General features: G+C 50.9%; 55 protein-coding genes and 1 pseudogene. 34 read left to right on the forward strand and 22 right to left on the reverse strand.

The features are described 5' to 3' along the window. Nucleotides 1-636: 636 nt before the first annotated feature. The gene (locus tag P5704_023620; GenBank protein WOF81794.1) at nt 637-981 is read right to left on the reverse strand and encodes a YggL family protein; all 345 of its coding nucleotides are present in this window, start codon (nt 979-981) and stop codon (nt 637-639) included. 435 nt (nt 982-1,416) lie between these two features. On the opposite strand from P5704_023620, the gene P5704_023625 reads away from it, so the two are divergent. The 3 genes from P5704_023625 to P5704_023635 are packed head-to-tail and all read left to right on the forward strand — an operon-like array spanning nt 1,417 to nt 5,118. Continuing rightward, complete coding sequence (locus P5704_023625) at nt 1,417-1,758, forward strand: hypothetical protein (protein WOF81795.1); 342 nt, start codon at nt 1,417-1,419, stop codon at nt 1,756-1,758. Between the two features lie 20 nt (nt 1,759-1,778). After that, nucleotides 1,779-4,334, forward strand: coding sequence for a hypothetical protein (locus P5704_023630; protein WOF81796.1), 2,556 nt, complete (start codon nt 1,779-1,781; stop codon nt 4,332-4,334). Then, nucleotides 4,297-5,118: a hypothetical protein gene (locus P5704_023635; GenBank protein ID WOF81797.1), complete on the forward strand. Its 822-nt coding sequence runs from the start codon at nt 4,297-4,299 to the stop codon at nt 5,116-5,118. The genes P5704_023630 and P5704_023635 overlap by 38 nt, the downstream gene beginning before the upstream one ends. A 526-nt stretch (nt 5,119-5,644) precedes the next feature. Here the strand turns inward: P5704_023635 and P5704_023640 are convergent. From P5704_023640 to P5704_023655, 4 genes are all read right to left on the reverse strand, one after another. Continuing rightward, nucleotides 5,645-6,340, reverse strand: a complete 696-nt coding sequence (locus P5704_023640; protein WOF81798.1) for a helix-turn-helix transcriptional regulator — start codon at nt 6,338-6,340, stop codon at nt 5,645-5,647. A 174-nt stretch (nt 6,341-6,514) separates the two neighbouring features. Then, nucleotides 6,515-6,988 carry a hypothetical protein gene (locus P5704_023645; GenBank protein ID WOF81799.1) on the reverse strand — a complete coding sequence of 158 codons (474 nt, stop codon included), beginning with the start codon at nt 6,986-6,988 and terminating at the stop codon, nt 6,515-6,517. A 377-nt stretch (nt 6,989-7,365) separates the two neighbouring features. Continuing rightward, nucleotides 7,366-8,118 carry an NYN domain-containing protein gene (locus tag P5704_023650; GenBank protein WOF81800.1) on the reverse strand — a complete coding sequence of 251 codons (753 nt, stop codon included), beginning with the start codon at nt 8,116-8,118 and terminating at the stop codon, nt 7,366-7,368. A gap of 195 nt (nt 8,119-8,313) precedes the next feature. Then, the gene (locus P5704_023655) at nt 8,314-9,900 is read right to left on the reverse strand and encodes a hypothetical protein (GenBank protein WOF81801.1); all 1,587 of its coding nucleotides are present in this window, start codon (nt 9,898-9,900) and stop codon (nt 8,314-8,316) included. A 220-nt stretch (nt 9,901-10,120) separates the two neighbouring features. On the opposite strand from P5704_023655, the gene P5704_023660 reads away from it, so the two are divergent. The 7 genes and pseudogenes from P5704_023660 to P5704_023690 all read left to right on the forward strand — a co-directional run bounded on the left by P5704_023660 (nt 10,121) and on the right by P5704_023690 (nt 18,858). Beyond that, nucleotides 10,121-10,312, forward strand: a complete 192-nt coding sequence (locus tag P5704_023660; GenBank protein WOF81802.1) for an AbrB/MazE/SpoVT family DNA-binding domain-containing protein — start codon at nt 10,121-10,123, stop codon at nt 10,310-10,312. Nucleotides 10,313-10,495: 183 nt separating this feature from the next. After that, the gene (locus P5704_023665) at nt 10,496-12,895 is read left to right on the forward strand and encodes a type I restriction-modification system subunit M (GenBank protein WOF81803.1); all 2,400 of its coding nucleotides are present in this window, start codon (nt 10,496-10,498) and stop codon (nt 12,893-12,895) included. Beyond that, nucleotides 12,892-14,073: a restriction endonuclease subunit S gene (locus P5704_023670; GenBank protein ID WOF81804.1), complete on the forward strand. Its 1,182-nt coding sequence runs from the start codon at nt 12,892-12,894 to the stop codon at nt 14,071-14,073. Before P5704_023665 ends, P5704_023670 begins: the two co-directional genes overlap by 4 nt. Continuing rightward, nucleotides 14,070-14,489, forward strand: a complete 420-nt coding sequence (locus P5704_023675; GenBank protein WOF81805.1) for a hypothetical protein — start codon at nt 14,070-14,072, stop codon at nt 14,487-14,489. The genes P5704_023670 and P5704_023675 overlap by 4 nt, the downstream gene beginning before the upstream one ends. 8 nt (nt 14,490-14,497) lie before the next feature. After that, on the forward strand, nt 14,498-14,944 hold the full coding sequence (locus P5704_023680; protein WOF81806.1) for a hypothetical protein: 447 nt from the start codon (nt 14,498-14,500) through the stop codon (nt 14,942-14,944). A gap of 98 nt (nt 14,945-15,042) precedes the next feature. Next, nucleotides 15,043-18,149: pseudogene (locus P5704_023685) on the forward strand (HsdR family type I site-specific deoxyribonuclease). Further along, entirely contained in the window at nt 18,139-18,858 is a 720-nt protein-coding gene (locus P5704_023690; GenBank protein WOF81807.1) for a SprT family zinc-dependent metalloprotease, read from the forward strand. The pseudogene P5704_023685 and the gene P5704_023690 overlap by 11 nt, the downstream one beginning before the upstream one ends. Before the next feature lie 176 nt (nt 18,859-19,034). Here the strand turns inward: P5704_023690 and P5704_023695 are convergent, their stop codons facing one another. From P5704_023695 to P5704_023705, 3 genes are all read right to left on the reverse strand, one after another. Further along, entirely contained in the window at nt 19,035-19,340 is a 306-nt protein-coding gene (locus tag P5704_023695; protein WOF81808.1) for a hypothetical protein, read from the reverse strand. 503 nt (nt 19,341-19,843) lie between these two features. Beyond that, on the reverse strand, nt 19,844-20,242 hold the full coding sequence (locus P5704_023700; protein ID WOF81809.1) for a hypothetical protein: 399 nt from the start codon (nt 20,240-20,242) through the stop codon (nt 19,844-19,846). A 3-nt stretch (nt 20,243-20,245) separates the two neighbouring features. Further along, on the reverse strand, nt 20,246-20,692 hold the full coding sequence (locus P5704_023705) for a hypothetical protein (protein ID WOF81810.1): 447 nt from the start codon (nt 20,690-20,692) through the stop codon (nt 20,246-20,248). Nucleotides 20,693-20,953: 261 nt separating this feature from the next. On the opposite strand from P5704_023705, the gene P5704_023710 reads away from it, so the two are divergent. Beyond that, nucleotides 20,954-21,424 carry a transcriptional regulator gene (locus tag P5704_023710; protein ID WOF81811.1) on the forward strand — a complete coding sequence of 157 codons (471 nt, stop codon included), beginning with the start codon at nt 20,954-20,956 and terminating at the stop codon, nt 21,422-21,424. Between the two features lie 33 nt (nt 21,425-21,457). Here P5704_023710 and P5704_023715 read toward each other — a convergent pair whose 3' ends face one another. The 4 genes from P5704_023715 to P5704_023730 all read right to left on the reverse strand — a co-directional run bounded on the left by P5704_023715 (nt 21,458) and on the right by P5704_023730 (nt 27,840). Beyond that, nucleotides 21,458-22,744 carry a site-specific integrase gene (locus P5704_023715; protein WOF81812.1) on the reverse strand — a complete coding sequence of 429 codons (1,287 nt, stop codon included), beginning with the start codon at nt 22,742-22,744 and terminating at the stop codon, nt 21,458-21,460. A 106-nt stretch (nt 22,745-22,850) separates the two neighbouring features. Continuing rightward, complete coding sequence (locus P5704_023720) at nt 22,851-23,465, reverse strand: hypothetical protein (protein ID WOF81813.1); 615 nt, start codon at nt 23,463-23,465, stop codon at nt 22,851-22,853. A gap of 7 nt (nt 23,466-23,472) precedes the next feature. Continuing rightward, complete coding sequence (locus P5704_023725; GenBank protein WOF81814.1) at nt 23,473-25,557, reverse strand: integrase; 2,085 nt, start codon at nt 25,555-25,557, stop codon at nt 23,473-23,475. Between the two features lie 60 nt (nt 25,558-25,617). Then, the gene (locus P5704_023730) at nt 25,618-27,840 is read right to left on the reverse strand and encodes a hypothetical protein (GenBank protein WOF81815.1); all 2,223 of its coding nucleotides are present in this window, start codon (nt 27,838-27,840) and stop codon (nt 25,618-25,620) included. A gap of 82 nt (nt 27,841-27,922) precedes the next feature. Between P5704_023730 and P5704_023735 the strand changes: the two genes are divergently transcribed. The 6 genes from P5704_023735 to P5704_023760 all read left to right on the forward strand — a co-directional run bounded on the left by P5704_023735 (nt 27,923) and on the right by P5704_023760 (nt 32,122). Then, nucleotides 27,923-28,480 (forward strand): TerD family protein, encoded by a 558-nt coding sequence (locus P5704_023735; protein WOF82230.1) that lies wholly within the window; start codon nt 27,923-27,925, stop codon nt 28,478-28,480. A gap of 60 nt (nt 28,481-28,540) precedes the next feature. Beyond that, nucleotides 28,541-29,089 carry a TerD family protein gene (locus tag P5704_023740; protein ID WOF81816.1) on the forward strand — a complete coding sequence of 183 codons (549 nt, stop codon included), beginning with the start codon at nt 28,541-28,543 and terminating at the stop codon, nt 29,087-29,089. 56 nt (nt 29,090-29,145) lie between these two features. Next, nucleotides 29,146-29,901, forward strand: a complete 756-nt coding sequence (locus P5704_023745) for a hypothetical protein (GenBank protein WOF81817.1) — start codon at nt 29,146-29,148, stop codon at nt 29,899-29,901. A 63-nt stretch (nt 29,902-29,964) separates the two neighbouring features. Further along, on the forward strand, nt 29,965-30,585 hold the full coding sequence (locus P5704_023750) for a CDP-alcohol phosphatidyltransferase family protein (protein ID WOF81818.1): 621 nt from the start codon (nt 29,965-29,967) through the stop codon (nt 30,583-30,585). Continuing rightward, a complete protein-coding gene (locus P5704_023755; GenBank protein ID WOF81819.1) occupies nt 30,585-31,184 on the forward strand; it encodes a lysophospholipid acyltransferase family protein in 600 nt (199 codons plus the stop codon). Before P5704_023750 ends, P5704_023755 begins: the two co-directional genes overlap by 1 nt. Nucleotides 31,185-31,207: 23 nt before the next feature. Next, nucleotides 31,208-32,122, forward strand: coding sequence for a phosphatidate cytidylyltransferase (locus P5704_023760; GenBank protein WOF82231.1), 915 nt, complete (start codon nt 31,208-31,210; stop codon nt 32,120-32,122). A gap of 46 nt (nt 32,123-32,168) precedes the next feature. Here the strand turns inward: P5704_023760 and P5704_023765 are convergent, their stop codons facing one another. From P5704_023765 to P5704_023780, 4 genes are all read right to left on the reverse strand, one after another. Further along, nucleotides 32,169-32,657 carry a DUF4262 domain-containing protein gene (locus P5704_023765; protein ID WOF81820.1) on the reverse strand — a complete coding sequence of 163 codons (489 nt, stop codon included), beginning with the start codon at nt 32,655-32,657 and terminating at the stop codon, nt 32,169-32,171. Nucleotides 32,658-32,671: 14 nt separating this feature from the next. Beyond that, complete coding sequence (locus tag P5704_023770) at nt 32,672-33,265, reverse strand: RNA 2'-phosphotransferase (GenBank protein ID WOF81821.1); 594 nt, start codon at nt 33,263-33,265, stop codon at nt 32,672-32,674. A gap of 121 nt (nt 33,266-33,386) precedes the next feature. Continuing rightward, nucleotides 33,387-34,676 carry a WGR domain-containing protein gene (locus tag P5704_023775; GenBank protein ID WOF81822.1) on the reverse strand — a complete coding sequence of 430 codons (1,290 nt, stop codon included), beginning with the start codon at nt 34,674-34,676 and terminating at the stop codon, nt 33,387-33,389. Further along, nucleotides 34,676-35,278, reverse strand: a complete 603-nt coding sequence (locus P5704_023780; protein WOF81823.1) for a hypothetical protein — start codon at nt 35,276-35,278, stop codon at nt 34,676-34,678. Before P5704_023780 ends, P5704_023775 begins: the two co-directional genes overlap by 1 nt. Before the next feature lie 70 nt (nt 35,279-35,348). Between P5704_023780 and P5704_023785 the strand changes: the two genes are divergently transcribed. The 11 genes from P5704_023785 to P5704_023835 all read left to right on the forward strand — a co-directional run bounded on the left by P5704_023785 (nt 35,349) and on the right by P5704_023835 (nt 44,963). Then, entirely contained in the window at nt 35,349-36,245 is an 897-nt protein-coding gene (locus tag P5704_023785) for a hypothetical protein (GenBank protein ID WOF81824.1), read from the forward strand. Next, nucleotides 36,229-37,146, forward strand: coding sequence for a hypothetical protein (locus P5704_023790; GenBank protein ID WOF81825.1), 918 nt, complete (start codon nt 36,229-36,231; stop codon nt 37,144-37,146). Before P5704_023785 ends, P5704_023790 begins: the two co-directional genes overlap by 17 nt. A gap of 70 nt (nt 37,147-37,216) precedes the next feature. Next, entirely contained in the window at nt 37,217-38,329 is a 1,113-nt protein-coding gene (locus tag P5704_023795) for an ATP-grasp domain-containing protein (protein WOF81826.1), read from the forward strand. After that, nucleotides 38,326-39,447, forward strand: coding sequence for a phosphoribosyltransferase domain-containing protein (locus P5704_023800; GenBank protein WOF81827.1), 1,122 nt, complete (start codon nt 38,326-38,328; stop codon nt 39,445-39,447). The genes P5704_023795 and P5704_023800 overlap by 4 nt, the downstream gene beginning before the upstream one ends. Nucleotides 39,448-39,511: 64 nt before the next feature. Next, a complete protein-coding gene (locus P5704_023805) occupies nt 39,512-40,372 on the forward strand; it encodes a hypothetical protein (GenBank protein WOF81828.1) in 861 nt (286 codons plus the stop codon). A gap of 22 nt (nt 40,373-40,394) precedes the next feature. Next, nucleotides 40,395-41,498 carry a tellurite-like stress resistance cysteine protease StiP gene (locus tag P5704_023810; GenBank protein ID WOF81829.1) on the forward strand — a complete coding sequence of 368 codons (1,104 nt, stop codon included), beginning with the start codon at nt 40,395-40,397 and terminating at the stop codon, nt 41,496-41,498. Further along, a complete protein-coding gene (locus P5704_023815; protein WOF81830.1) occupies nt 41,491-42,420 on the forward strand; it encodes an HpcH/HpaI aldolase/citrate lyase family protein in 930 nt (309 codons plus the stop codon). Before P5704_023810 ends, P5704_023815 begins: the two co-directional genes overlap by 8 nt. 11 nt (nt 42,421-42,431) lie before the next feature. Next, on the forward strand, nt 42,432-42,884 hold the full coding sequence (locus tag P5704_023820; protein WOF81831.1) for a hypothetical protein: 453 nt from the start codon (nt 42,432-42,434) through the stop codon (nt 42,882-42,884). A 47-nt stretch (nt 42,885-42,931) separates the two neighbouring features. Beyond that, nucleotides 42,932-43,738: a VWA domain-containing protein gene (locus P5704_023825; GenBank protein WOF81832.1), complete on the forward strand. Its 807-nt coding sequence runs from the start codon at nt 42,932-42,934 to the stop codon at nt 43,736-43,738. Between the two features lie 39 nt (nt 43,739-43,777). Continuing rightward, the gene (locus P5704_023830) at nt 43,778-44,533 is read left to right on the forward strand and encodes a VWA domain-containing protein (GenBank protein WOF81833.1); all 756 of its coding nucleotides are present in this window, start codon (nt 43,778-43,780) and stop codon (nt 44,531-44,533) included. Nucleotides 44,534-44,681: 148 nt separating this feature from the next. Further along, entirely contained in the window at nt 44,682-44,963 is a 282-nt protein-coding gene (locus P5704_023835) for a hypothetical protein (protein WOF81834.1), read from the forward strand. A 40-nt stretch (nt 44,964-45,003) separates the two neighbouring features. On the opposite strand, the gene P5704_023840 is transcribed toward P5704_023835, so the two are convergent. Next, nucleotides 45,004-46,662 (reverse strand): hypothetical protein, encoded by a 1,659-nt coding sequence (locus tag P5704_023840; GenBank protein WOF81835.1) that lies wholly within the window; start codon nt 46,660-46,662, stop codon nt 45,004-45,006. A 163-nt stretch (nt 46,663-46,825) separates the two neighbouring features. On the opposite strand from P5704_023840, the gene P5704_023845 reads away from it, so the two are divergent. Next, nucleotides 46,826-47,371, forward strand: a complete 546-nt coding sequence (locus P5704_023845; GenBank protein ID WOF81836.1) for a hypothetical protein — start codon at nt 46,826-46,828, stop codon at nt 47,369-47,371. 61 nt (nt 47,372-47,432) lie between these two features. Here the strand turns inward: P5704_023845 and P5704_023850 are convergent, their stop codons facing one another. Continuing rightward, nucleotides 47,433-48,659: a hypothetical protein gene (locus P5704_023850; GenBank protein WOF81837.1), complete on the reverse strand. Its 1,227-nt coding sequence runs from the start codon at nt 48,657-48,659 to the stop codon at nt 47,433-47,435. Between the two features lie 205 nt (nt 48,660-48,864). Between P5704_023850 and P5704_023855 the strand changes: the two genes are divergently transcribed. Both P5704_023855 and P5704_023860 read left to right on the forward strand, forming a co-directional pair. Next, nucleotides 48,865-49,233, forward strand: coding sequence for a hypothetical protein (locus P5704_023855; GenBank protein ID WOF81838.1), 369 nt, complete (start codon nt 48,865-48,867; stop codon nt 49,231-49,233). After that, nucleotides 49,230-49,832, forward strand: coding sequence for a hypothetical protein (locus P5704_023860; GenBank protein ID WOF81839.1), 603 nt, complete (start codon nt 49,230-49,232; stop codon nt 49,830-49,832). The genes P5704_023855 and P5704_023860 overlap by 4 nt, the downstream gene beginning before the upstream one ends. Nucleotides 49,833-50,305: 473 nt before the next feature. Here P5704_023860 and tnpA read toward each other — a convergent pair whose 3' ends face one another. After that, nucleotides 50,306-50,722 carry an IS200/IS605 family transposase gene (gene tnpA, locus P5704_023865; protein WOF81840.1) on the reverse strand — a complete coding sequence of 139 codons (417 nt, stop codon included), beginning with the start codon at nt 50,720-50,722 and terminating at the stop codon, nt 50,306-50,308. Between the two features lie 21 nt (nt 50,723-50,743). Here tnpA and P5704_023870 point away from each other — a divergent pair, with 21 nt between their 5' ends. Then, entirely contained in the window at nt 50,744-51,988 is a 1,245-nt protein-coding gene (locus P5704_023870; GenBank protein ID WOF81841.1) for a transposase, read from the forward strand. A gap of 645 nt (nt 51,989-52,633) precedes the next feature. On the opposite strand, the gene P5704_023875 is transcribed toward P5704_023870, so the two are convergent. The 3 genes from P5704_023875 to P5704_023885 are packed head-to-tail and all read right to left on the reverse strand — an operon-like array spanning nt 52,634 to nt 56,615. Then, on the reverse strand, nt 52,634-53,836 hold the full coding sequence (locus P5704_023875) for a hypothetical protein (GenBank protein ID WOF81842.1): 1,203 nt from the start codon (nt 53,834-53,836) through the stop codon (nt 52,634-52,636). A gap of 15 nt (nt 53,837-53,851) precedes the next feature. Beyond that, nucleotides 53,852-55,750: a hypothetical protein gene (locus P5704_023880; protein ID WOF81843.1), complete on the reverse strand. Its 1,899-nt coding sequence runs from the start codon at nt 55,748-55,750 to the stop codon at nt 53,852-53,854. Nucleotides 55,751-55,760: 10 nt separating this feature from the next. After that, nucleotides 55,761-56,615, reverse strand: a complete 855-nt coding sequence (locus P5704_023885; protein ID WOF81844.1) for an SH3 domain-containing protein — start codon at nt 56,613-56,615, stop codon at nt 55,761-55,763. 143 nt (nt 56,616-56,758) lie between these two features. Between P5704_023885 and iscU the strand changes: the two genes are divergently transcribed. Beyond that, nucleotides 56,759-57,145 carry a Fe-S cluster assembly scaffold IscU gene (gene iscU / locus P5704_023890; GenBank protein ID WOF81845.1) on the forward strand — a complete coding sequence of 129 codons (387 nt, stop codon included), beginning with the start codon at nt 56,759-56,761 and terminating at the stop codon, nt 57,143-57,145. Then, nucleotides 57,142-57,465, forward strand: coding sequence for an iron-sulfur cluster assembly accessory protein (locus P5704_023895; GenBank protein WOF81846.1), 324 nt, complete (start codon nt 57,142-57,144; stop codon nt 57,463-57,465). The genes iscU and P5704_023895 overlap by 4 nt, the downstream gene beginning before the upstream one ends. Nucleotides 57,466-57,534: the final 69 nt, after the last annotated feature.

The following is a 57,534-nucleotide window of genomic DNA, read 5'->3' on the forward strand; positions in this document are numbered from 1 at the left end:
TGAACAAAGTTTTGCTAATTAGCAAAAAATAATCAGAATCTTGTCAAAAACGCTCTGCCCTTCCCGCATTGCCCCCCTCGCTTTACCTGCAAGCATACAGCCGCTTTCTGCCGACATGCCTCCGGGGTGTGCCACGGTATTCCAGCCAGCACTGCTTCACTCGTTAAACCCAGAACTTCGCTTCATCCAATTGACCTCAGTTGGCCCTACAGCTTGCTCCACGTCTTGCTTGTCACATTGATGAGCAAATTGGCGAAGTGTGAGGTGCCAGCGGTGAGGGTGGTAAACGATTCGGCTCAAGAGGCTAGTGAAAAGGCCAAGCATGAGTTTCGGCGCGCCTCTGATGCTGTTCTGCGACAGCCTGGGTTATCCATTTCATTGCTGGAGCCGGTCGGAGACGGCGGGGGAGGGTGATGCTATATAGCGATGCTTCTGGCGAAGCTTCAAAGACGGTGAACGAGAAAAGGTTCACAAAGGGATGTGAGATGCGTTCGCTTCAGAAAGCTTGGCTCGACTGAGCTACTTAACCGCGTTTGGATTCAGCTCGACCATGATGCAATGACACAAAAAAACCATCCAGGAGGATGGTCTTTTTAATTCAGAAACCGGGTGCGCAGAGACGTCGGTTCAGCGCGATCACTTTGCAACGTTGATCGGTTTCTCTGGGTACCAGGCGTCCTGCAAGGGGCTGACCTCGATCTTGGTCAGTTCGCTACGGTTTTTCAGCCAGGCCTCAACGGTTGCGCGTTGCTCCTCACTTACCGAGCCACGCTTCGCCAGGCAGACCAAGCCGAATTCTTCGCCGCCAACATAGTCCAGGCCGTTCGCGTCCATGGCCTCTACAAAGAACGCAATCAGGAAGTCATCGACAGCTTTTTCCGAAAGGCCTTCCTTGAATTCCAGATTGAGCTCAAACCCCAATTCCTGAAACTCGTCAACACACAGCTTCTTACGCAGACGACGGGAGCGGTTGGTAGCCATGGAAAATCCTCAAAAGTAAATGCGGTGCGCATTCTACCAGCTAATGAGTGGCACTGCTTGTTCGCGCTATGGCCGTCCTGGGCGCTGGTAGCTGCGAAAGCACGCCCACTAAGCCACTGTTTACAGTGCCACTTCGGCGGGCGACGGCGAGCCGACAGCCAGAGGACGGCTCGCTTTGTCGTGGTCACCGCATAAACTTGCCGCTCCAAGCCAGTCTTTTTTCAGCAGCCTGAAGACAGGGGCAGGCCACCACGCCGCAACAGCTCCAGGGTGAACTGGCTAACGCTGCTTCGATAGGAGACCTGTCAAAGCTAGGCCCAGCAGCTATCGCATCTGTGCTAATAAGAAAATCAACCAAACGTCAGCTCAGGTGATAGAGTCTGGCCAACCCGATAGGCAACAGATAGATCGCTTTAAATTCAAGGGAGCTCCGAAATGGACTTTATTACCACCGCAATAATTGCAAACTCTGCCTATGACATCTTCAAGTGCGGCCTGAAGCTGAGTGCTGCAAAGCTCAAGGAGCGTTTGGGTCAATGGATCAAGGAGGATGTCGTAGCAGAAGCAGTAGCAACAGAGCTAAGCAAGCTAGGAATCAATGATGAGATGAGTGAACTTGCGATTACTCGACGTATTGAGCAGTCGCCAGAGATGGCTCAATTAATTCGCGAAATTAATGCGGCAGCAGAAATTTCTGCACCATCGATGATCACCAAAGTGACACAGCACCACACTGGTAGCGGAGACAACGTTGCCGGGAATAAGATTATTCGGTGATTGAGTGTAAGGGAACTCGCTTGAAAATCATTGAGCAGCATCACAGTGGTAGTGGAGACAACGTCCAGAACAAAATTCTGAACGTAATTAAGTCACTTGCCCCAGATGACCTCCGAGTCCCAATGGAGATGGTCTTTGAGAGTCTTCGCAAGAAGGATCTTACCACCGCCAAAATCCAATTGGACATGCTGAAGGCAACGACCAAGAGCGATCCTGAATCCTCCGCTCTAGTGGATGTAATCTCTATATACGGCGGGCTAGTCGACGCGAAGGATCATGACACAGCCTGGGGAACAGTATCGAATATCGCGGCGACCACTCAAATCCCAATGGTCAAAGATGTCTGTTTAGCTGCTCTCTTGCGCCTATCTCATAAAACTGATCAGGAAGAGCCCGCTAAACAGCACTATCTTTCAGAGCTCGCCCCTGGGCAATACGCAACTGAGGTGTACCTCAGCCAATATGCCGATGAAGCGTGCCTTGAAGATGCTGCGAGCAAGTTCGTAATTCCTGAGCCAGTGCTTACAGGTGTTGTGGTAGGGAGTCTTCGTTTGGAGCTTACTGCCTTAGCCACTAGCATGGCTCAGCGCTTAAGTAGAACTTACCCTTCCTACAACGCCAAGGTTCTAGAGGTCTTGGCGAGCGCATACGAACTTAATCCTCGTGTCGCCCAGAAACATCTATGGCTTTGCCCCCCTGAAGTGAAACAGGAGGTAGACAGACTTGCCGAGAAGGTTGTCGAACTAATAGATATCTCGAATGGGGTCGATACGCGCCTCTACAATATGGCTTGCCCTATATTTGAAACGTATAGAGGTATTTCGCCAATAGCATTATTTAACACCCTTAAAAATAACTTGCCTCATTGGGAGTCCGCCCATACAGCAACAGCCACCACAATCAAGGCCATTGCAGGGGATGACGAAGGAATTTCTCAGCGGCAGCGCGATATCTTGGCAGCTAAAGATGACCCCCAACTCAGGGCTACTTGGTGCCGTAATTTTCTATCTGCCACTAGTTGCAGGCTGGAGGATGTAATCCCGTTTTTCCGTCTGGCAAATACGGCTGAGGTTAGCGAGTGGCTATCTAAGGACTCCCCGTTAGATGATGCAACTGAAATGGAGAAGTCTTTTGTCAACCTGCTCGGCTGTTCGTTCCGTGAGTTGGATAACGACAGTGATCTTCACCAAAAAAACCAGCTATCTCAACTTGTCGATGATTTTTGGGATGCATGGGAAGGAGAGCTGACGAACATTGCTCCAGAGCGAGTTTTCGACTTGGCTGAGAATTTAGTCAATTCAGATTTGGCTCATAAAGCTTTACGCTTCACCTCGCGCCTAATTCCAGATCAAAAATTATGGCCATCTCCGTTTGTTTTGACACATCTGAAGTGCCTATTAGAAGCACAGCAGTACAAGACTTTTGATGATGTTATTGCAAGGGTGGCAGGGTCAGAAAAATCCTTAACAATTTTAAGCTATCAGTCATTGCGAGCGGAGAAGCTTGGGGATATTGAGGCAGCTATCAGGATTAGTGATCAGATCGTTGCACAGTCACCAGAAATACCATATAGCTGGCTGAGAGGCTGCCAGCTACGTGCTCGGTATCAAACTGAAGATCAGCAGATCGAGTTTCATGACCAAGTACCAGATGGTCTACTAAAAAAACACTCACATGAAGCAGTATCAATTCTTTACTTTTTTGCCATGGCAGGCAACTTCAAGCGTGTAGAACCTCGATGGGTTGAGTGGTTTATAGAGGATCCGCACGCTCTGGCTGTAGAGATGGTTAATTTTTACTTCGGACTGACTGTCAGCAGCAATAAGAAATGCGAGTTCGAGGTTTCGGCGACACTAGAGCAGTGTGTAGCTGCCGTCCAATTTGAGCAGGATGGCGACACAGTGATCAAGTTAATCGTTGATGGTCATCAAGTTTTCAATGAGTACACACTAAAATCATCTAGCCAGCTAGCGGAGTTACTAAATAACTTAGCTGTGGGTGAGACCGGTTCGCTGGGAATGGTCAATTACAAGCTCGTAGAGCGACTTCCACCCTACGTTGCTTGCTTGAGAATTGCTCTGCGACTCCGGCATATACATAACGACGGAAGTGATTGCTTTGCAATGTTATCAATGCCTTCGGACAATGAGCAGATCATACCGTTCTTGGAGGAAAAACTGGGTCAAAGCCAAGGCACAGGAAAACGGAAGCAGCTTAATAAAGCTGATAACATCCCGCTATATATTCGCGGGCATTTTTTGTGCCCGGACAATGCTTTCAAGGGGGCGCTGAATTGCTGGACTGATGCCGGCGTACCCAAAACAACACTTTTTGATCAGGGAAATGAATTTCCGGATGCCGTCGTGCTTGATGCATATGGTATCGGCTATCTGGCGGTGACAGATCTTGCGCAGAGCATGTTGGATATTGGTGTTAAGCTTGTATTGCCAGCAGCAACTAAGGAGGCGCTTAGCCGTTGGGTTGAAGAGATTTCTGACCAAAACTTCATGTTGATGGGGGTCACCGAAAAAAGGAAAGTTGTTCCGCACGACTGCCAAGGATATCCAGGCGCGTGATGGGCACTCATTGAGGGCGCTGCAATTGATCCTGGATAATGCGTCAATTGCTCATCCAGTCCTACATGACGCAGCGCTTGAGATTTACTCGATCAAGAATGGCATAGACTCCACTGTATACGATGCAATGCAATTATCGATTGCAAACGATATAGCATGGCTATGCATGGACGGCGCATTCGCCGCGCTCCACAAGTCCAATCAATATGAAATAGCAAATTCTCAGGCAATTATTGCGCGAGCAATGGCAGCGAGTAATCAATTTGATTTTGAGCGCAAGCGCCATGGACTTTTGCTGTATTCGCTAGGGGCCCTGCCATTACCAGTTACCTATGCGGAAATACATCATTTGGCCGCCCACCCTAATGCCTTGGCTGGATTTATTCTATTCAAGATGATCCAGAACCATGGAAATCAAATTTTCGTAGGTGAGGAAAAGCCACTATTTCTTCTCGATGTGATCCAACTGCACCTTAATAGCATGTATCACTCAGGAAAAAGCCAAGCAGCTACGCGGCCACTCTATACGCCTTTGATGGACTACACGGAACATGTCTTCAACCATGGAATAAGGCTCTTTCTCGGAGCCTATGGTGACGGCAGCATCGAACGTCGATTGGCCATGGCGTTAAACCACATGGGGGCATCTTGTGGAATTTATCATCGATTCCTTGAGTTCGTTGTCGGCCACTTCCTCAATTTTGCTCAGGGACATTTCATGGACGCCAACGCTCTCCGGGTAAACCTCCAGTCGCTGGTGAGCCATCAGGAAAATCAATCATAAAACCGATGAGCCGTATCCCAAATCAGTGCAAGTGCGCTATTTGGCCATAGCAGCAAGGTTCTTCAGGGCTATCAACCCTCGCTGGATGGACAGCTGCATAATGTCTTTATTTAAAGGCGCTAAGTAGAATATTCTCATCTAACGTATTGAAATGCATACATTAGAGACTTGCGCCCGTAAAACGCGCCTGGCATATGTAAAATAGCGCTCGACGACCGATTCCCCCCCCCCCAGCTCCTCTCGTTGGATAGCGAAGCCCATAAGGCCCGCTTTTTTGTGCTAGTTGCCAGGAACAAAATCCCAGGCCAGCACCACCACATAGGTTCCTGCTATTGCCCGCACGCGCAGGACATCACCGCTCACAGATTCACGCATTGCCACATCCTCCTTGGTGACCGCTGACACCTTTCTAGCGGGGAATTCAACGCTAAAGGGTAGATGCACTCGCCGTAATTGCCGCCACGGCAATATGAAGTTTCGGCGACGATTTATATCCCTTCAGCGCGAGTCTGGCTGAAGCGGGCACCTACAGGCGGATGCCACAGGACTTCGGCGTGGCGAACTGCGTAGGCTCTTCGCCCAGCGGAAAGGCAACGACGTACAGGACATTGGCGGACATCGGTTCAGTGGCTGGGTTTGATCCCCATTTCATCTTCACCTTTCGTTCGCCGTAGAGCAGAGACACTCCAAGCGCGTTGAGTGCATCGATCAACGACTGCAACTCGTCATACACGTCGATTTTCTGCCTTTCGCTATACAGGTCGGCGCAATCGCGGTACTCCATGAAATAGTCCACCAAACTGGAAAATGCTTCCTCGGCTTCGCGGGGCAACTCGAACGCCGGCTCGGAAATGTCCGCCGTACTAGTTGTCACCAGTTTGGCTTGCTGCCTCCCTGTGGTCAGCGGTGTGGCCGCCAAGGTGACATTCTCTTTGTCGAATCTCTCTTGGGCGGCCCTTAATTCTTCCTCGGAGGGAATCTCGTAGGCCTTGTTGAAAACATCGATGTCCTCGAACTCGAATGCTCGCGCCAGGGCACGTCGTGTGTTGAAGTCTCCTGACTGGCCTTTCTCGACTCGCTGAATCGTTCGCTCACTCAACCCTGAGATCCCAGCTAGCTGCTCTTGAGACCAGCGGTTGGATTCGCGAAACAATCTGACGCACTGAGCAAGTTCAGTAGGAGTGAGTGGACGGGGTTGCTGGCTGGATTCAGAGGTTTTCATTTTGCTGCTCCATCACGTTGAACGATGTAGCTAGTGTGGAGAGTAGACAGCCAGGCCAACACGACAGGAACACGACAGTGAACTGACAAAGGGGGCGCCTCGATTCTCATTGCTGAAACCGTACCTTTGCATGTTTGGCTGGCAACAAGGTACGTCGGGGGCAGTTGAGCGAGATCATTCGGTTGTCCTGGCTTGGGTAGGCTCGGCGCCTAACCACTCTTGCCCGATGACTCCAGACGATGGACTAGCGGGACGGGGCGTTGATTTGACCCGTGGCGTCCGGCTGACAGTAATTGCCCCATGGGACTCCGCCGAATAGGTCAGGTTGTAGATCCCGCTCTTCAGACCAAAATGCGGATGCTTGCCTTGCTCAATGTCGAGCCAGAGTGAAGCTGTGCGCTTATGGCCTGGGAACGCGTGAGAGAAGAAGAAAATCCAGCCGTTGTCCGACCGCTTGGGATGCTTCAATCGGTAGTCCTCGAACTGGTATCGCTCGAAGGCTTTGGCGTTGAAAATGACCACTGGTTTGAGATCGAACTGGACAGATGCGTCGATGAACGCCTTGAGCGCCGTCATATCCAGTTTGTGAGCAAGCAGCAGGGAGAGGCGCTTCTCCGGATGGACTCCATCGAATTCCACTCCGCCCATGCTGGTCTCCATCTCCCACTCACCCGAAGCATGGTAGTGACGTATCCAACTGTACTGCCATAAGGTCGATGTCTTTCGATAGCTACAAGCTTGGCCAGGCCTATGGCTCCAATGCCACTCGTAGATATCGCCCAGCTTGGCAGTCAACTGCTCGTTGCAACTCGGGCAATACCCGCTCTCATCTCGGGTGGCTGGAATGCGTCTGCCGTCCGTTGTGCGTGCTAGGTACATGCGGGCAATTCATCCTTGATCTAGCTTACGGATTCAATCTATTACCTATTGCGGGCCAGCAGCAGACTAGGAGGCGAGAGCCGCCTAGCATCCGATGCTATGGGTCAGCGCACGGGCATTGGCCGCTGTCTTCGAGTAGGAGAAGCTCAGGCGGGTTCAGGGGCTGATGATGGCGTTTGCTTGCGAACGGTACGAACCACCATAGCAGTGCCGCGCATCTCAACATCGAACAGCTCCGAGGTGCGTATGAGATCGCCCAGTTTCTGATAGCCATAGTTCACCACAGAGAACGAGCTGTTGTTGTGGATGTAGTCCGATGCCCTGCTGAGAAGCGACCAGCCATCATCTCCGGCTGTTTGGTCTGCCGCGTTTCGAAGCAAGCGCACTAGGGATGTGTCGCAACGCAGCTCATTTCGAGACTTTTTCCGGGGTTGTTCGTCCTGAGAAACCTTGTCGTCGTCTGCGGCCCGTACAAGATTCTCCACGTAGATGAACGACGTGCATGCATGCACAAAGGCAGAAGGAGTCTTCTTCTCGCCAAAGCCATACACCGGGAAGCCACTTTCTTGCAGGCGTAGAGCCAGTGGAGTGAAGTCGCTGTCGCTGGTCATCAGGGCAAAAGCGTCGATGTTCTTGCTGTACAGCAGATCCATCGCATCGATGATCATGGCTGCGTCAGTTGCGTTCTTGCCCTTGGTGTAGGCGAACTGCTGCATCGGGCGGATAGCGAATGGATGGAGCCGCTCAACCCAGCCAGAGAGACCGTCGCTCTTCCAGTCACCATGAGCATGTCGTACGTTGACCATGCCGTATTTGGCGAGCTCTTCCAGCACGCCTTCAATGGCACTGTGACTGACGTTGTCGCAATCGATCAACAAAGCAATTCGTTTCTGGTGCATCAGGTGTCGTCCTTGTAAGACTGCGTTTGCTTGAACGTTGCCACCATGCGCAGGGGCTATGCAAGCGCTGTAATTATATTGGTGATTCTGAGAGGTGCTTGCCCCAGAGCGACTCTCCAGCCTGTTATTATGTGCATGTTCAACTTGAGCGGTTAACATAATTTCATTACCACCATCTATCCCTTAACGTAAATGCTATAGTTTCTTGCCATTAAGCAACCACCTAGTCAATATGTCGATTTCCTGAATGATCAGACGATTCTTTCCAGGGAGATTGAACTTAGGCAAAAGCGTTTCGGGATCACGGGTGGAGCCAGGAGTGTACCCTAGTAGGCCTGCATATTTTGCGGCTTCGCCTCCCAATGAATCATAAAACCGGTCAAATACCTCTTCTTCACCATTGCGAGATAGCACTTTAAACTGCGATTTGCAGAATGCGCATACTTGCACATAAAAAGGAATGAACAGAGGGCCTGCGGAATACTTAGCCTTTTCAAGTGCCTGCTTGAACTGTTTTAGTGCGCTTTCACTGGCGCCGGTTAGCATGAATCTACTAGCCAATGACCAGTCTTCAATCCACGCTGGACTGTTTGTTAAGTTTGATAGCCATTCTTTTTCAAAAAACTTCAGATAATCCTTTTTGTATAGAACTGCAAGCCCGTCAGGTATGGCGGTGTCGCAGGGCAAAAATGCCCCTGTTGATCTAAGGTTTGTCAAGAATTCATGGTACGCTCCAAACGCATCATCCAATAATTTCTCATCGACTACGTCGTCATGCAGTATCTGATCAATGCAGTCGCTGATTGGAGTGGCGCTGTCTAGGGTTTTAATCTTTGGGTATTGGGGTTGAGTGCTGGGGTCAAAATCGCCTATCTCGGTGGCATGCATATACAGGTTGTGGGACACAAAGGCGCAAAAAGCTTTGTTGGCAAACCCATGCCCCTCAGCCTCCGCAGGCAAAAGACACGCAAGCGGCTTGATAAATGGATAAATAACTTCCCATTTTATTTTGCCTTCCTTGCTCATTCGCTCAAATACCTGCTTTGACTGCGTACTGACCGGCTTTGACGAGAAATCTAATCCCCATAGCTCGCTGTCAGTCAGGTTGCAGTTAACGGATTGCTTACGAAGAGCGTGAAACTGGTGAAGTTTGTACGGTGTCACCCCGGTTTCCTTACAGAATTTCTCGACAAACTCACGCAGAGGCCATCTGCTTGTTTCTGTACTCTTACCGAGGACTCCCCTTGGCTCCACATCGGAGATAGCTCTGACCAAGTCGATCATTGTGCCTGCAAGAAAACCTTGGTAGGCATCAATGCAGTCTTCAGATGTTGCCGAGTACTCCCTTATGAACTCTCTGTAGTGTAGCAACGCTGAAGTGTAGAGTTTCGCTGCAAGATCGGAAACTTTCGAGGCTCCGTATTTCTCATGGACGAGAATCTCGATATAGCCTGTTAACTCTCTGAGTTCTTCGTATGAGGAGTAATCCTCTTTGGCCAGATAGGACACATAGGACTGAATGGTCTTGCTCTTTTTTACTTCCTGCTTTGATTCAGGTGCGATCTGAGTCGTGACGGACACAAGCTCGTCGAGAGACCCATAAGTGCCGTTCTCCCTCTTAATGGCCTCGAATGCAGATCTCAATGCTGCCCGCCTGGCTTTTTCGCTAGCAGGTACATGAAACTTGACACTCTTCCCGTCACTGCTCCATAGGCCTAGGCAATCACACAGCACTTTGTTGAAGTGACCGAGCGTGGGGAATTGAAAATCCGTAAATGACATTTTGGCTCTCGCTGTATCGACTTTTCGCCACTTTAAAGTGAGGCCAGCAGTTTTCTAGGTATCAAAGTGTCGATGGCATTGTCGTGTGGTTCAGAATGCCCAAATGTGCTTCAGCGCTTTAAGGTTGGTAACTGCATGGAAATGTAGCCTCCTCCCTATGAAGCCGTCCTGCCCAAGGCGATACTGCCATACTGAGTTCTTTCACCGTGAGGTCGAAGCGATGGCGACATCAGAGAGCTGGCGAGTTGTCTGCCAAGACCCAGGAGATGGCAGCGGAGACGTCATCGTTGAGCTTCCTCCGGCGCTACTGGAGAAGCTTGGCTGGGCTGTGGGAGATGATCTGGTCATTGAGGGCGACAAGGAAGGAATCTCTTTAAAACTCAAGCCTCGATCCGCCGATGCCGCATCCTAGAGGCTGATGTGGCGTTGGCGCCTGTCTTTCAGAAATTCAGCATCTCGATGGCAATTCTGCTGCCGCCCATAGATGAGGCCTGCTCCACATTTCTGATACTCTCGCCCCATCTTTCGGCAGGGACGCGGACGAGGTCATGAGCCTCAGCTACCTGCCATTTCGCATTGCAAGGTAGTACGCCCGATGGCCATCAAGAAATCCGAACTCTATTCCTCCCTTTGGAAATCCTGCGACGAGCTGCGTGGCGGGATGGATGCCTCGCAGTACAAGGACTACGTCCTGGTGCTGCTGTTCGTGAAGTACGTGTCGGACAAGTATGCCGGCGACCCGAACTCGCTCATTGAGGTGCCGGAAGGCGGCAGCTTCGCTGACATGGTGGCGCTCAAGGGTGACAAGGAGATCGGCGACAAGATCAATCAGATCATCGCCCGCCTGGCCGAGGCCAATAACCTCACCGGCGTCATCGACGTAGCGGATTTCAACGACCAGGAGAAGCTCGGCAAGGGCAAGGAGATGGTCGACCGTCTGTCCAACCTGGTCAGCATCTTCAACTCGCCGGGGCTGGATTTCCGCAGCAACCGCGCTCAGGGCGACGACATCCTTGGCGATGCCTACGAATACCTAATGCGCCACTTCGCCACCGAGTCCGGCAAGAGCAAGGGGCAGTTCTACACCCCCGCAGAAGTGTCGCGGATCATGGCTCAGGTCATCGGCCTGGCCGGTGCTACCGACAGCAAGCAGAGCATCTATGACCCGACCTGCGGCTCGGGTTCGCTGCTATTGAAAGCGCACGACGAAGCCAAAAGCGTCACCGGTCTGGATCTGGCCATCTACGGTCAGGAAATGGACAACGCCACCAGCGCCTTGGCCAAGATGAACATGATCCTGCACGACTGCCCCACGGCGGAAATCTGGAAGGACAACACCCTGTCCGCGCCGCATTTCAAAGACCCGATGGGCAAGCTCAAGCTGTTCGACTTCATCGTCGCCAACCCGCCGTTCTCCACCAAGGCCTGGAGCAATGGCTTCAACCCGGCAGAGGATGAGTACAACCGCTTCAGCTACGGCATACCGCCTGAGAAGAATGGCGACTACGCCTTCCTCCTGCACATGCTCACCTCGCTGAAAAGCACCGGCAAGGCGGCGGTGATTCTGCCCCACGGCGTGCTGTTCCGGGGCGGTGCCGAGGCAGCCATCCGCAAGCGCATCCTCCAGCAGGGTTACATCAAAGGCATCATCGGCCTGCCGGCAAACCTGTTTTACGGCACCGGCATTCCTGCCTGCATCATCGTGCTGGACAAGGAAGGCAGCGCCGGGCGCAAGGGCCTGTTCCTGATCGACGCCAGTAAGGGCTTTATTAAGGACGGCAACAAGAACCGCTTGCGTGAGCAGGACATCCACAAGATTGTCGATACCTTCACCCAGCAGATTGAGGTGGAGAAATTCGCTCGGCTGGTGCCAATGGCCGAGATTGAAGCCAACGACTTCAACCTGAATATCCCGCGCTATATCGACACCAGCGAAGCAGAGGATCTTCAGGACATCGAGGCCCACCTGCATGGCGGCATCCCCGAGCGTGATATCGACGCCCTGCATGCCTACTGGCAGGTAATGCCTAACCTGCGAGGCGCGCTGTTCGAGCCACTGCGCCCCGGCTACCTCAGCCTTAAAGTTGCCATCAGCGAGATCAAGCCGACCATCTTCGGCCACCCCGAGTTCGAAGCCTTTCGCCAGACGGTGGCGGGCCTGTTCGAGGCCTGGCGTGCCGAACACCGCCCAAACCTCGCCGGCATCGCCATTGGCGATCAGCCCAAAGCGCTGCTCAAAGAGTTGGCCGAAGATCTGCTGCATCGCTTCGAAGCAGCACCGCTGCTGGATGCCTACGACGTCTACCAGCACATCCAGGACTATTGGTACGCCACCATGCAGGATGACGTATACCAACTGGTGATCGATGGCTGGCAGCCACTTATTGCCAGTGGCTCAAGCAAGGGCGAACCCAATACCGACCTGCTGCCCCCCGAGCTGATTGTGCGCCGCTACTACTCCAGCGAAGCCGCTGCCATTACCGAGCTGGAAGCCAAACGCGACGCCATCAGCCGCGAGCTGGAAGAGCTGGACGAAGATCAGGGAGGCGAAGACAGCCCTCTGGCCGAAGGCAAAACCGACAAGGGCAAGCTTACCGCTGCCAGCGTCAAGGCACGCCTGAAAGCCATCAAGCACGACCGCGACGCCGATGAAGAACGCCAGGCGCTGGAGCAATGCCTGGCGCTGATCGAGCGCGAAGCTGAGGCCAGTAAGAAGGTCAAAGCCGCGCAGAGGGTGCTGGATGCAAAGGTGCAGGCCCACTACGCCCAGCTAAGCGAAGCAGAGCTGAAAACCCTGGTGATTGAAGATAAATGGCTGGCCACCCTGCAAACCGATGTACACACCGAACTTGATCGGGTCTCCCAAGCCCTCACTGGCCGTATCCGTCAACTAGCGGAGCGCTATGCCACACCGCTGCCGGCGCTGAATGCCGAGGTGGATGCGCTGGCGGCCAAGGTTAATGCGCATCTGGAAAAGATGGGGTTTTCGGTATGAGTACAGAGGTAATGTCAGGGTACAAGCTGACTGAAGTTGGATTAATTCCGGAAGAATGGGAAGTCAAACGTCTGGGAGAATGCTTAGCTAGCACTCCCCGCTACGGTATAAATGCAGCGGCAGTCCCATACTCAGATCGTCTCCCAGTCTACATTCGAATTACAGACATAAGTACAGACGGGCGCTTTTCTCCTGAAAAACTGGTATCTGTTGATAATACACAAGCATCCAATTACTACCTATTGGATGGCGATATTGTTTTAGCACGCACAGGCGCCAGTGTTGGCAAGTCATATAAATATGACACTAGTGACGGCCCATTGGTTTTCGCTGGATTTTTAATTTTAATTCGACCAAACCCTACAAAGCTTGTATCAGGCTATATTTCTTCATATTTATCCACAAAAAAATACTGGGACTGGGTAGGTTTAATGTCCATGCGCAGTGGGCAGCCAGGAATAAATGGAAAAGAATACTCCCAATTACCTTTACCAATCCCCTCTATAAGTGAACAGCGTGAAATATCTATCACGCTATTCGAAATCGACTATCTCATCAAAAACCTGGATAAAATAATCGCCAAAAAGCGCGATATCCAGCAAGCCGTCATGCAACAACTCCTAACCGGCCAACGCCGCCTGCCGGGGTTTAGTGGGGAGTGGCAGATGAAGATTCTGGGTGAAGTTTGCAAAATCACCACAGGAAAAAAAGATGTAAATGAGGGCAACCCATCGGGGCAGTACCCTTTCTTTACTTGCGCAAGAGACCACACTTATAGCGATCACTATTCGTTTGACTGTGAGGCTATACTTGTCGCCGGAAACGGAGAGGTTGGAAACCTAAACTATTACTTCGGGAAGTTTGAGGCCTATCAACGAACCTACGTTCTTTATGAATTCTATGCCAATACTAACTATATCTGGCACGCATTGAAATTTGGGTTGGCTGCTTCGCTCGGAATTGGGAAAATTGGATCTTCGATACCCTACATCAAGAAGTCCGACCTGACGAACTTTGAGCTCCCTCTCCCTGCCCCGGAGGAACAAGCTGCAATCGCAGCTACTATTTCTGATATGAGCGCTGAGCTCTCCGCCCTAGAAGCCCGCCGCGAGAAGGCCCGCCAACTCAAGCAGGGCATGATGCAGGAACTACTAACCGGCAGAATAAGACTAAAATGAGCAACAGCGATTGGATAGCATTAGCAGGAGCCCTGATATCGGCACTCAGTCTTGCCGTAGCTGGCTGGAGCCTGTGGTTTACTCATATTCAATGGAAAAAAGTTAGCAGCAAAGTTGCCATGATTGGTGACTCAGGAATGGCCTCCGAAGTTTTGCCTGCATGGTATACCCGCCGAATGATGGATGACTGGTGGCTTTTCGGCTTGCTAACCACAGATGGCACTATCATTGCCATTCGAAGAATCACAGCAATCTCGGATGATGGAAAGTGGATGGATATTGAGCTTGCAGAAGCAGATGACGTCGAACACCTAAAACAACACCGTCCAGTTTTAACAGCAGTTGCACCTGATCGTCTTTCAGGATCCATTCAAATAGCAAATATCATCTCCGCCATCGAGTTACAAACAAGTTAGGAGCGGGAATGCAGGAAACCCAAGGCAAACCCACAATTAAAATTCACTGCAACCGTTTCAGGCAAGCGATACAAAAAATACCAGCTTCAGGGCGACCGATAGATTTTAGAAATTTCCCCAGCGGTAGTTGTGGCTCTACCTCTGAATTGATCGGTACCTATTTGGAAAGTCTTGGTTTTGGAAAATTCTATTATGTGCACGGATCAAAGCCAGGAATCGAGTCACACGCATGGATAAAACAGGGCAGGCTCATAGTTGACTTAACTGCTGATCAATTTCACGAGATCAACATACCTGTGATGGTATTAGATGAATCACCATGGCACAACGAGTTCGAGATATCAGCGTGCCATGCTATTGATCTGGTCGCCACAGATAAGACAGCATTTCTTCCATTACTCCCTTTTTACGAGAAAATTCTAAGAGTAATCCAAGAGAGCAATCATGAGCCTTAGCCCCATGAACAGCCCCTGAATTCGAGATCTATAGAGTTATAAATTAAAAACTTACAGACATGAAATTTGCAGCTGACAATAAACTAGGATAAATAGCAATGAGCACCGTCGGCCAGATCGAAAAAATGACCCAGCAACGTGTGGTCACTCTGTTCCAGAGTCAGCTGGGCTACGAGTATCTGGGCGACTGGGCCGAGCGCTCCGGCAATGCGAATATCGAGCCCGAGTTGCTGCGCGGTTGGCTGGCAGAACAGGGTGTCGGGGCTAATTTGGCCAGCCGGGCTATTTTCGAACTAAACCGTGTAGCCAATGATGCCAGCAAGGGTCTGTATGACCGCAACAAAGCGGTGTACGAGCTGCTGCGCTATGGGGTGAAGATCAAGCCCGAGGTCGGCGAAAACACCAGACTGTGTGGCTGATCAACTGGAAACAGGCTGACAAGAACCACTTCGCCATTGCCGAGGAAGTCACCGTCAAGGGCGCTGATGCCAAGGCCTATACCAAGCGCCCGGATATCGTGCTCTATGTAAATGGCATTGCCCTGGGCGTACTGGAGCTGAAGCGTTCCAAGGTGGCGGTGAACGAGGGCATTCGGCAGAACCTGGATAACCAGAAGGTCGAGTTTATCCAGCCGTTCTTCTCCACCCAGCAATTCGTGATGGCCGGCAACGATACTCAGGGCCTGCGCTACGGCACCATCCAGACCGGCGAGAAGTACTACCTCACTTGGAAGGAAGAAAACGCTGACAGCGCCGTTGCCGACAATCTGCTGGATCGGCATCTGCTTCAGCTGTGCAACAAGGCGCGCTTTCTGGAGCTGATCCACGACTACATCGTCTTCGACAGCGGGGTGAAGAAGCTCTGCCGGCACAACCAGTACTTCGGTATCCGCGAGGCGCAGCGCTACCTGCGTCGGCGCGAGGGCGGGATCATCTGGCACACCCAGGGCTCGGGTAAGTCCCTGACCATGGTCTGGCTGACCAAGTGGATTCGGGAAAACATCCAAGACTCGCGGGTGCTGATCATCACCGACCGCACCGAGCTGGATGAGCAGATCGAGAAGGTATTTACCGGCGTTAACGAGCAGATCGTGCGTACCACCAGCGGTGCCGACCTGATCGACAAGCTCAACCAGCCATCGCCCTGGCTGCTGTGCTCACTGATCCATAAGTTCGGCACCCGCGAGGATGCCGATGTAGAAGACTTTGTGGAGGAGCTGCGCAAGAGCCTGCCGCCAGACTTCCGCGCCAAGGGCGACCTCTATGTATTCGTCGACGAGTGCCACCGCACCCAGTCTGGCGAACTGCATAAGGCGATGAAAGCCATCCTGCCCAATGCCGTGTTTATCGGTTTCACCGGCACGCCGCTGCTCAAGGCCGACAAGCAGAAGAGCATCGAGGTGTTTGGTCGCTACATCCACACCTACAAATTCGACGAAGCGGTGTCCGATGGCGTGGTGCTCGACCTGCGCTATGAAGCCCGCGACATCGATCAGAACATCACCTCGCAGCAGAAGATCGATCAGTGGTTCGAGGCCAAGACCAAGGGCCTGAACGACCTAGCCAAAGCGCAGCTCAAGCAGCGCTGGGGCACCATGCAGAAAGTGCTGTCCAGCCAGTCGCGGCTGGAGAAGATCGTCGCCGACATCCTTCTCGACATGGCCACCAAGCACCGCCTGGCTGATGGCCGTGGCAATGCGATGCTGGTCACCAGCAGCATCTTCGAAGCCTGCAAATGCTATGAGCTGTTCTGCAAAGCCGGGATGGGCGACATGTGCGCCATTGTCACCAGCTACAAGCCATCGCCTGCTGACATCAAGGGTGAAGCCACTGGCGAAGGACTGACCGAGAAGCTGCGTCAGTACGCCATCTACAACCAGATGCTCGGCGACAAAGATCCGGAGACCTTCGAGAAAGAGGTCAAACAGCGCTTCATCAAAGAGCCGGGCCAGATGCGCCTGCTCATCGTGGTGGACAAGCTGCTGACCGGTTTCGACGCGCCTTCAGCGACCTACCTCTACATCGACAAACAGATGCGCGACCACGGCCTGTTCCAGGCCATCTGTCGGGTCAACCGCCTGGACGGTGAAGACAAGCAGTACGGCTACATCATCGACTACAAGGACTTGTTCAAGCAGCTGGAAGGCGCCATCGGCGACTACACCAGCGGTGCACTGGACGGTTACGACAAGGCCGATGTGGCGGGCCTGCTGGAAGACCGGCTGAGCAGAGGCCAGGAAGACCTTGAGGAAGCCCGCGAGGCGATCAAGGCCCTGTGCGAGCCAGTGGAGAAACCCAAGGACACGCCTGCCTATATCCGCTTCTTCTGCGGCACCGACTCGGGTAATGCCGAAGTGCTCAAAACCAACGAGCCGAAGCGGCTGAACTTGTACAAGATGACCTCCGCGCTGATTCGCTGCTTCGGCAATCTGGCCAACGAGCTGGAAGAAGCCGGCTATAGCGCCAGAGAAATCAGCGAGATCAAGGATGAGGTTGATCACTTCACCAAGGTGCGCGACGAGGTGAAACTGGCCAGCGGTGACTACATCGACCTGAAGGCTTACGAGCCGGACATGCACTTTTTGATCGACACCTACATCCGGGCCGAGGACAGCGAGAAGATCTCAGCCTTCGATGATATGTCGCTGATCCAGCTGATCGTGGAACGTGGTGTCGATGCGGTGGACGCTCTGCCCAAGGGCATCCGCGAAAGCCAGGAAGCCGTGGCCGAGACCATCGAGAACAACGTGCGCAAGTTGATCATTGATGAGTCGCCGATCAACCCGAAGTACTACGAGACCATGTCTTCGCTTCTCGACGCGCTGATCGCCAAGCGTAAGGAAGACGCCATCAGCTACCAGGAATACTTGGATGAGGTGGTGAAGCTAGCTCAGCAGGCCAAGAACCCCACCAGCTCGACCAACTATCCTGGCTCGATCAATAGCGCCGCCCGCAAAGCGCTGTATGACAACCTGAGTCAGAATGCCGGCCTGGCATTGGCTGTGGATGCCGCTGTGCTGGACAGCCGGCAGGACGACTGGCGCGGCAATGCCATGAAGATCAAACGCGTACGCCTGGCTATCAAGCAAGTGCTGGATCAGTGGGGCAAAGACGCCGCTGAGGCCTTGGGCGACTATTCAGCAGGACAGGACAACGAACGGCTGGATGCCTTGCTGGAACTGGTCAAGCATCAGCATGAGTATTGAGTCCCGCAATATCACTGTCAGCGGTTTGACCGTGGAGGTCGTGCGCAAGCCGATCAAGAACCTGCATCTGGGCGTTTATCCGCCGCAAGGACGTGTGCGTGTGGCCGCGCCGTTGGCGGTAGATGACGAAGCCGTGCGCCTGGCGGTGGTGGGCAAGCTGGGCTGGATCAAGCGCCAACGGGCCAAATTTCAGGCCCAGCCCCGGCAATCCCAACGGCGCATGGTCAGCGGCGAGAGCCATTACTTCCTGGGGCAGCGGTATCGCCTGCGCGTGCACGAGAGCAGTGGTATAGCACTGCATGTAACGCTGCGCGGTAAGGCCTGCATGGATCTGTTCGTGCGTCCGGAGACCACCGTCGAGCGACGCGAGCAGGTGCTTCAGGACTTCTATCGTGCAGAGTTGAAGCGCCTAGTGCCAGAGCTGCTGGAAAAGTGGCAGCCGAAGCTAGGGGTTGAAGTAAGGGCCTGGGGCATCAAACGGATGAAGACCAAGTGGGGCACCTGCAACATCGAAGCCCGACGCATCTGGCTCAACCTGGAGCTGGCCAAGAAGCCCGTGCAATGCCTGGAGTACATCCTGGTGCATGAGCTGGCCCACCTGCATGAGCGGCATCACAACGAACGTTTCACCTCTCTCCTCGACCTCCATTTGCCGCAATGGCGAACTCTGCGCGAGGAGCTGAATAGTTCAGTGCTGACAGAGTTTTAAGCCAGTGTGGTGGGTGGACGCCAGATCTTTTGGTGCCCAAAGCAAGGCATGGCGCTAAGCGGTTGATGGCAGTTGTTGACCAGATTAATTAGCGAGAAGGGCGTGGAGCGGTGCGTATTAGCCAAGTACCGGCGAATAGCAGTCAGGCTGAATCCACGCCATGAAGATGCCAAATCTCATACTTCAAGCTCTATTTCCAACTTCTTGCGTAGAAGACGTCTTATCGCTTCCGTATCCAGTGCTGTATCAACTCGATTGAAGGCCCCCCAAATCTCCCAATATAAAAATCCCGGAGCAGTAAGAGCCAATTCTCCGCACTCGTTCTTAGCATTTTCCATCAAACTATCCACTGCTTTTTGATAGTCATCCGGTACTGACTTGCCACATGTGTAATGCCAAAGGTGATAGTACTCCTTCTTGAGTTCACATAAATCCTCAATCAACTTCGCGAGGATCCGATGCTGTTCGGCTATCGTCGGCATTGATACATATTCCTAGTAGTGGCTACACACGGAAAGTGTAGATGACTCTTAGCTATACATACATCAACATATACACCAAAGATCTGATATCAGCCAGGCCTTACCAAGGGAATGGCAGGTCAATCTACATTGCATAAGCAGCCTAAGCTAGTTCAAGAGGCGCCAGGGCAAGCGCAACCTAGCTTCCCCAGAAGCTTTGAAATGCATCAGCGAATACCATCCGATTTTGCGTTCAAAAGTCGCGATCACGTAGAAACTGCCGCTCGTTGTATGTAGTACCCAGAAGCCGCTTTCTTTATAAAGGTGGATAACATCGGATGTGCGAATTGTTGTCCCTTCCCTGAATACTTTACATGAGCTGTGATGACTGAAAACGCGACCCACGGCAGACCTAGCGAAGATATGGACATCAGTGAGGTATCCAGTCACGCGCCATGAAAATTGGGTGTTTTGTGCTTTTATTAGACACAGCTTTGTGCGCCTGGAAAGCTCTGTCATAGGCATCAAAAAATCCGTCCGAGAGTCTCAAGAGAAGCTCTTGTTCTGATGCCATCTCCCATTAAAATATAAACTGTACTTAGGGTTTGGAAAATGAACCCTTGCTCGAATTTGTGTAGATAGCTTGTGCGCACAAAGTCGCCTACATCCCAACGGCGCTGACTATCGTAAATCACTGTGTGTGCGTAGATGACGACTGGTTGACGGTTAGTTCTAGTCAACTCGTTGAGTTGCGCTGAGGTGACGTCCAGATCTATCCAGCGCCAATCAGAAATGAGGCAGTACTCAGAGTATGGGTGGCGCTCACGGGCAATCCGAACAGCCTCATCCTGACTGACCTTTGCTCCAGGCATCTGTATTCCATCGCCGTAGAGCAGATCGGTTATCTCATGCAATTCTTTCATCGCTTATCCACCGTAATACCGACGCGCAGGTGGCTCGGCGGTGTAGAGCACTACATCAGACCCCATCTGAACTTGACTAGCCATCAGTTTGGTCGGCCCTCCGAATTGATAGCAATTGAACTTGGTGTGCACGAGATGGAATATTTCGCCCCGCTTGGTTCGCTGCTCGATCAGTTTTAATACATCAGCAACTGCAATTCCCTTGTTGTCAGGAAAATCGCAGCTTACGACCGCTTGAAAGCTTCGGATGAATAACCCTTCTCCTGGTTCTTTGAGCGTCCGCTTAATGATCTCGGGATCATTTGTAGCTATTGTATTTACAACACCATTGGTTTCGGTACTGGCCAGCGTAATGCTCATCCAGCGCTCGCTGCCTTTCTTATTGAGGCACCAAAGTCCTGCGCTTTCTGACTTGAACTCAAAGTCTATATGTCCGGCTTGAGCAACCATGGTGTTCCTCCGCTTAAAATATCTGTTCAGTCGCTATGCCGCCGTGGAGGCGGGGTGTCATTCAGGGCGGCAGGAGCAGAAGCTGGACATCGCTCTTTGCGGACTCGGTTAGGGGGCCGCTGGCTGCAATCACACCTGCTTGGCTGGTGCCAAGGATTTCAATTGGCATTTATTGACGGGGGTTTCTGATAAGATCATGCGACACATCGTTAGCTTATCAGCTAACGATGTGTCGCGTCAAAATTGGTTTGATGCTCGTTTTTGAGCGCGAAGAAAATGAGGCTTGAAAAGGTTTTGGGGCAGGTGCTGCGGGATGCCAGGCTCCAAGCTGGTCTGACACGCACTGAGTGCGGCGAAGTCCTTCATATTTCAAATCTGAGCCAGATCGAAAACGGCCAAACCCTTCCTCGCATCGATACGCTTGCCGCTCTCTGCAAGGTGCTCGGTGTCGCTCCCAGCGATGTTCTGCTGGTTGTTGAAGCGCGTTGCTCTGGTCTCGACGTTGAAGAGCAGATAGTGCTGAGTAATAAAAGGCTTAGGGCTTTGCTGAGTGCGGGGCGGTTTGAGTCAGTTGTTCAAGAGGATGCGCTTCGGGGAATTCGAGGGAGGAAGGCAGACAGTACTCGTGACTCCGTGAAGCGCATGCAGGGTGAAGGTCTACAAAAAGACGAGATCGCTCGTAGGCTAGGGGTGACACTCAGGACTGTTCAGAGGTACTGGGCTAGAGGGTAAGCTAGGATCCCCGCGCACTGGTCGTGCAGTCGCTCATGCAAGGTCAAGATCCATGGCTGCCGTCAGAGCCTCTTCTCGCTTGATGTATTTCTCCTTGCTGATTTTCCCTCTTTTGAAATCTTCTAAGAGCTGTTTTCTCCGACGCTGGTAGGTTTCATAAGTCCTGGCAACTTGGACGTTATGGATGACCTGTTCGTACTTGGATTTTTCCCTAAAGGCGGCGTCCACATAGTTAAGCAAACTCTCAAGCGTTGCGTGGCCGCTCAAGGCCATGGCGCGCTCGGCCAACATCTTGTTTGTCATTAGTGTTTGCCTGAATGAGTCGGGGCTCAGGGCCTGTGTTTCAGCAATGAGCTTAGCCACAATGTTGGTGCAGAAAGCATGCCTGAAGAGGTGCGAGCAGGCTTGTTCCTCGATGCCCGCTGCACGTCGAATTAACGAAAACTCGGTCGTCAAGGTATCTATCCCTAAGGGGCGTCCGCCTCGCTCTGTCACTAGTAGAAAACCGTGGTCTGGAGCGTCCTTGAATCGCTTCATGATGGAGCGGCGGTCGCCGCGAATGTAGTTCAGGAGGTCTTCTATCATTGGTGGGCTAAGCTCAAGCTCACGAGTCAGCCCAGTCCCGCCTCTCTTCAACGTGGAAAGTCGAATTATTGGCTTTTTAATTTTGCTAGCAGCGAAAACTTGTGCAACAGTAATCGCCTGAATCTCGGCTCGACGGCCACCCAGCTCCTCGAACAGGGAAATCATCAGATGCCGACGATTGCATAAAAATTCCGATGTGGACATCTCATCAATCGCGTTGTGCAACTTTGCGATGGTGGCTTCGCCAATAGGTCTGCGGGTCTTTTTGGCACTGGCCGTCCTGAACGACCTGTGGTGAACGCTGGAGCGTTTGATGGCTTTTCCATTTCGGTAGAAAACTGAGTCCACCATCTCAATAGAAATGGTTCCACCTATTCCAACGAAATTATGAATTCCATTCATCTCTCCCACATGTGAGAGAAAGCTTAAACATCTTCTGCCTATGCTGGTAATTGTGCGCTCAGTTCTTTTTGGCTGAGTGGGATTGTTTAGTTTTGTCTGCTTGCGGAGTCCGTCGATGAAGTCGCAAAAATCGTCGTCGGAAAGGGCTATGAAGTTGAGTTTGTTATAGTAACAGAATCTAATCAGGTGACTGATCTGCCCGGCGTATTCACCAAAGGTACCCCCTTTGGTTCCAAATCTTGATGGGCCATTGCCGCCACGGCTGGGTTGCATGCGCGTCTTGATCATGTAGGCGTTGGCCTGCAAGCAAGGCGAGCCATCAGGCCAAGTCATGAATGGTATATTGCTACTATCAAGTGTATGCAGTTTATCGTGCGATAAATAGTCGTATAGTCGCAGTCTCGGGATTGGAGTGAACAATTGAGATGCTTCGGGGTACTCAATGATTCGCTTTGCCATTTGGCACCAACTGCAAATGATTTTTCATGGATAGAACGGTCACGTCATCAAAGGGGGCAGGATTCAACCCTAGTATCTTGATGATTCTGTTGATTGCGTCGTTAATTCTCTTTTGCCGCAATCCCGTATTCGTGGTGTCAGAGATCGTGATCAAATCTTTCCGGTTAATCTCCAGTGCCTGTATTAAAACCATATTTACCGCTTGGAGTGTGGAAATCGAAGACTTGAGTTCTTCGACCTGATCCTCCAGTGCAGAACGAGTACGTTTATTTGGAGGCGTCAGTTCCTTCCTGAACTTGCGTATAGCATTCTGTGCATGTGCCCGCAATTTTTCTAAGTGCTGAAAATCTTTCTCAGGCTCATTGTCGGCGAGCCTTTTCTTTAGAGTGTTAAGGCTTATGGGATGGATTGTGAAGCTTTCATTCTGTATGAAGAACTCAATGTCCAAAGAGCATAAGCCACCTTGGCTCTTCAGTGCGTTCAGAACTTTTTCGTTGTCAGTATAGTTACCTGGTGATTGCCCTATATCTACCAGTAATTTGAAGATGTTCGCTATGGATTGATCAATCAGCTCGCGCTTGGGTAGTGTGTTCATTTTATTCTCAGCTGACAATGAATAGGACTTGCATGGATTTACCATTTTCATCGTTGAAAAATTTTGGCTCAATCCGAGCTTTACCTTCTTCAAGCATCGCCGAAAGGTAGTCTTCGATTTTTTGCTCGTCGACCAAGGAGAATTTGGTGGTGCTGAATTCCGCAAACAGCAGATCCTGCAAATTCTGGTAATTGTCTAACCGTTCGTGTTTGGCGAGGTCAGCAAAATAGCGGGCGCCCGCGCCCCTGAGATCTTTGGGCTCTAGGCACTCGGTCAAGTAGTGCCAAACGTGTTCAATGTCGCGGTGTCCGAGCATCCAGCGAAGGGTATCCAACTCGCCGAAGCTATTGGTGTAGAAAAACATAATGGCAAAAAAGCGGCGCAGTTGGTGCTGGCGTACGTAGTAGCGTTCCCCGTCAGCAGTGATATCGCTTTCGAAGTAGTCGCAGGCGAAGTCCAGATGGCGGTTGTACAGGTGAAGCGAGCAGTCCTGTAATCCTTTGTGCCCCAGCGACGATGGGGTCGCGAAGAGGCCGGTCAGATCGTCGATAACCCGGAGACGCTTGAGTAGCTTTTGAAAGCGGCGAAGCTCCTCGATCATTTCCACGGCAATGGCGTCAATAGGCCGAGACTCACGCTGCCGCATTCCCAAGGCGTCGCGGGTGGATTTCTCCAAGTTGAAGACGAGCCATGATTTGCTTTTGTCCAAGCAGTTCGCAGCGTCCAGAGTGACCAACTCGTCAATGCGCCGCGCCATGATCATCCCAACGACCATCTGTATGCTGCCCAGGTAGACGTATACCAGCTCAAGCAGTCCGTGGTTGGCGCGCAGGTGCTGGAAGTACTGCTCCCGGCTGCCTTTTCGAGGAGATTTATTATTGGTGCTGCGGTTGCTGGATAGGCCTAACCTTTTGACGCCGAAGTTAGCGAGCTCCGGGCCGATAATTCTCAAAAAGTCCTCTTTGGATTGTTGGGTCATTGAGATATTCTGAGCGTGACTACGCGCTGCTACCCTGATGAAACCGTTCAGGATCTTCCTCCCATGTTCGACATGGAATTCCACACTGCGGCGGAATAGCTTCAACAGGTTGTCTGACGGCACGCTTCTGAATCGGGAAGATTCGTTGAGTTTTGGAATGTACTCTGTGATGGTGTTGGTATCTGCGGGTGCGGATAACCCTAACGTATTGAGTGTCGCGCTATTCACGAGCGCGTACCGATAGTAATAGTATACGGTGTCTTGGAGGATATCAGACTCGCCTGTGGTGACTCTGACCCCTGGATACTCGCGCTTGTAGTTGATTTCGTTGGGGTAGAAATTAAGTACTTCGAGAGCCGATTTTGGCGTTTGTCGCCCACGCAACGTGTCTGGGTAGATGCGCTCCGAAAGTGCTTTTGTGCTTACCTTGTAGCCATTGCTACTATTCCCGTAGTACAGATTAGCCTTCATGAGTGCCGCACGAATCCTCGGGATATCAGCCACGGTGATATCGAGTTTGAGATTCTCACACTCATCGTCGCTCACCTCCAACATACTTGGATACTTGGCAAAGATTATCTCGGCCTCGTTATCGCTGAGATTGCACAGCTGAGCATTGCAGAACGCGGATGAGCGTTCAGGCCATGCATAAACGGAGTCTTCAGCCCATGGAGTAGAGGCAAGATGGTTGAGAATTCCTTTCAAATCATCGGCGCTCAAGGCGCCAAGGCCGAACTTGATAAGGCCAAGCCTTCTTGAGTGTATCAACAGGTAGTCAATGAGTCTTAACGTGCATGACAGACGCATGTTTTGGGTCACGGGCGCGCGCGTGGAAAACTCTTCATTGACTCCGTTCGCACCAATTATGAGCAGATGTTGCAACGACCGTAATAATTTTTCGTTCTTGGCCTCAGTCAATAGACTGCCATCCCCAAGATGTACCGTCCAATCGAGTTCTATGGGTTTTTTTTGGTGGGCCTGAATTGCCCAGCGATGCTTATAGAAGTCACTTAGCAGCCAGGGTGCTGACGTATGAGGCGCTAGTTTTGTTATCACAAAGTCATCGAGAAATTCATACCCGGTGCTGGATTCACGCCCAGTGAGCAGGGACATAGATCAATGCCTCCATCTTTTTCGCATCAACTAGTTTCAGCGCAGCATCTAGGTGTTGCTTCAGCAGGCGGTTATAGCCGCTTGTGATTTCAGATTTAATTTTGTCTGCAAATGACGCCCAGTATTCCGCTTTGCCGCATACGCGGGCCCGATCAGTGGAGGTTTTGACTGCTGCTTCAAGTGAGAGCAAAGAAGCCAGGAACGGCACGCCGATAGAAAAACAGCCTCACTAGCCTCGGTAATTGTCCGCTGTTCTGTGCGCTCAGGATCTGAAGCTTGGTAGGGAATCTCTTTAATTCGGTGGTTATCCAGAAAAGCATCCAGTTCATCCATGGTGTTGAATCGGGTCACTCGGAGGAGATGGTGACTATCCTTCATGGCTTCACAGACGAGCGCTTTCTGAAAGATCCGGATCCACCGAGCTTTGATGAATGCCAATAGAGCGTCCGGTAGGTAGTGGCTGAGCAGATCTGGGTAATAGTGCTCATGGCCGAGGGCCTTAGACATGGCTTCGCTACTTTTACTATGAATAAAGATTTCAACCGCCCTAGATGCCCGGATCTTGGTCAACCGTACTCGTTTGATGAATTCGACCAGCTGGGCAACCGGCAGGTCGCTGTGGGGCTTGAATTGTGTGATCAGTTGTTCGCGTAAGCTAGAATTGCCACGAAAGGTATGTTCGTTCCAGATGGTTACATCGGCCTTATTAAAGCTGAAGGCTTTCCCTGAAGTGATAAATAGGTAGCGATAGCTGTCTTTCCCTTGCGCGCGTAGCTTTCTCCGTCCAGAGCTAGTTATCTCGATAATATCCTTCACTATGTTGAAAGAAGTGTCATTGAGCTCGATGACCTGCTCTCGAACATCTGGATTCTTGCGGTCTTTGTATCCAGTTAGCAGGCGCTTCTCTTCGTTAAATCCCACCAATTGACCTTGCTGATTGTAAAGCTCGAAGCTCTTTAGAAACTCGGTCGTGATTTCAGGATGCTCAAGCACTAATAAGCACTGAAGTGGGAACAGACTTCCTGTAACGGGGAACCCGTAAATGTTGGCAAGATCCGCGGCATCGAAGTTTTCACCGGTGAGTCGGTTGTAAATCTTGCAAAGGAAACTTGATGGCACCTTAGAGTCGGCGGCCTCCAGTGTCGCGCAGATGTCAGCCAGTGTGTACCGGTTTACGATTCCCCGGCCTTGGTACTCGATGATCGGGGTGCCGCTCTGAGCGAGCAAGACACGACGGGCCTTTCGGGATTTCAGGTCTGCAACCTGATGGATTGCCCAGTTACGAACTGTGGCAAGGTCGTTCTTGATGTGGAAAAACAATACGTCAACGGCTTCTGAATCGGTTACGTAAAGGGGAATGCTCGTAAGTAGCTTTTCTTGGACAAGCAGCCCGCCTTCTCGCTCTTCTAGTTTGGTTTCAGATCCATGCTTGGTTGACGGTGGTGGTCGCTTGATTGGTGAGGTTAGCTTTGCCCATACCCCAGTTTTGCATAGGCACTTCTCAATCGATGTTATAAATCTGCCCCAGTTTTTGATTTGTGATTTTGCATCCTTCTGGGCTTCCTTTGCCTCGCTGAAGTAAGCAACTGTAAAGGCCTGTATGAAACTTTTCACGCCTGCCTCGGTTTTGAAGGTGCTCCGGGGCCATATGGTGTGGTGCTCACCGAGATAGTCGAACATGTAGTTCCATTCAACGCGAAATGCGCCAGGTCGGCCACGGAAGTACCTTTCAATTTCTGCGAAGATGGCCTCTACAAATACCCGCCCATAAGGGGCTACGAGCTGGGCGAGCCGTACGTACACACCAGTTTCGTCCGGGCGCAGGATTGACCAACCTTTCCAGTACCAACGTTTGTACTCATTAGCCGAAGCAATCTCCGCGCACACGCTTGCATCTGGTTTGAACAGGGAGAAGTTCCAGGAAAAATCGTGAGCTTCAGGAAGCTGCGCTAGAGCCGTCGTGAGCGATTGATAGAGGCAACGGCATAAGGTTTCACGCTTTTTTTCTGGAAGCTCCACTAGAGCATTGCCTGCCATGGCGGAGGAGAATCCACGCAAGATCCCCTCGATACAGGGGCTTCTGACCGTGTCCATGGTGATCCGTTGGCCGGTAATGTCACAGTAGGCCTCCAACAGTTGTATGGACGCGTGGACGCTGTATTTTCTGAGACCGAAGATTTTTTGGTGGTCGGCTGCCCCTTGGATAATCAGATTCGCCAACTCTGGGTCGATTGCAGCCAAAGGGTGATAGCGGATAGCTTGGGTTTTTTTGATAATTGTCATTTTTCTTTTGCTTCCATTGGCGTCTTAATCAATCGTTTCAGAGCTGTTTAGAAGATAATGACAATGTTCTCAAAATAGTCAAATCCAGGGCCAGAAAATCGACCTGACCAAAACCAACCCTGGTCTGGCAAAAGTCCTGGCAGGTCTTGGCTGGGAAAAGCGCACCACTGACGGCCAGGAGTTCGACCTGGACGCCAGCGTGATCATGCTGAACGCTGAGGGCAAGGCGCGTGGCGAAGCCGACTTCGTCTTCTACAACAACCCGGCCTCCGCGTGCGGCTCGGTCAAGACCCATGGCGATAACCGTACCGGCGAAGGCGAAGGCGATGACGAGAAAGTCTCGCTGGAGCTCGCAGGTATTCCGGCTGATGTTGAGCGCATTCAGTTCGTGGTCAGCATCCACGAAGCCACTGAGCGTGCCCAGAACTTTGGCATGGTCAAGAACGCATACATCAACATCCGCAACGAAGAAAGCGGTGAAGAGCTGATGCGCTTCGACCTGTCCGAGGACTACAGCCTCGAAACCGCCGTGATCATGGCCGAGCTGTATCGCCACAATGGCGAGTGGAAGTTCAACGCTGTTGGTCAAGGCTATCGCAATGGCCTGATCGAGATCCTCAAGGACGCGGCCCTGGCCTAAGTCTGACGGGGAGGGGCAACCCTCCCCGCGTTCACCTCTTCTGAATACAAGGAACGCAACATGATCAATCTCGAAAAAGGCCAGCGCATCAACCTGAACAAAGCCGATGGCAGTGCGCTGACCGCCATCAAAATGGGCCTTGGCTGGGATCCGGCTCGCTCGGGTGGCTCTATTGACCTGGACGCCTCGTGCGTAATGCTGAGTGAGGACAAGCAGGTCATCGACCAGGTTTGGTTTCGCCAACTGAAAAGCCGTTGCGGAAATGTCCAGCATTCAGGTGACAACCTGACGGGCGAAGGTGATGGTGACGACGAAACCATCAAGGTCAGCCTTGCAGGCATCTCGGCTGATGTGAAGTACCTGGTTTTCACCGTCAATAGCTTCCGTGGCCAGACGTTCAACGAAGTTGCACGCGCAGGCTGCCAGATCTATGACGACAAGGGCAATGTGCTGGCCAAGTACGACCTGTCGGAAAAAGGCTCCAATACCGGCCTGATCATGGTCTGCGTGTATCGCCATAATGGCGCCTGGAAGGTCAATGCCCTGGGTTACCCAACCAACGGCAAGATCGCCAGCGAAATGCTGGCAGATATCAATCAAGTGATTTGATTGATTGAAAAACAATGCCCCGGCTTATGCCGGGGTTTTCATATGAGAAAAATTAAATGCCTGTGATGAAGAAACCTGCTGAAGAGCCAAATTCCTCCGAATGCTCTACTTGGCATATGTGGCTTCGGTTTTTTAAGACCGTGCTGCCGCTTTTTTTGATCAGCGCCGCCCTCACATGGGCCTTGTCACCGAGCAAAAAAGAATCCGTCATGGATTCTTCTCCACATGAGGCATTCCTGACGTCAAATTACATCACCAGTATCGATTTCGACAGAATTTGGCCATCAACCCAGCCATTGGACGTGATTGATGCTTGCCGCAAAGACAAGGGGCTCTGCGCTTTTTGGGCGCTCAACCGATATGGTGAAAATGTTTTTGCATCGATGCAGTTCCAAACCGCACAGCTCTCTAATGAGTGGTTGATCAACGGCATTGAAATAGCCCATTTTGCGTACTGCAAGAAGAACAAACAACCGAGTCGTCGTTTTCTGATTGGTGAGCGTCCGCTATCTGGCAATGGGTTCAAAACCTTTTATTCTGAAATCCAGATAATCACGAGGCAAACAGGTGTTGGCCCCGCCTTTCTTTCGCTTGATGACCCTAGAGTAAAGGCTCTGGAGCTTAGAACGGAAGCCTATCAGCCCATCAAGGGCGAAGATGGGCTAGCAGGGTTTTATCCAGGGGCGATGTTCCGCCTGAAGGATCGGGACTTGTGGGTTATTTTGGTCTCAAAAGAAGGTAAACAGTCATTGGTGTTTATCAACATGCCCCAGCTCGGGGTGAAGAACTGGGACACCATTCCCTATTGCTGACATAGCGCCAGCGCAGGCAAATACTGTATTGTAATACGTGTTTATTAAGCCAAGGACAGATCCATGGAAGACAATCGCAGGCCCATCAAGTCACGCTCGCAGAGCTGGGCGATCCAGCTGACAGCCTATCTGATCAGGAGAAACATAACGCCAAATCAGATCTCGGTTGCCAGCATTGGCTTTGCGGCTCTGGCGTCGATCTGCATGACCCTTTCGACCGGATTCATGGCTTCGGTACTGGCAATTGCATTTGTGCAGATGCGCTTGGTATGCAATCTTCTCGACGGCATGGTGGCCATCGAAGGCGGGAAAAGCTCTGCGGCGGGCAGCCTTTACAATGAATTCCCAGACCGAATTGCAGACACTCTTTTGATTGTTTCATTGGGCTATGCGGTTGCTCTTCCAGAGCTTGGCTGGTTTGCGGCACTGGCGGCTGCATTGACCGCCTACGTGCGTGTATTTGGTGGATCCGTTGGACTCAAACAGGCGTTTACGGGCCCGATGGCCAAGCAGCATCGTATGGCGGCACTGACAGTTGGTCTTGGAATCAACCTGGTGGAAGCCGTGTTTTGGGGAACACATAACGCACTGGTAATCGCACTCGGTGTTATTGCCCTTGGTTCGGCACTGACCTGCATAACGCGTACGCTCGATATTGCGCGTGAGCTTAAGGAGTCTCAGTGATGTGGATCTCGACGTTACTGATACAGCTATTGAAGTTACTGCTTGGCGCCAGTGCACGGTTTGAGAGCAATCCCGAATTCTCAGGCCAGCGGATTTACTTTGCCAATCACACCAGTCATATCGACACGCTGGCGATTATGGCCGCACTTCCAAAAGAAGCGCGCATAAAGACCAAGCCTGTGGCCGCTGCCGACTACTGGGGTAAGAACAGATTTCTGCATTACATCGCAACGCGTGGCCTTAATGGTGTGCTCATCGAGCGCAAGCCAGGGGAGGGTGTAGACCCGCTTGAGCCTGTTCGCAGAGTATTGGAGGAGGGGAGCTCAGTCATTATTTTCCCTGAGGGGACGCGCTCATTTCAGGCCTTACCAGGAGATTTCAAATCGGGACTCTATCGGCTGCACAAGGCGTTTCCTGACGCGCAGTTGGTGCCTGTATATCTGGATAACCTCTATCGCTCGATGCCAAAGGGCAAGCATGTGCCACTGCCCATCATTTGTACGATCAGGGTTGGTGATCCAATCGCAATCATTGAGAACGAAGACAAAGATCAGTTTTTGATCAGGGCGCGTGAAGCGGTAGTGAGGCTTTCAAAGTGATCGAAGATAAATTCTACCTATTGATGACCTGTGTTGTTTCGCTGCTGGCGCTGGCAACTGTGATTGGGCTGGTGCTCAAGAGGGTGACCAAGACTGAATCTGGCATGGTTACGGTTGAAAATCTCAATCTCAGGATCAATGCCTGGTGGTCGATGATCGCCATTTTTTCGGCCTCATACCTGCTGGGCGGTACGGCAACAGTCGTGTTATTTGCCTTCATTTCGCTTTTTGCGTTGCGCGAATTCATCACCCTAACCCCCACGCGGCTGGGCGATCATAATGCCTTGTTTGCTGCCTTCTTTATCCTAATTCCATTGCAGTACTTTTTCATCGGTACGCACTGGTATTCCATGGTCACCCTGCTGATTCCGGTGTACGCCTTCCTGTTTCTTCCGTCGATAGCGGTATTGTCTCATGATACCGATGCCTTTCTGGAGCGGGCCGCCAAGATCCAATGGGGTGTGATGATCACGGTCTACTGCATCAGCCATGCACCAGCCCTTCTGATACTCGATCTAAAGGGATTTGAAGGACAGAACGCGCTTTTACTGTTCTATCTGATCTTCGTGGTACAGATTAGTGATGTCTTGCAGTATGTTTTCGGCAAGCTGTTTGGTAAGCGCAAGGTAGCGCCAATTGTCAGCCCCTCCAAGACGGTTGAGGGTTTGATTGGTGGAGGCCTCACGGCAACCCTGGTGGGTGGCTGCATGTATTGGCTAACACCATTTAGTTTTTACCAGTCTCTTGTCATGTCATTTGTGATTGTCGCAATGGGTTTCCTGGGCGGTCTTACCTTGTCAGCCATCAAGCGGAGCCTGAGTGCAAAGGATTGGGGAACCATGATCAAAGGGCATGGCGGCATGCTGGATCGGATGGACTCTGTGTGCTTTGCAGCGCCTGTGTTCTTCCACTTGACCCGCTACTTTTTCTCGGCATGAGCTGGAACAAAACCCTTGTGATGAACAGGCATCACGAGGGATTGGGTCAATGAAGTCGATTACCGGTGCTGATCTCCGATTGATCAGTCAGCTTGAGGGTGGGCGGTGTCCCGATATAAGGCTGGTGCTGCCTCATGTGCTCCTGAAAACCTTTCTCATGAGGATACTTCCCATCCGTGTCAGGCCACAGCACCTGGCAGAATTTTGGCGAAATACCTTTGTGCTTATAGTATTCCAGGCATTGAACACCAAATTCACTGATGGCCTCCCTGGATACAGGATGCAGTAGCAATGGAACGCTCATCAGGTCTGCAATGACTTCAGCCTTTTTCGGCCTGAAACCCTTTCGTATTTCGTCGAAGATCTGGTTCAAAATTGGCATCATCATGTGCGGATCCAATCCGAACACGATGAGCTCTGGAGCACCTATGTTTGTCATACCGATGGTATACAAGAAAGCAGGCCCAGGATCTTCTTCAGTTGGAAATACATACTGGAGGGCAATGCCGTATTGATCGATATTTTTCTCGATCATTTGCTGAATTCTATTCATGGTTCTGGGCTTTGTGATGAAATTATTTGATTTTCTACGTCATGATTTTTTACGTGGATAAACGCGCTAGGCACCGTTTCCGTTAACCATACTCCATTTTCGGATCGGTAGAACTGAATGCCTGCATCTTGCATCTTGCGCGCCTGCACTACCAGAACGACGGGTTTTCCATACCGCATGCCGACCTCTATCGCTGTAGCTTCAAGCTCTGAGAGGTGGACATGGTGTCGTGCGCCTGAAACCAAGCCCTTATCCATGATTGAATCCAGAAATCTGCTAGCGTTTCCATGGAAGAGTATCTCAGGAGGCGCCAGGCATTCAAACTCAATCTTGACAGCCTTGGCTGTGTGCCCCTGGGAAGCGCGAATATTGCGCCCGCACGCCGATAGGCTGAATCTCTTTTTGTCAGATGTGGCGACGATCTGATCAATCATCTCTCGCGTAAGAGAGTGGCCATTCTGACCTGCACATTCGATAAGGTCATCAATGGAAGCCCATCCTTCCTGACTCAGGTGCAATCCTATGGCTTCTGGCTTATGCCGAAGCACGAAGCTCATGAACTTGCTATCGCCTACACTTACCTTTCTCATGTGACTTGTCCTTTTGCAGCTATCAGTATTTTAGCCCATGAGTATCATGCGATGCCAAAGCGTATAACTACAATGAGCAAAAAAAGCGCAGCTGAGCTGCGCTTTAAATCCATCATAACGGCTACATCTCAAACTCAACCAAATACCGCACGGTCGCCTGATTGGTCTTGTAAACGATCATCTCGTTGTTCATGACCGATGAGATGTTGGCCTTGGCGAAGGTTGAATCAGTCCCCGGTGCAGGCAGGTTCTGAGAAGGGCCTCGCGGCACATGAACCTTGCCCATGGCGACATCCGCCAGGAACATGAAGCACTGATTTTCCTTGGCGCCAGCCCACCATCCTGTTGCGTAGTTCAACGATTTTGTCGACTGATCGGAGCAATAGAGACCGTCGCCGAACATTCTACCGCACACGTGTGGCGCGTTACTGCGCGGGATAATCAAGCCAGATTTCAGGATCGAAAGGATGTTGCCTGGTCGAGTTCCGTGCCATAGGCGCATCACGTTGCCAAGCTTCTTGCCTTCACTGTCGTAAGCCTTTTGCATCTCATCGATGGTCACTTCATACACGCACTTGATTTTGTACCCAAAAGAAGCATGTCGTGTGGAGGCAGTGGACGCAAAGAACTCATCAATCCATTTAAGGACTTTCTTGTCCCGGAGAACATTGATCTCGCAATTAAAGATCTGCGGAACTTCAACGGCCTTCTCTTCGACCTTGTTCTTTTGCAGCTCTTCAACCTGGCCAACCGAAGCCTCCAGATCATCCAGCAAGCTGTTCTGCTTTTGAATGGCTTCCATGTCTGGCAGCACATCACGCACCGCAAGCTTTCTGCCAACCTTCTGCGGAATCAGCATCAGGTAGGAAGCCAGATTGGTCTTTACCGGCGCGCTATCAAAATCACCTTTTTCAATGCTCTTGCCAAGCTCAGTCAAAAGCTGACGCGCTTCGGATAGGCTCTCCAGGGTGACAATGCCCAGGGGCGTCTGGAAAAGACCGGTGTCTTCGTCGTATTTGAGATCCGTGCTGCTCAAAATAGAATGAACGTTGGCCTTTACCAGGCGCTTGACAAGGTCAGAGACCACGTCAAGATCCTTGGTTCGAATCTGCTCAGAAGCTGCCATTTCTAGGGCCATGCGGCTCATGCTGGATTTGCCCGCATCAGTCTGAATACCCTTGAACAACTGATAACCATCGCGAAGCTTCGAATTCATCTTGCTCTGCAAAAAGCGTGACGCCTGAATTTCACTGGCGAATGATTTCAATGGCTGTAATTGACCATTGGATCCTACACGCCCGTTGGTAACCTGGACGGTGTGGTTATCAAATTGCTCGACTTTCCAGAACTTGTTGTTGTTGTCATCTACGTTGGTTTTTACCAACATCTCACTGCGTACGAGAGCGCTCATTACGCGGCATCTCCGCTTACGCCCTCGACATCGAATTTTGCGACAGCAGCGCTGGAGCAAACAGTCAGCATGAGCTGAGCATAGGCCGCGCTGGTGCGGAAAGCCTCCTCGAAGAAGTCAAAGCGCCAGACATTGCGCTCACTGTCGTCCAGCCGGGTGCTGTTGAAATGCTGAGCCTCGAAATGCGACAAGGCGTCAATCAGCTCTTCGCGAGCTTCTTCGACATCCTCGATAGAGCTGTCATCAATTACCTCAACCCGCAGGCGGAACGCCACCTTGCGATCTCCTTCACGCTCTGCCTCGACGTCTTCGCCGATGTAATACAGATGGTAACCATACTGGTTATCACCGACCAGGAATGAGCCAACCTTATGCAGCGTGCTGACGGCCTCATCTGGAATGTGGTTGCCAGTGCCTACCAGCAGCAGGTTGTGCATGACCGCAGGCTTGCTGTCGTCAACGATTGCGTGGAGCTTGACCTTTCCAGACTGGTTTACCACCGACAGAAGGCTTTCAGGACGAACGAAAGGGTGGGAAAGGACTTCAATGACACGTGCGGTGTTTGATGCCTGGACAGGGATGATGAAAGAATACTGACGCATGGTAAGGCTCCTGGTTGATCAGGAAACCATTGTCAATTAACATCTATCGGAAATCAACAGGATTCTTTCAGTGAACCTCGCACCCCTCGTGATCCTATGCACTTTTCTATATTTGGCTCCGATCACGGCCCAGGCTTCGATCAATAACACTGTCGTTGCTCAGGGGAATTGGGAATACAGCTGGGAGACTCGATCAAGCTATCCGCTCAGCATTTCACTTGATATCGACGAAAAAACAAGGAAAAAAGCTTACCTTAGTGATGGTGATCTACTTGATTACAAGCGCATCAGCGTTTTGATTCTTGATCAAATGAGGGTTATGGCCCGCAATCTCACCACGCCGGGCATAAGGATATCTGTGCAAGGTACGTCCTTGAGCAATTTTGAGGCGACGGCCTGGGCGCAGGAGTCCTTACAGGGGGAGGCACAGAAAAGCATCGAGGCCATCTATACGTTTGCCAAGGATGCTATCAAGCCCATCGAGAAGAGCACCTACTATCGCTATAACCGAGAAACAAGATCACTTGGGATCAATTACAACAAGATTGCAAAGGACTACGAAGCGCTTGTCATACAGACATTGCTAGCCCTGAGCAAAACCCTGAAAACAGAGGATCGCATCATCCTGCGAGACAGCTTGCTCGACATGCTGCAAAGCATTCCCTATACCGATCTGGCAATGGACGATTTCCCGCTGCTAAACCCTGCAAGGATGCTTCTCGAAAAGCGCGGGGACTGCGAAAGCAAGCAGGTTTTCATGGCAGCCGCATTGAAGCTGTTATTCCCCGAAAGGAGGGTTCTGCTGCTACAGCTGCCCGAGCAGGAGCACATCGTTCTGTCCTATGCAGGCGATCACGGTGAAGAAATTCTCATGGATGCAACAGGCCCAGCCAGGCTCCCCGTTGGCAAGTTGGGCCCACACACCACGCTTAATCAAAAGGTCATCAGTTATGAAATCAATTTTTAAACCAGTGGTTGCCGCCATGCTGCTGTTTTCAGTTTCCGCTCAGGCTCGCCAGATCGAGTTTTCACAAGCCGCCTCCGGCGAAACGGTCGAATTTACGTATCGCTGGGATGACCGTTTCGGTCGGCCAGACGGTGTGATCATGTCAGTTTTAAAGCAGGATATTGATGCCCATCTTAATGACCCAAAGATGAAAATAAGACCAAAAGCCCTTGCAGGATGGTTGTTCGAGCATGTGCGCCAGGAGGCCGCACGCTTGAGCACCGATGGCTATAGCATCACGGTCAGCAATAACGATGGCATGGTCTCCATTCAAGGTAAGGGCATTGACCAGAAAGTACTCAATGACAGAGTAGAACAGGTCAAGGCCATTAATCAGCGAGCCCTGGAGCACCTGGAGTCAAACTCATACTTCATGCTTGTTGATGGCGAAATTCGCCTTGATTACAAGGAGATCGTGGATACCAGCACCAGCCTTTTAGGCCCGGTAGCTAGCATAATGACTGACACACGGGTTTCGACTCGGGAAAATATCGAGCGTTATTTGCCATTTCTGCAAAACATACCGTACGACCGACTTGATGGAGATGAAGAATTTGGGCTCTATACGCCCATGCACATGCTCATTACGAACAAGGGAGACTGTGAATCGAAGCAGCTTGCCTTAGCCACGATGATACGCTCGCAGTACCCAACTGCCGATATGATCATGCTTGGTTTGGTCGATCACATGGTCATTGGTGTGGCCATTGCACCGCAGGTAGGCGATCAGACATTTATGCACCAAGGTCGCCTCTATGTCCTGATGGATGCCACGGGGCCAGCCTTGTCAAAACCTGGCCATCTCTCTGAACGGGAGGTCAAGCGATTGTCAGCAGGGGAGGGCATCGTTTTTCCCATATAGCCGATATTGACAAGACGTCAATAGGTGTGGATAATAACGGAAAATTCGCACCAACCCTCAGGAATGCATCGTGACCACACCCGTAATTTGGTTCAATGACGGCCTTTCCGTCATGGCAGAAGCCATCCAGGCGCTTCGCAGTGAGAACAACACGATTTCTAAAATTATCGTGTCTCACAAGAACCCGTATTTTGTCGGCTTTGATATGGCCGACACCTTCGTTGTTGAAAATGTGTTCGATAGCAGCAAAGCCTATGCTGACTGGGCTCTGTCGTTTGCAAAAGAGCATGGCGTTACGCATTTCTTCGTCGGTCGTCATGGCCTTGAGATCTCGCGCCGCAAGCAGCTATTTGAAGAGGCAGGGGTTGCACTTCTTTACACCCTGACACCCGATCAGTGGAATGACATCGACGACAAAGCCGCTTTTTACAATCGGCTCAATGACGCCGGGCATTGCTTCATGCTGCCGCACTGGCGAATCTGGCGTGACAGCTATCGCGGCAGCGGACTGCGGCCTCTGATCGAAGAAATTGTGAGCGTGCCATCCACGCCTGCACGTCAAGCCTGCGTTAAGCCTGTGCGCGGCATCTTTGGGCAGGGTTTCTTCTTGTTTAACGAGGAACCTGACGCATCACAGCAACTGTTCTTCCCTGAAGAAAAGGTCATTTCACCGAGCACCTTTGGCTCGCTGGCTTACACAGCCTCCGCCAAAGAGGGCAAAGAGCGCGACTGGATGATCATGGAGTATCTGCCAGGCCCTGAGTATTCGGTCGACACGCTAGCCTATGAGGGTGAGCTTGTGACCTTCGTGGCGCGCCAGAAAAGCGATGTACCAGCCGAAGGTCAGCAGATCGTAGGTGACGCGGATATCGTCGAGCAACTGCGCATCCTGGCGCAAGAGTTCAAGTTGTCTGGCGTATTCAATGCTCAATTCCGCCGCGATGTGAATGGCGACCTGAGAGTGCTTGAAATCAATCCTCGTTTCTCAGGCGGAATGGGCATGAGCCTGAAAGCCGGGGTCAACCTGCCATTTTGGTGGCTTCAACTTGTGATGACCGAGGGTCGGTGCATCAAGGATATCCCGCAGGCCAACATCGGTATGCGCGTGTACTCCTGGCACACCGCTGTTCAAATCACAGACCACTCTCAAGCAACCCAGGGTTGCCATAAGGACATGCAATGACAGCCATGACAACTGAGCGCCATGCTTTCGAGCTGCCTACTGGACAGCTCAATATCGAGGTGCACGAGCAGAACTGGCCGTTCGACAAGTGCATGGGCGTAGGCGCTCGTCAAAACCCAAAAAGAGGTTTTTTGTTTGTCAGCAAATTGCTTGGCAAGCATATCCCCGTTGCCCCAAGCGCGATGCGCGAAGCCCATCATGAATTGGCGGCCAAGGTCATGCCCATGCTCGATCACGAACCGACGCTGTTCGTGGCGATGGCTGAGACAGCCACGGGCCTGGGGCACGGTGTTTACGAGGCGGCGCTGGAGCAGGGTGGAGACAATCATCCTTGGATCTTCTGCACGACAACCCGATACCGCATTGAGGGCCATGAGCGAATCGATTTTACCGAGGATCATTCGCACGCCACAGATCAATGGCTTCACATGCCAAAAACCGATGTTGCGCTTGAAAATATTCGGACGCTGGTATTGGTTGACGATGAAATTTCAACCGGCAAAACCATGCTTAACCTGGAGAGTAGCCTCAAGGCAAAGCTGCCTTCGCTCGAAAAAGTGCTATGGGTAACCCTGACCTGCCTGGCAAATGAAACGGCGCGGCCATGCGCGTATTTGCTGAAAGGCCGCTTCGATTTTGTTGCGGGAATCCTGGGGAAGATGCCTGGCAATGCAGTGGGCAATGAAAAGGATGTGACGGCCAAGCTGTCAACGAATTGGGGGCGCGTAGGCGTGCAAGGCAAGGTCACGCTCGGACAGGCCTGCATGGGCACACTGATCCGCCACGCAATGGCTTCGCCCAGTCCTAAACCTGTTCTGGTCTTGGGGCAGGGCGAGTTCATGCACGCCGCCTACCGTGTGGGAGAGATGCTTGAGCAATTGGACGTCGACTGCAAGGTTCAGTCAACCACTCGCTCGCCAATCATGGTGTACGGAGCAATCGGCTGTGCGCTAAGCGTACCCGACCCGATGGGGACAGAGGTCAATCATTACGTGTACAACCTCAATCCTGAGGAATACAGCCATATTTTCGTGGTTGCAGAGACTCAAAACAGCCCTGAGAGCCGGGCATTGGCGCATCAGTTGGGTAATGCTTCAGTACTGGCCGTTGATTTTTAATGGGCGAAGTATTGACAGGTCGTCAATATATCTCTATAGTTAACGCCATATCTGGAGATTAACCATGAATAACCGCTTCCTCTACCTCAGTGATCTTGATCACTCCTTGTTCCAAAGCCTCAAGTCCGATGATCGTGGAAATACGCCCATGACCGTCAATCAGGACGGAGAGCCACACGGCTTCGCTCGCGAGGATCAGAAGGATCTCTTTGAGATGATGAAGCGTACCGGCGTCATCGTTCCGGTTACTGCTCGCTCTCATCAGCAGATGGAGCGAGTGAGCGGCTGGCAGACTGGTCAGGATTATGACCTGGCGATTACCGATATTGGTGCAACCCTTTTGATGCGTGACAACCAGGGTGATGGTCAATGGCATGCAATTGACAAGTGGCACGAGCAGTACCTGGACGAAATCTCCCTGCGAACACCTACGCTGATTCGCGATTATCAAATGGCAAAGGACACGCTGCTGCCTGAAGCCGGGTTGAGCGATTCGGTTCAGGTGGACTTGATTGCTTTGGGTAAGCGGCGCCTGCCCTTGTACTTCGCCTTTGCTGTTAAGGGCGACAATGCCGGCGACAAGGTGGAGTACATTCTTGAGCGTTTTGCGAAGCCGATTGCAAAGCTTTCTGGCATCTATCACCTGCATGTGACTGAAAGCCTGATCTGCCTGTGGCCAGACTTCATTTCAAAGGGCCAGGCAGTTGAGCGATTCAAAGAAGTGCTTAAAACAGGTCTTGATGACGAACGACTGGATCGTGCGTTGACGTATCTTGATCTGAGTGATCGAACCATCATTACCGTGGGCGATAACGTCACCGACGTTGAATTCATGAAGCATGGCCATTTCGCCATGGCCCCCAAGAATTCAGACATCATCACCCACATGAGTGATGTTGCAACAAAGCTCATGACAAATTCTTGAGCTTTCTAAAGCATAATTATTGATGGACGAGCGCGCTATGTTGAGCCACTCCTTCCAAAACACGGATGTAACGGTTCTGCTTCATGAAGTTGATCCCGTATTCAGCTCCGTTGAGGAAAAAGAAAAACTGATCCAATCGGGCACCCATTACAGCCGCCTTCTATCGAAGGAAAGCGCACCAAAGGCTGCCTATCTGAAGCTGTTTGATGATCAGGTAGAGCGCTTTGGTGCCGAGCTTGCTGCTCATCTGGTGAGCCTTGCTGGCATCATTGCCTCTAAGCGCAGGAATCCGGTTTTGGTTTCGCTGGTGCGCGCAGGCACGCCTATTGGTGTCGTTCTCAAGCGTATCCTCAACGATTACGGCTACGAGGCGCCACACTTCTCGGTATCGATTGTCAGAGACCGTGGCCTGGACATGGCGGCTATCGAGCATATTCTGTCGCTTGGTCACGCTGCCGAAGATATTGTCTTCGTGGACGGCTGGACTGGAAAGGGCGTCATTCGAAATGAGTTGTCTCGATCCCTGCGTGGGGCTGACCCGCGTTTCCGCGATATCAAGGATGAGCTCTATGTGGTGGGCGACATTGCAGGCGTTGCCGACTATGCAGCTACCCGCAAGGACACCTTGATCGCCAGCTGTCTTCTCAACGCGCCTGTTTCCGGCCTGATCTCTCGCTCAGTTACGCGTGACGATGCAGGGTTATTGCAGCATGGGGCAGCATACCTGAGTGAGCTTGCTGATGTTGATCGGAGCCTGAGCTTCGTCAACCGACTTCATGTTCTGTCGCATCAAGTCATGCTTGCAGGCTCGTTGATTGAGCATGGCCATCTGGCTTTGGCACAAGCGAACTCTGCCACTGATGCGGCTGAGCTAATGAAGGCATTGCTGGTGCGTATTCGTGAGCAGTTTGGAATCACTGACAACAACATGATCAAACCTGGGATCGGGGAATCGAGTAGGGTTCTGCTGCGCAGAGTGCCAGATAGGCTGCTGGTATCCAGCCTTTCTTTGCCGTCTGTTCAGCACCTGATTGTTCTGGCCAATGAGCGCTCAATTCCTGTGCAGGTCGTGGAAGACATGCCGATCAGCGCCCTCGCAATTATTAAGGATGTAAGCCATGAGTGATATTTCATTCCGCGAGCGCCAGGCACTGTCCCTGGGCGCTACACTGTATGTGCCAGCCACTCACCCGGAGCTGCTCTCGATTACCAGTTCGCACCGCACTGCTGCGCGTTCGTTGGTGATCTGTACGGAGGACGCCATTGCTGAACAGGATCTCGAAGCAGGTCTTGAGAAAATCGAGCAGTGCCTGCCAACCTTCATGAGCCTGAGTCAGCATGGCACGCAGGTGTTCATTCGTCCTCGTAATCCGGCAGTGCTTCGGCGTTTGCTGGATATGCCTGGCATTGAAAATGCGGCAGGTTTTGTTTTGCCTAAATTCGAAACCACCAATATCAAGCAATGGGCAGGCATCATGACCAATGCCGACCCATTGCTGGGTGTCATGCCAACGCTTGAGAGTGCCGAAGTGTTCTCCATGGATGCGATGCGCAAGCTTTCCGACATGCTGATGCAAGGCTCCCTGGCCAACCGTGTCATTGCGCTTCGAATTGGTGGTAATGACCTGCTGCATTGCATGTCGATTCGCAGGCCTCGTGGCCTAACAATCTATGACACGCCCCTTGGTGCGCTGATCTCCCAACTGAGCGGCCTGTTTCGACCGCAGGGCTTTTACCTTACGGCACCGGTATTTGAGCACTTCGGCGACATCGAAGGACTCAAGCAGGAGCTTGCCCGAGACAAGGCACACGGTCTGGTTGGAAAAACAGCCATTCATCCAAGTCAAATTGCCGTAATTGAACAGGCCCTGATGCCAACCGAAATGGATATCGAGGAAGCCACTGCGATTCTGGCTGAAGATGCGCAAGCTGTTTTCAAAATGAACGACAGCATGTGTGAAGTAGCTACTCACCACAAGTGGGCGGTTCGAGTGCTGTATCTGGCTCAGCGTAAACCAATCATTCAAAACCTGCGAAGTGTCGCTTAAGGAGATTCACCATGCTGAAAAAATTCTTCCAAAATACCGTTGATGCCGCCAAGCGTTATGCGCCGTCTTCCCTGACACCTGAAAAGCGCTTTGCCAAAGCAATCATCTCGGCATCTAGCCTGCTGACCATGGCCGATGGGAAAGCCGAAGAAAGCGAAATCGAAGCGGCCAGCACGATCATCTTCGGTCATCGCAGCATCAAGCAGTTCCTGACGCCTGCTGAAGCGCAAGAGATGTACGCGATGCAGATCGAAAAGCTCCAGCAAGCGAACATCAAGGGCAAGGTTCCCTTCTCGCTGGAGGTCAATGGCCTCGTTGCTGAAATCGCTGATTCGGTCGCAGACCGGCAATGGCGTGCTGAAGTGCTTGAATCCGCCAAAATGGTAGGTGAGAGCAACGGCAATGGCCGTCTGGGTGATGATGAGCAAGCCATCCTGAAGAAGCTTCAAACCGCGCTGGCATAAATCAGGCGGGGTGGGTATCGCCCACCCCCCAACAAGGAGATGCAAACATGGCAATTAGCCTAGATAAAATCGAGCGTGAGGCACCTGAGCTACTGAGTCTGGTAAAGACCTCGAAGATCAACCTCGACAAGCATCAGCTGACCGACCACACCGCGCGGGTTGCATTAGTGCTGGATATTTCGGGATCGATGGAAGAGTTGTACCGCAGCGGCAAGGTCGATGAGCTGGTAAAGCGTGCGTTGCCGCTGGGCCTTCAGTTCGATGACGACGGCCAGATTGACGTGTTTGCTTTCGGCAGTAAAGCGTTTGACGCTGGTGAATACGGTTTGAGCAATTACAAGTCATGCGTCAAGACCATCGTCAAGGACTACGGTCTGAATCATGCGACGTATTACGAGACAGCTCTGTCGATGATCGAAAAGAAGTACAAGGGCACTAAGCTGCCGGTGTACGTGATGTTCGTCACCGATGGTGATACCGATGAGAAAGCGAAGGTTGAGCGGGTTATCCGGTCTCTTTCGAAGCAGCCAATTTTCATTCAATTTATTGGGATTGGGACGTCAATAGAGCCCGATCAGAAAGGTGGTCAGACGAGCTCGGGTAAGAAACCTGGTTTTCTCTCCCGCCTGTTTGGTGCAGGCTCAAGCAGCTCATCGAGTGGCTCTCGCAGTTTCAGCGGTGGATTTGACTTCCTGTCGTCGCTGGATGACATGGATGGGCGTGAAGTCGACAACGTCAACTTCTTTGCAATCAAACACCCGACATCCGTCACCGATGAGCGCCTGTACGAGCTTCTGATGAACGAATACCCGCAGTGGCTAAAAGCTGCTCGCGCCAAAGGTATTCTCCGCTAATCAAATGGCGCGCAGCGCCCAAAAGAAGGAAATTGCAACATGGCTATTGATCTGAACAAAGTAGAGCGTGAAGCACCTGAGCTGCTGAGCCTGGTGAAAACATCACAAATCAACCTCGACAAGCGTAAGCTGAGTAATCATCGGGCTCGTGTGGCGCTGATGCTGGATATTTCGGGTTCCATGCAGGGCCTGTATAACTCCGGCAAGGTTCATGAGCTGGTCAAGCGGGTGATGCCGCTGGGACTGCAATTTGATGACGATGGTCAGATCGATGTGTTTGCCTTCGGATCCAACGCTCAAGAAATCGGCGAATATGGATTGTCGAACTACAAAGAGTGTGTTCCTGACATTTTGCGCAAGACACGCTTCTCCGGCACTCGCTACGATAAGGCACTGGAATTGTTGCTGTCCCGTTATAAGGGTTCAACAATGCCGGTCTACGTCATGTTTGTAACTGACGGCGAAACTGAAAATAAATCAGAAAGTGAACGACTCGTTCGTGAACTTTCAAAAGAGCAAATTTTCCTTCAGTTCATTGGCCTTGGAGAAGACATTTCGCCTGAAACTCAACCAAAGAAAGCCAAGGGTTTCTTTGGCCGACTTACTGCTTCGTTTACAACTTCGTTTGAGTTCTTGTCGAAGTTGGACGATCTGAGTGGGCGTGCAGTTGATAACGCCAACTTCTTCGCGATCATGGATCCAACATCCGTCTCTGATGAGCGTCTGTATGAGCTGCTGATGAACGAGTATCCGCAATGGCTCGAAGCGGCCAAAGCTAAAGGCATTGTTCGCTAAGGTAAGTAACGAAAAAAGACCAGCATTGCTGGTCTTTTTTTTGTGTGAAAAACGGCGACAAACCCTGTCAATGGCTAATTTTGTTCTAAAAATGGACTTTTTTAACGTTTGATCTATAATCCAACGGCTTTATAGCTTGGAGATCAAGATGACCTTTGTAGACACCATACTGTGCCTGTGCCTTGCCATGCAGATTCATGGAACAGACAAGGCAGTGCGCATGACTGCTAAAAGGTGCCTGCCTGGCCTAGAGGGTGAAGACAGGAGGCTGGTTAGTCAATTCATTAACAGCAAACACCCCATGAAAACGGTTAAAGCCTTTGTTGTTAGTATTCCCGAACACATTCTGAAAATGGGTGCAGTCGAGCCTGGCATGTCACCCATCCCCTTCGCCAAGAAGACGTTGCCGCTCCCAGTGAAAGCAAATTAATTAAAGATCACTGCAATATGTAAAGTAGTGATCGATACCTTTAAATATCTATGCTCTGTGAAATAATCTTTCTTTTGATTTCTGGGGCTACGTGCGGAACCAGGATATCTGCTTTTTCTGGAAAAGCTTCAAGAAGCGTATTAAAAGCATCTTCGTTTTTTGCAAGACCGCATAGCTCGTCAAAGTCAAATGTCCTAAGCAAAGCTGTGTACATTGGTTGACTTCTCCGCCTCAACGCATATTGGAAAGCTTGCACAGCAGAGTCAGGTCTTTCTTCCATGCATACGTAACCACCCATATCTGCAATTTTTCGATATGTATCCATCGTGAAATCATTGGTAATTGATTTGGTCAGGCCAGGGAATAGCTTGAATCTTTCATTAAATTGTAATTTGTTCATATAAAGCAGATCTATAGTTAGCGGACTTGTCGCAAAAAGAACGCCTACACTAGGCAAAACATTAAAATGGTTTTTTATTTTAACTACAGAACTGACATTTGAATTAAAAGTTCCATATTCAGATGTTCTCTTTGGGTCTGGAAAATCTGCTGCAAATTGGTTGGCTATAGAGGTTAAGAACTCTATGTTATTGAATCTGCTGTTTTTGAATTCTTCGGCAAATCCAGAATCTGTTTCGTATAAATATAAGAAATCTCTGGCAGTTATCCGATCCTTTATTGTGTAATGATCTTCATTAATCTCATGCATGATCCACAAAGAATCAAACATTTTTTCGCATTTTTCTAAAAGATCATCTTTAATCTCTCCAAATGGCAGCTCGGCAAGAGCGGTTGGCCAAACTAGCGCAATTCTGTGACCAGCTGGCGCAGTAAAGCCAACGACAAGACTCTTGCTGCAAATGGCATGAAAACTGTTGTACATAATAGACTTGCTTGATAGTGAGATATTGGATAAAGATCTTTTATCAGCAAAAGTGAATTCAGGGTGCTCCTTATAATCTTTACTGTCCAGTTCTTGCGGAAGCTTGCTGCCAATTTGCAGTAATACTGGGATGGGAATCTTTCTATCTAAATTAATGGCCTGGATAACAAGTTCAGGATTAAGCAAAACCCCATTATGAAGCCTTGGTATCTCATTAGCCCCGAGCTTAATATCAACCCCAAATTCCAGGTTTTTAAGGCGCTGGAGACTGTCCAGGTTAAAACTCCTTCCGAGACCGACCTTTCTCAAAAGATCAAGAGATTTGCTAATAGCGCGATTCGATAGTTTATAACTAAATGTCTTTTCGCCGTATAATCTCGGCTTGTCGAGTTTTTCAACATCGCAGCTAATATTACTGATAATATCGATGATGAGGTTATTTCTTTTATCCTCATTATCCACAATCAACCTATCTGGCATATGCATCAATGAGACCACAGCCAAAGCGGCCTTGTTTTCCAAGTTGCTGATTGCCAAGGAAATGGTGTCATCATTTATCCCATCGAAACCGCTTGACGCTATACCTTCAAATAGCTTTAGAGAAGACTTTGGGCTTATAGAGGAATATTTGAGGCACAGGCTTTTCACCTCATCGCTTTTGGCGAGTAATGCAGAATCACCCAGTGCCTTGTAACATTCCTCCCTGGATTCCACATCCAGCAAAGGAAGTATTTCGCCCATCAGCTTGGACAGCAATACGGGATTGTCCTGTGATATGCATTCTACAAGGACATTCTTCATGTGATAACTTTTCATCGATGCGCCTTAGCTGGGAATCTATACATATTATTATTTTGCGGGATGATTGCCGTCAATTGATACCTTGCTCAATACTGCATTAAACCAAGCAATATGGCTGGAGCCAACGGAGAATTTGGGCTATTATTACCAAATACAGCTTAATTTTTGAGAAAAACCCATGAAAAATAAGTTTTCAAGCGTTATCGACAACATCATGATCGACAAGTTAGCTGACCTGAAAAATGGAAAAGAGGTTCCGTTGAGCTTCGTGGTTTTCCTAAAGGAAGGATATTGCGTGTTTGAGCCTGCGGAAATGGGGCTTGATAAAGAGGTCGCTATATTTTTCATGCGAGACATGCTGAAAACGATAGCAACAGAGGCCTATTGCATACTCTCTGATACCAATATCAGATCGCCTGAGACGATGGAAATCGTTGGCGAGCAATTTATGGCCATGACTGTTGGAAAGAATGGCGATATCTCAGCATTTACCCGTCAGTATGTTCGCCAAAATGGAAAAATAGAATTTGTTGAATCCCTCATGAAGAACAACGATATGAATTATGGCGGAAGAATGTGTGAACTCTACCAGCCGAACGAGAAAAATCTTGATGAGAAACTGAGCCCAATTATGGTTGCTGCCCATAAAGCCTTTGTTAAGGAAAATCTGAAACCATATCCAGGACGCGAGCACAATCGAGATGACGGCATGTCCATCCACTGATACTTATATCCCCGCCCTGGTGGGCGAGGGATTACACGGTATTCGTTCAGAGGGGCAGCCCTTAGAGGTCAAACGACTCTTCAGCTTGAATCTTTTTGTATAGAGGGATTCTCCTGAGATAGCTTTGTGGAAGACCTGCTTTCTCCATTTGGTTACAAATATTGCTTTTCCCTGTGCTTCTTAATGAGTTCACCTTGTTATCTATTAATTGAACAAGGGACGTGACTGCATTTTGGTAAACCTCGCCCATTTCTGATCGGGATTCGTTCTCAGCAACCATCAACGAAATTATTTCAAGCGGTATTCTTTGATAAGATGATTCATGAGCCAGAACAAGCTCGCGACATGCGTCGATCATGGTCAAACACTCAATAGCCGCTTTCTTATTGGCTTTACCCAATTCAGCCTTCGACGCTCCATTCATGGACTTACTGTCTAGCGAGCTTATGATATCCCTTATGAAATACTGTACATCATCGCCGCTCGCCTCGCCGAGGCCATAATTATGTACAAGCTCAACAAAATCAGAGACACCGAATGAACTTATTTTGGATAGTTGGAATAGATTGACTGCGTCTGCCTTGCGTCCTAAGTCATAAGCGCGCTTAATAACTACGTAAGGCATGTGCTCATGAATATTTTCTTTTGGATAAACTCGCTTACCCTTGATTAGATTAAGTATTGAGCCCAAAACAAAATCGTGTATTTCAGGGTCATCACTATTACAGATCATGTCTGTAGCCGAAGAAACAGCTGACACAGCATCATGCCGACTCGTTAACAATTTTTCAGCGAACAGCATTGATGCAGAAAAATGTTTAATCTCTATCAGGTGCTTAAGGTAAAGCGAAGCGCACTCTACAGAAAACCAATCGCTGGGCGAAAAATTTAAAAAGGCTTTATGGATGGCCTTTATATTGGTCTTTTCGGAGTCCGTTATAATGCCATCCAGCGCATCAAGACCAAGTGGCAAATTATCAAGACAGATGTTGAGAAATTTCTTATATAAATCATCTCTAGGCTTATTGGCGGGCCAGTTCGACATTGAAATAATCCCAAACGGATATCTGGAACACTTTCTAAGCATTTCAAAATTCCCGATATTTACCAGGAAATAATAAAATTCATTTATATCATTAATGGCACTCTCCGCCTTTTCAATATTTATCTTTTTCCTTCCAAACATTGCAGAGACAATATCAATCCTGTCAGAAAGGTATTGCGTTAAATCATCTGGCGACATTCCCGCATGCAGAGATTGCGCAGATCTTACTTGCCTTGTTCCCATGATGCCTTCCTAAATTCAATACATATTTAATATAACTAGCCTATACCAAGCGCTAAAGTCGCAGCAATCTTGGATGCGCTGATCCGAGGTGGATGGGCCATTTTCGAAGTACCGCCGCCCATCGGTAAGGCCTGCAATCCCTTAAGCGATTATTGACAAACGTCAATAGGCTGGTATAGTAGCCGTAACCTTTGAGGATTCCCCTATGTTCTACACCGCCTTGTTTTTCTTCTTCACTCTGATCCTGGCCGCAGGCATCGCTGCCGCCATCTGGTTTGCCGCGAAAACCGCCAAGGCTCCACTGCTGGCATTCGTGGCAATCATGGCTGTGGGTAGCGTGTTCTATTTCTCCTTCCTCGACAACTACCTTGCTCGCCGCTGGGGAGGAACCTTGGTCGTCAAACTGCCCGCTGACGCGCAGATGGTGGCCATGACGTGGAAAGAGAGCTCGCTGTGGTATCAGTACTACATTCCGTCGACCAATGAATGCGTCTTCCGCGAAGATTCTCCGATCGGCATCGTTGAGGGCGAGGTTCGCACCCCAAATTGCAATCCTGTTGGGGTAGTCAGATGAGCCAGTTCAAAAACCATGTCGGCATGGTGGTCGACAAATTCTGGAAGATAATTCCCAAGGAGCACTATGCTTTCAAAGTAAATCCCATCGTCATGCCGGTTCCTCATCAGCATTATCTGATGCTCGGCATGGAGGTGATAAAGGTTTGTGAAGAGCAGGGTTATCGCTTCGAAGACAAACTCCATAAGTCTGTTGACCGGGATGCCTGGATACGACTGCTTGGTGCCTGGGTATGCTATTCGCGCCAGAGAATCGAAAGGGAAGGGGAGATGCCTTCTCGTAATTGTATCGCGCAAGAAATGGGCCTCGATGCAGCCAGCCTGACCAACTTTTTGAACGCGAGAAGGCCCATTACAATGAATGGGCTGAAGATCCTGACGCAATTTTTAGGCGCCAAAACGTTAGACATTCGACCTGAGATGGGCGCGTCTGAGGTGTACTCTCAAGATCGAAAGATCAAGAAGAATATGCTGTCGATTCGAAGCAGCCTGCAAAGCATTCTCGATGAGATGCACAAGCTTGAGGTATCCCAGGAGAACGTATCGTTTACACACGTAATCGAGCGGCTGGAGGCTCTGAAAGAGTCTGTTGCTGCCTAGTCCCTATTATCACGCAAGCGATTCACGAAGCCGCCTTTTGGCGGCTTTTTGTTGCACAATGAGATCGTTATCTACTGCGAACTGATGAATCCCAACGACCGTGCACACCAAGTAATCAAGAGATGAGCAGGAGCGTGCGGTAGAATATGCGCCATCAAAACACTAAGGGAAGAGGGTGCATGAAAGGACTTCTACTGATCGCTTTTGTAGCTATTTCTCTTGCGTCTGGAGAATCCCAGGCAGAATCTCGGTTCGGTGCTGGACTTGTCGTGGAAGATTGCGATCAATACCGTGACCAGGATTTTATGCTGCATATTGAGTGCATACGGCGCGTGAGTGAAGCCCGAAAGGCCTACGCTGCCCAGCAAAGCCGATACCAAAATAGCCCAACGCACGGATCGATGTCTTACCAAAAGGCACCGTAAAGCCCCGTCATTCATGGCGGGGATATAAGGTGCCAATCGCGTAGCGATTCAGCTTTTTGGCAACGCCTGGCTTTCAATGTACTGTTTAATCACCGCCAGCGGTGCCCCACCACAGGACGCGGCAAAATAGCTGGGTGACCACAGCTGCCCCTGGTAGTAATGCCTGGCAATATCAGGCCGCTCGCTGCGCAAGACACGGCTGGAAGCCCCCTTAAGGCTATTGACCAACGAGGAAACGGAAATCTTGGGCGGATAGGTCACCAGCAGGTGAACGTGATCCCTCTCGCCATTAAGTTCTTCCAGCGTTGCGCCAAAGTCCTCGCAGATCTTCGCGAACAGCTCACGCAGCCGTGTAATGGCAGCCTGATCAAATACATCTCGGCGGTATTTTGTGACGAAGACCAAATGCACATGCATGTTAAAAATGCAGTGCCTACCTCGCCTGATGTCATTGACTTTATCCATAGACCTAATCATAATAATACGATGAGAAGACTGCAAGCCTTTAAATTCGAACTTTGTCCGGACGGCGCCCAGCAGCGCTTAATGCGCCAGTTTGCCGGGGCTTCTCGATATGTGTTCAATCGCGGCTTGAGCCTGCAACAAGAGCACCACAAGAGCAATGGCAAGAAGCTCTCCTATGCGGACATGTGCAAGGCATTGACCGCGTGGAAAACAGATCCTGAGACACCATGGCTAAAAGAGCCTCACTCACAGGTGCTTCAGCAGTCGCTGAAAAACCTGGAAGCGGCTTATCAGAATTTCTTCGCGCAACGGGCTCAATTTCCTCAATTCAAAAAGAAGGGTTTTTCGGACAGCTTCCGCTACCCGCAGGGCGTTAAGCTCGATCAGGCAAAAGGTCGGGTGTTTTTGCCCAAGCTCGGTTGGATGAAGTATCGCGCCAGTCGCACTGTATTGGGCGAGATCAAGAATACTACGATCAGCCTGAAGGCCGGTCGCTGGCATGTTTCATTTCAGACTGAGCGGGAAGTGGACATCGTACGCCACCCGGCTGTTACAGCAGTTGGCATTGACCTGGGGATTGTCCGCTTCGCGACCCTATGGGATGGCCAGCAGGAAAAGGTGATTGCGCCGCTGCACAGCTTTAAGCGCCATCAGGTTAGATTGGCTAAGGCGCAGCGCCAACTAAGTCATAAAGTTAAATTCAGCAGCAACTGGAAGCGAGCCAAGGCACGCGTCCAGAAGATCCACCACCAAATCGCCAATGCGCGCAACGACTTCTTGCATAAAGCCTCACACAGCATCAGCCAAAGCCACGCGCTGTTGTGTCTGGAAGACTTGCAAGTGAGCAACATGAGTCGTTCCGCCAAGGGTACGCCAGAGTCTCCGGGCCGACAGGTTCGCGCCAAAGCTGGTTTGAACAGGTCTATTCTGGATCAAGGCTTTGGTGAGTTTCGTCGCCAGTTGGAGTACAAGTCGGCCTGGTGCGGGGGTGACGCGATAGCAGTATCGCCGCAAAACACCAGTCGCACCTGCCCCTGCTGCGGCTATGTCAGTGCTGAAAATCGGCTAAGCCAGGCGGTGTTTCTGTGTGTGGCCTGCGCCCATACCGAGAATGCCGACCTGGTCGCTGCCAAGAACATCCGTGAGCGCGGATTGAACTCGCTCAAAGGCCAGGGCAATGGCCGGATCGCCTGTGAAGTGAATGGTGCAGTAAGGCCATCAGCAGCAGGAACCCATCGAAGTGAGCACTTGGCATCTGTCAAGTGACACCGTAGGGAATCCTCGGCATTTATGCCGGGGAGGATGTCAAGCGCGGGAGAAAAAGGCGGACTTCTTCGGCCCAGGTACGGCAAGAGAGTGCTTCGGTAAGCTGGGCGGGAAAACGAAAAGCATCTTTGCAGCAAAGCTGATCGCAAAATCATGCCTGGAGCTGTATCCAGGCACCATCTACTAAACAGGCTAGCGCCTACTCGGATGCCGTAACAATCTCGTCAATCTCATGGAGAACCCTGGACGCCTCGGTAAAGCATCCGACATCACCCCACACGTCAACGCGAGGCCCAAAAAGAGGCCTAAGCTTCATCACAGGGTTTCGCTCAGTATTGGCAGTGGCCTCTGGAGAGCGAAACCATTGACCTTCCCATATGTAGGCCATGCCAACAATCCCGACATCATCGTGTTCAGCTGTCGGAATACTGCCGCCCGCGTGACATATGAATAGTTTTTTCATCGAAGCCCTTCAAGGTTGTCGTGCATTCTCACCCTGATGGGTGATGAGAGTGGCCATGAGCATCCCCAAACGGGAAGCGTGATGAGTATACACGCATGATTAATCCATGCATGTCGTCGAAATTTCTTGCCGGCTATAAAAAACCCCGGCACATAGGCCGGGGTTGCTCAGTTGCACGCGATTCAGTTAATCGTGACTTTGTATTTACTGTTTACAACCAACTCAGCAAACAGGGTCTTGTCAGCATTGAATTCGTACGTTTCGCGATAGCCACCGTCCTCAATCAATGAGCGCGCAATCTTGCAATCCGAATCATCGATTGCTTTTTTTGCCTTGCTCAGCACGCCTGGATAACCAATATCCGCTTGACGACAGAACGCCGCAAAACCTTTGTCATCCTCACTCAAGCCTCGACTTTTCAGGGATTTCTCAAGAAGCTCATAGCCATCGTAGGAAATTTCGTAGCTGCTCGCCTTGGCTTTGCGAGCAAACGATTCCGCTACGACCGCAAGGCCAATCGCGCCATCATTCTTTCCGGCATTTCCACCAATCGCGAAGGCTTTGGCAAGATCACCCAGTGTCATGACAATCGCATCAAGATCTGGCATCTCTTCGAAGGCTGCCTTGCGGGTGATTGACCCAATTTTTGACCCGTCCAGATAGTGAGTCAGAATCAGCTGGATCGTTCCTTCGCCGGATGAATCACGTTCAACCACCAGGTGCGCATCTACGGTTGAGCCATATGCACCTGTTGCGTTAATGATCCAATTGCCAAGGCCTGGGATCAGATTCAACGAGTTTTCGTGAAATCTGTGTGGTTTCTCGATTAGACGCCCACTGTCGTCCAGCGGGGCATCCGCAGGCCGGATTTCATCTGAAATTTCACGCGCCGCAACGACCTCGCCGGAAACCTCTGTCACGAACGGGTCTCTCAGCGAGATACCCTTGAGCATGATGTCGAGCTTACCTTCGTCTTTATCCCCTTCAGACGAAATTTCCGCGCTGCTCGCGGTCAGGTAAATTGCTGCTTCACGCCCAATGCTGTAGTTCATGTAGGTGCGCGAAGCGTCAGAGAAAGAGTCATTGACGTTCTGGAGCGCTCCCTGATACGTGTTGGCAAAGGCTTCAATCATGCGCCTGGCATTACCATATCCCCCGTTCGAGATCAGTTTGAGCTCGGGCTTCTCGACCGTAATGGTGCTCCCAAACATGCTTGAGCCGATCTCGCCTTCCGTCATCAGGTCAGATACGCCAGCCGCTTTTTTCAGATCGCCATACAGCGCCTTTGGCTGCTCATCTGATCCGCAGCCTGTGATCGATACTGCTACCAGGGTGATAGCAAGAATGCCTGCCATGCGACCCATTTTGTTCCGTGCATTGTTCATAGGATTGTCCTTATCTTAATGGGTCGTCGACGCGGAATTCATTTCTGCCCACTTGTCCACCAAGCCTTGCGAAATTTCAGGTGTCCAAGTAGCCCAATCAACAAGTGGATCTGGGTTGCCACGCATGTATCGGGCAGCAAAGATTTTGTTGATCGAAAGGCTGTCGGTGCAAAATTCGCTTGCGCATGGCTTAACGCCATCCTCAGGCATACCCCTGAAGGCATTGATGATTACACCATCATCAAGATCCATTGAGGGTGTCAAAAGGGCAACAGGAAGAACGTACCAGCCTTCTTCGAGCTCGCGCTCGGTATAAAGCCTGGTATTGGCTGGATAAGACAGCTCATGGTATTCGCCTTCACGGTCACCAACGCTGACAAGCATTGTCAGCATTCTGGTGGCCATTGCTGGATTCATCATGTCGTGTGCAGATGGGAGCTCAGCAATGATCTCAAGCTTTTTGGCTGCAAACAGATGCTCGCTCAAGGCTTTAGATTTCATCTCTTCCTGCATGCTGTTGTAGTCACGAAGCACGCTCTCGTGGAAGATTGCCCGCTCTTGAGCCAGCTGGCGCGCATCGTGTTCAGCCTTTTGCACCCGCTGGGCATAGAAATTTCGTTTGATCGCCCATTTTTGAGGTGGGAGCGGGACGCCGCTTTCAGAAACATTCCCGTTAATGGTGATGTGATTGAAATCGGGCGTGCGCTCCTTCTGGAAAACCTTCTTAAGGTCGGTTGTCACGACCAGTGGAGTGAAACCAAGAGGGCCGTTGTAGCTTTCCTTGATTGCCTGGTGAATATTCTTAACCACTTCGAATGTGGCTTTTTCATCCAGCGCCCATTGCTCGTCAACCGTCTCGGCAACGAACGTTGCACCCGAATCGAACGGGCGCATAGCCCAATCACCGCGATTGCGATAGAAGTAGATATAGAGGCTCATCTCTGGATCATCGAGCTTGCCAGCGTCGAATACAGCCGTGGTCGCATCATGATTAATGATGGCCAAGGGGAGCTTATCCAGGCTCGGGCCGTAGCGAGTGTTCAGGATGAGGCCACTCGGATGTACGTGCAGTGCACGCGTCCAAGCTGGACGACCACTACCCGATTTACTCATCAAGTCCAGCGATTTAACAGGCCCTACCGCGTAACCATCCACACAGGCAGCGCCTTCTTGCCTAAGCGTGTAGTTCTGCGCGCCATCAGGGACTTCGGTATTGCGTAGCAACCACTTGCATCCGGTGTTATCTGTCACCTCAGCATAAAGGCCGCTCTCAAGCAATACACTGCGCCCCATGTCGCGTCGATGAACCTGCGCGATAACGGGCTTGGATTGTTCGACGTCGACCAATGGAGCTTCTTGCGATGGATTCACTTCTTCTTTTGCTACATCTTCGGCAGCAATGACAGGCACAACCACCTTTTCCGGCTCGACCGCTACAATTTCTGCCTTTTCTACAGCAGGGGTGACCGCCGTTGTTTTTTCTTCAGGGGCCTTCTGTGGCTCTGAAGTAGCCACGACTGGAGTGACCTGAGTAGCGTTCGAGGCCTCTGGTGTCTCTGATGCTTCAGGGATCACAACAGCTACAAGCTGAGCATCCCCCAAACTTTGCGAAGTGCCGCCACCTTTGGCGTATACCTCACCCTTTGCATCAACAGCTTTCCAGTTAACTGTCGCGGAAGGACATTCCTGTTTCAGGATAAATGGAATCTTGGCGAGCAAGCGCTCCAGAGACTCCTTACTCTCCCAGGCAGGTCGTTCGATGGTCATTTCCAAAGAAGGTTTGCACCAGTCGGATGATTCACCTGGAACCATGACTCGTACTTGTTCAGCCTTGGAGTAGGCCAGTTCGTGGGCCTGAGCCTGTGCAACAAAGGCACAGGTCATAGCAGTGAGAATCAGGATGCGCTTGCTCATAAGTCCTTCCTTAGATCAGTTCCCAGGTGCCATTGCCTTGCTTGCAGAAGGTGCTGTCCTCTGTTTCGCTCTTGCCGCTGGCAGTCTTGAGGCTGATCGACACCGGTCGACAGGTCGAAGTAGCCGAAACGGAAGTTGTCTTTACATCCAGGCTGTCAAGGTCAAAGCCCTTGGTGTCCGCACTGGCAACGTTGATTGTGTCGAGGTTGAACGAAGGCTGTACGCTTTTGGCAACAGCCGATTCCTTGGGGGCAACAAGATTTTTATAGACATAACCCACAGTTACGCCTTTACGAGCGACCATGATCCAGTCACCCGTGCTGCCTACCGCAGTGAATTCGGTTCCAGGCTGAAGCCCGCCGACCTTGTCAGCGCTGGTGCTGGGCGCGGCTCGAACATTGGAGCTCTTGAGTGTTACGTACGGCGCCTGAATAAGCGTCATGTTTGGAACAGCCTGGATTGAGGCCACTCGCTTGACCTCTACCGGCTTGCTGGTCTCGAAGGATTTGCCCTGCTTGATCTGGGCGGTCGCTCCGCTGTGCGCAGATTTCCATACCACTGGCTGGCTGGTGCTCGCTACGTTTTCAGCACTGAGCAGCGCTTGCTGCGTTTGCAATGCCAAGGCTTCGCGATCACGCTCATCAAGCATGCTTCCTACGCGGTTCCCCAAATAAGATCCCGCTGCGCCACCAATCAGAATGGCAAGAATACGGCCATTACCTCCACCGACTTGACTGCCAATCAGGGCACCAGCCACACCGCCTGCAACTGTGCCGAACTGCTCCTTATTGATGCCGAGCTGTTGGCAGCCAGTTGTGGCCGCGATACTGACAGCCAAGAAGCTTGCAATAAATACATTACGCATTATAAATCTCCCTGCGCTCGCGGAGTTGCGAGTTCTTGCCGATGGTAATGGCAAATTGACCATTTGTCAATAAAAAGGAGTTGTTTAGACCCATTCAGATAGTTAGACTGCCATAATAACCAACTGAAATGGTAGGAATTGACATGGCATATAGCGACAAGGTCATAGACCACTACGAAAACCCAAGGAATGTAGGAAAATTCGATAAAGAAGACCCCACTGTTGGCACGGGGATGGTGGGCGCACCCGCCTGCGGCGATGTGATGCAGTTACAAATCAAGGTTTCATCTGATGGAATAATCGAGGATGCGAAATTCAAAACCTACGGCTGCGGATCTGCCATAGCATCAAGCTCACTGGCAACTGAATGGCTCAAGGGGAAAACGCTTGAGCAAGCAACGTCAATAAGCAATACCCAGCTTGCTGAAGAGCTAGCGCTGCCACCTGTCAAAATACATTGTTCGGTATTGGCAGAAGATGCCATCAAGGCAGCCATACGCGACTTCCGTAACAAAAGGGGTGATCAATGAACATCCAGGCCACTGAGGCAGCGATACGACAGATTGAGCGAAGCGTCAAAGCTCGCAAATCAGGCATAGGAATTAAAATCGGCGTTAGAACGACCGGCTGCTCTGGCATGGCTTACACCATTGAATTTCTCGATCAAGAGGACTCGGCTGATTATGTCAATCAATTCGGATCCATTAAGATCGCCGTAAGCCCAAAACACGCACCCTACCTTGAGGGTATCGTTTTGGATTTCAAGCGAGAGGGGTTGAACGAGGGCTTTTCGTTTGACAATCCCAACGAGCGCAATCGCTGCGGCTGTGGAGAGTCCTTTACCGTATAGCCATCGCTTCTTCGCAAAGCGGATTGCCTCTGACCTGATGACATGCATATGATGGAGGGCAGGGGGATT

Source organism: Pseudomonas sp. FeN3W (assembly GCA_030263805.2).
Taxonomy (GTDB): domain Bacteria; phylum Pseudomonadota; class Gammaproteobacteria; order Pseudomonadales; family Pseudomonadaceae; genus Stutzerimonas; species Stutzerimonas stutzeri_G.

Coding starts and splice junctions, on each gene's coding strand:
- P5704_023620 (WOF81794.1), bottom strand. CDS start 981: ATGGCTACCAACCGCTCCCGTCGTCTGCGTAAGAAGCTGTGTGTTGAC.
- P5704_023625 (WOF81795.1), top strand. CDS start 1,417: ATGGACTTTATTACCACCGCAATAATTGCAAACTCTGCCTATGACATC.
- P5704_023640 (WOF81798.1), bottom strand. CDS start 6,340: ATGAAAACCTCTGAATCCAGCCAGCAACCCCGTCCACTCACTCCTACT.
- P5704_023645 (WOF81799.1), bottom strand. CDS start 6,988: ATGGGCGGAGTGGAATTCGATGGAGTCCATCCGGAGAAGCGCCTCTCC.
- P5704_023650 (WOF81800.1), bottom strand. CDS start 8,118: ATGCACCAGAAACGAATTGCTTTGTTGATCGATTGCGACAACGTCAGT.
- P5704_023655 (WOF81801.1), bottom strand. CDS start 9,900: ATGTCATTTACGGATTTTCAATTCCCCACGCTCGGTCACTTCAACAAA.
- P5704_023660 (WOF81802.1), top strand. CDS start 10,121: ATGGCGACATCAGAGAGCTGGCGAGTTGTCTGCCAAGACCCAGGAGAT.
- P5704_023665 (WOF81803.1), top strand. CDS start 10,496: ATGGCCATCAAGAAATCCGAACTCTATTCCTCCCTTTGGAAATCCTGC.
- P5704_023670 (WOF81804.1), top strand. CDS start 12,892: ATGAGTACAGAGGTAATGTCAGGGTACAAGCTGACTGAAGTTGGATTA.
- P5704_023675 (WOF81805.1), top strand. CDS start 14,070: ATGAGCAACAGCGATTGGATAGCATTAGCAGGAGCCCTGATATCGGCA.
- P5704_023680 (WOF81806.1), top strand. CDS start 14,498: ATGCAGGAAACCCAAGGCAAACCCACAATTAAAATTCACTGCAACCGT.
- P5704_023690 (WOF81807.1), top strand. CDS start 18,139: ATGAGTATTGAGTCCCGCAATATCACTGTCAGCGGTTTGACCGTGGAG.
- P5704_023695 (WOF81808.1), bottom strand. CDS start 19,340: ATGCCGACGATAGCCGAACAGCATCGGATCCTCGCGAAGTTGATTGAG.
- P5704_023700 (WOF81809.1), bottom strand. CDS start 20,242: ATGAAAGAATTGCATGAGATAACCGATCTGCTCTACGGCGATGGAATA.
- P5704_023705 (WOF81810.1), bottom strand. CDS start 20,692: ATGGTTGCTCAAGCCGGACATATAGACTTTGAGTTCAAGTCAGAAAGC.
- P5704_023715 (WOF81812.1), bottom strand. CDS start 22,744: ATGACTTGGCCTGATGGCTCGCCTTGCTTGCAGGCCAACGCCTACATG.
- P5704_023720 (WOF81813.1), bottom strand. CDS start 23,465: ATGAACACACTACCCAAGCGCGAGCTGATTGATCAATCCATAGCGAAC.
- P5704_023725 (WOF81814.1), bottom strand. CDS start 25,557: ATGTCCCTGCTCACTGGGCGTGAATCCAGCACCGGGTATGAATTTCTC.
- P5704_023730 (WOF81815.1), bottom strand. CDS start 27,840: ATGACAATTATCAAAAAAACCCAAGCTATCCGCTATCACCCTTTGGCT.
- P5704_023740 (WOF81816.1), top strand. CDS start 28,541: ATGATCAATCTCGAAAAAGGCCAGCGCATCAACCTGAACAAAGCCGAT.
- P5704_023745 (WOF81817.1), top strand. CDS start 29,146: ATGCCTGTGATGAAGAAACCTGCTGAAGAGCCAAATTCCTCCGAATGC.
- P5704_023750 (WOF81818.1), top strand. CDS start 29,965: ATGGAAGACAATCGCAGGCCCATCAAGTCACGCTCGCAGAGCTGGGCG.
- P5704_023755 (WOF81819.1), top strand. CDS start 30,585: ATGTGGATCTCGACGTTACTGATACAGCTATTGAAGTTACTGCTTGGC.
- P5704_023760 (WOF82231.1), top strand. CDS start 31,208: ATGACCTGTGTTGTTTCGCTGCTGGCGCTGGCAACTGTGATTGGGCTG.
- P5704_023765 (WOF81820.1), bottom strand. CDS start 32,657: ATGATCGAGAAAAATATCGATCAATACGGCATTGCCCTCCAGTATGTA.
- P5704_023770 (WOF81821.1), bottom strand. CDS start 33,265: ATGAGAAAGGTAAGTGTAGGCGATAGCAAGTTCATGAGCTTCGTGCTT.
- P5704_023775 (WOF81822.1), bottom strand. CDS start 34,676: ATGAGCGCTCTCGTACGCAGTGAGATGTTGGTAAAAACCAACGTAGAT.
- P5704_023780 (WOF81823.1), bottom strand. CDS start 35,278: ATGCGTCAGTATTCTTTCATCATCCCTGTCCAGGCATCAAACACCGCA.
- P5704_023790 (WOF81825.1), top strand. CDS start 36,229: ATGAAATCAATTTTTAAACCAGTGGTTGCCGCCATGCTGCTGTTTTCA.
- P5704_023800 (WOF81827.1), top strand. CDS start 38,326: ATGACAGCCATGACAACTGAGCGCCATGCTTTCGAGCTGCCTACTGGA.
- P5704_023805 (WOF81828.1), top strand. CDS start 39,512: ATGAATAACCGCTTCCTCTACCTCAGTGATCTTGATCACTCCTTGTTC.
- P5704_023810 (WOF81829.1), top strand. CDS start 40,395: ATGGACGAGCGCGCTATGTTGAGCCACTCCTTCCAAAACACGGATGTA.
- P5704_023815 (WOF81830.1), top strand. CDS start 41,491: ATGAGTGATATTTCATTCCGCGAGCGCCAGGCACTGTCCCTGGGCGCT.
- P5704_023820 (WOF81831.1), top strand. CDS start 42,432: ATGCTGAAAAAATTCTTCCAAAATACCGTTGATGCCGCCAAGCGTTAT.
- P5704_023825 (WOF81832.1), top strand. CDS start 42,932: ATGGCAATTAGCCTAGATAAAATCGAGCGTGAGGCACCTGAGCTACTG.
- P5704_023830 (WOF81833.1), top strand. CDS start 43,778: ATGGCTATTGATCTGAACAAAGTAGAGCGTGAAGCACCTGAGCTGCTG.
- P5704_023835 (WOF81834.1), top strand. CDS start 44,682: ATGACCTTTGTAGACACCATACTGTGCCTGTGCCTTGCCATGCAGATT.
- P5704_023840 (WOF81835.1), bottom strand. CDS start 46,662: ATGAAAAGTTATCACATGAAGAATGTCCTTGTAGAATGCATATCACAG.
- P5704_023845 (WOF81836.1), top strand. CDS start 46,826: ATGAAAAATAAGTTTTCAAGCGTTATCGACAACATCATGATCGACAAG.
- P5704_023850 (WOF81837.1), bottom strand. CDS start 48,659: ATGGGAACAAGGCAAGTAAGATCTGCGCAATCTCTGCATGCGGGAATG.
- P5704_023855 (WOF81838.1), top strand. CDS start 48,865: ATGTTCTACACCGCCTTGTTTTTCTTCTTCACTCTGATCCTGGCCGCA.
- P5704_023860 (WOF81839.1), top strand. CDS start 49,230: ATGAGCCAGTTCAAAAACCATGTCGGCATGGTGGTCGACAAATTCTGG.
- tnpA (WOF81840.1), bottom strand. CDS start 50,722: ATGGATAAAGTCAATGACATCAGGCGAGGTAGGCACTGCATTTTTAAC.
- P5704_023870 (WOF81841.1), top strand. CDS start 50,744: ATGAGAAGACTGCAAGCCTTTAAATTCGAACTTTGTCCGGACGGCGCC.
- P5704_023875 (WOF81842.1), bottom strand. CDS start 53,836: ATGAACAATGCACGGAACAAAATGGGTCGCATGGCAGGCATTCTTGCT.
- P5704_023880 (WOF81843.1), bottom strand. CDS start 55,750: ATGAGCAAGCGCATCCTGATTCTCACTGCTATGACCTGTGCCTTTGTT.
- P5704_023885 (WOF81844.1), bottom strand. CDS start 56,615: ATGCGTAATGTATTTATTGCAAGCTTCTTGGCTGTCAGTATCGCGGCC.
- iscU (WOF81845.1), top strand. CDS start 56,759: ATGGCATATAGCGACAAGGTCATAGACCACTACGAAAACCCAAGGAAT.
- P5704_023895 (WOF81846.1), top strand. CDS start 57,142: ATGAACATCCAGGCCACTGAGGCAGCGATACGACAGATTGAGCGAAGC.